General features: G+C 63.5%; 51 protein-coding genes, 1 tRNA gene and 2 riboswitches (2 of these 54 running past the window's edge). Of the genes, 34 read left to right on the top strand and 18 right to left on the bottom strand.

Features of this window, described 5'->3' with window-relative positions; translation table 11 throughout:
• Together rnhA and ACFFJ7_RS19725 are read left to right on the top strand one after the other, a co-directional pair.
• Positions 1-40: the 3' portion of a ribonuclease HI gene (gene rnhA, locus ACFFJ7_RS19730; protein ID WP_166955145.1), read on the top strand. The gene continues 401 nt to the left of window position 1, outside the view; 40 of the gene's 441 nt are visible here — the last part of the coding sequence; its start codon lies off the left edge, out of view; the stop codon is at positions 38-40.
• 212 nt (positions 41-252) lie between these two features.
• Complete coding sequence (locus tag ACFFJ7_RS19725) at positions 253-1,428, top strand: site-specific DNA-methyltransferase (protein ID WP_377594708.1); 1,176 nt, start codon at positions 253-255, stop codon at positions 1,426-1,428.
• Here ACFFJ7_RS19725 and mutY read toward each other — a convergent pair.
• Positions 1,410-2,483: an A/G-specific adenine glycosylase gene (gene mutY, locus ACFFJ7_RS19720; RefSeq protein WP_377594706.1), complete on the bottom strand. Its 1,074-nt coding sequence runs from the start codon at positions 2,481-2,483 to the stop codon at positions 1,410-1,412. The two genes, ACFFJ7_RS19725 and mutY, sit on opposite strands and share 19 nt — an antisense overlap.
• Before the next feature lie 101 nt (positions 2,484-2,584).
• Here mutY and ACFFJ7_RS19715 point away from each other — a divergent pair, with 101 nt between their 5' ends.
• Together ACFFJ7_RS19715 and ACFFJ7_RS19710 are read left to right on the top strand one after the other, a co-directional pair.
• Positions 2,585-3,130 carry a DUF721 domain-containing protein gene (locus tag ACFFJ7_RS19715; protein WP_377594704.1) on the top strand — a complete coding sequence of 182 codons (546 nt, stop codon included), beginning with the start codon at positions 2,585-2,587 and terminating at the stop codon, positions 3,128-3,130.
• Between the two features lie 148 nt (positions 3,131-3,278).
• Positions 3,279-3,445, top strand: a riboswitch (yybP-ykoY riboswitch).
• A 4-nt stretch (positions 3,446-3,449) separates the two neighbouring features.
• Entirely contained in the window at positions 3,450-4,010 is a 561-nt protein-coding gene (locus ACFFJ7_RS19710; protein ID WP_166955153.1) for a manganese efflux pump MntP, read from the top strand.
• A 132-nt stretch (positions 4,011-4,142) separates the two neighbouring features.
• On the opposite strand, the gene ACFFJ7_RS19705 is transcribed toward ACFFJ7_RS19710, so the two are convergent.
• Entirely contained in the window at positions 4,143-4,550 is a 408-nt protein-coding gene (locus ACFFJ7_RS19705; protein WP_246225406.1) for a hypothetical protein, read from the bottom strand.
• A gap of 310 nt (positions 4,551-4,860) precedes the next feature.
• On the opposite strand from ACFFJ7_RS19705, the gene ACFFJ7_RS19700 reads away from it, so the two are divergent.
• The 5 genes from ACFFJ7_RS19700 to metE all read left to right on the top strand — a co-directional run bounded on the left by ACFFJ7_RS19700 (position 4,861) and on the right by metE (position 10,430).
• A complete protein-coding gene (locus tag ACFFJ7_RS19700) occupies positions 4,861-5,373 on the top strand; it encodes a DUF2948 family protein (RefSeq protein WP_377594701.1) in 513 nt (170 codons plus the stop codon).
• Positions 5,357-6,649, top strand: a complete 1,293-nt coding sequence (gene hisD / locus ACFFJ7_RS19695) for a histidinol dehydrogenase (protein WP_377594699.1) — start codon at positions 5,357-5,359, stop codon at positions 6,647-6,649. The genes ACFFJ7_RS19700 and hisD overlap by 17 nt, the downstream gene beginning before the upstream one ends.
• Before the next feature lie 55 nt (positions 6,650-6,704).
• Positions 6,705-7,193, top strand: coding sequence for a UPF0262 family protein (locus ACFFJ7_RS19690; protein ID WP_166955157.1), 489 nt, complete (start codon positions 6,705-6,707; stop codon positions 7,191-7,193).
• A gap of 1 nt (position 7,194) precedes the next feature.
• Positions 7,195-7,641, top strand: a complete 447-nt coding sequence (locus ACFFJ7_RS19685) for an arsenate reductase ArsC (RefSeq protein WP_166955159.1) — start codon at positions 7,195-7,197, stop codon at positions 7,639-7,641.
• A 54-nt stretch (positions 7,642-7,695) separates the two neighbouring features.
• A riboswitch (cobalamin riboswitch) is annotated at positions 7,696-7,943 on the top strand.
• A 114-nt stretch (positions 7,944-8,057) separates the two neighbouring features.
• A complete protein-coding gene (gene metE, locus ACFFJ7_RS19680) occupies positions 8,058-10,430 on the top strand; it encodes a 5-methyltetrahydropteroyltriglutamate--homocysteine S-methyltransferase (protein WP_377594696.1) in 2,373 nt (790 codons plus the stop codon).
• Here the strand turns inward: metE and ACFFJ7_RS19675 are convergent, their stop codons facing one another.
• Genes ACFFJ7_RS19675 through ACFFJ7_RS19660 form a run of 4 tightly spaced genes read right to left on the bottom strand, consistent with a single transcriptional unit; the run spans position 10,431 to position 16,742 of the window.
• Complete coding sequence (locus tag ACFFJ7_RS19675; RefSeq protein WP_377594694.1) at positions 10,431-11,222, bottom strand: aminotransferase class IV; 792 nt, start codon at positions 11,220-11,222, stop codon at positions 10,431-10,433.
• Positions 11,219-12,613, bottom strand: a complete 1,395-nt coding sequence (locus tag ACFFJ7_RS19670; RefSeq protein ID WP_377594692.1) for an anthranilate synthase component I family protein — start codon at positions 12,611-12,613, stop codon at positions 11,219-11,221. The genes ACFFJ7_RS19675 and ACFFJ7_RS19670 overlap by 4 nt, the downstream gene beginning before the upstream one ends.
• A 6-nt stretch (positions 12,614-12,619) precedes the next feature.
• A complete protein-coding gene (locus ACFFJ7_RS19665; RefSeq protein WP_377594690.1) occupies positions 12,620-13,783 on the bottom strand; it encodes a ribonucleotide-diphosphate reductase subunit beta in 1,164 nt (387 codons plus the stop codon).
• 25 nt (positions 13,784-13,808) lie between these two features.
• On the bottom strand, positions 13,809-16,742 hold the full coding sequence (locus ACFFJ7_RS19660; protein WP_166955168.1) for a ribonucleoside-diphosphate reductase subunit alpha: 2,934 nt from the start codon (positions 16,740-16,742) through the stop codon (positions 13,809-13,811).
• A 429-nt stretch (positions 16,743-17,171) separates the two neighbouring features.
• Between ACFFJ7_RS19660 and ACFFJ7_RS19655 the strand changes: the two genes are divergently transcribed.
• The 4 genes from ACFFJ7_RS19655 to ACFFJ7_RS19640 all read left to right on the top strand — a co-directional run bounded on the left by ACFFJ7_RS19655 (position 17,172) and on the right by ACFFJ7_RS19640 (position 19,854).
• Positions 17,172-17,969, top strand: a complete 798-nt coding sequence (locus ACFFJ7_RS19655) for a phosphodiester glycosidase family protein (protein ID WP_377594687.1) — start codon at positions 17,172-17,174, stop codon at positions 17,967-17,969.
• A 365-nt stretch (positions 17,970-18,334) separates the two neighbouring features.
• Entirely contained in the window at positions 18,335-19,006 is a 672-nt protein-coding gene (locus tag ACFFJ7_RS19650) for a response regulator transcription factor (RefSeq protein ID WP_166955172.1), read from the top strand.
• Between the two features lie 399 nt (positions 19,007-19,405).
• Complete coding sequence (locus ACFFJ7_RS19645; RefSeq protein WP_166955174.1) at positions 19,406-19,615, top strand: hypothetical protein; 210 nt, start codon at positions 19,406-19,408, stop codon at positions 19,613-19,615.
• Positions 19,616-19,779: 164 nt separating this feature from the next.
• Positions 19,780-19,854 (top strand) — tRNA-Gly (locus tag ACFFJ7_RS19640).
• Positions 19,855-20,365: 511 nt separating this feature from the next.
• Here the strand turns inward: ACFFJ7_RS19640 and ACFFJ7_RS19635 are convergent.
• The gene (locus ACFFJ7_RS19635) at positions 20,366-20,833 is read right to left on the bottom strand and encodes a hypothetical protein (protein WP_377594684.1); all 468 of its coding nucleotides are present in this window, start codon (positions 20,831-20,833) and stop codon (positions 20,366-20,368) included.
• Positions 20,834-20,935: 102 nt separating this feature from the next.
• On the opposite strand from ACFFJ7_RS19635, the gene ACFFJ7_RS19630 reads away from it, so the two are divergent.
• Positions 20,936-21,589: a TetR/AcrR family transcriptional regulator gene (locus ACFFJ7_RS19630; protein WP_377594682.1), complete on the top strand. Its 654-nt coding sequence runs from the start codon at positions 20,936-20,938 to the stop codon at positions 21,587-21,589.
• Here ACFFJ7_RS19630 and ACFFJ7_RS19625 read toward each other — a convergent pair.
• Complete coding sequence (locus tag ACFFJ7_RS19625; RefSeq protein ID WP_166955180.1) at positions 21,558-21,863, bottom strand: hypothetical protein; 306 nt, start codon at positions 21,861-21,863, stop codon at positions 21,558-21,560. The genes ACFFJ7_RS19630 and ACFFJ7_RS19625 overlap by 32 nt on opposite strands.
• A 137-nt stretch (positions 21,864-22,000) precedes the next feature.
• Between ACFFJ7_RS19625 and ACFFJ7_RS19620 the strand changes: the two genes are divergently transcribed.
• Positions 22,001-22,393, top strand: coding sequence for a MerR family transcriptional regulator (locus tag ACFFJ7_RS19620; RefSeq protein ID WP_208394307.1), 393 nt, complete (start codon positions 22,001-22,003; stop codon positions 22,391-22,393).
• Positions 22,394-22,556: 163 nt separating this feature from the next.
• A complete protein-coding gene (locus tag ACFFJ7_RS19615; protein ID WP_166955182.1) occupies positions 22,557-23,246 on the top strand; it encodes a hypothetical protein in 690 nt (229 codons plus the stop codon).
• Positions 23,247-23,293: 47 nt separating this feature from the next.
• Here ACFFJ7_RS19615 and msrC read toward each other — a convergent pair whose 3' ends face one another.
• Positions 23,294-23,785, bottom strand: coding sequence for a free L-methionine (R)-S-oxide reductase MsrC (gene msrC, locus ACFFJ7_RS19610; protein ID WP_166955184.1), 492 nt, complete (start codon positions 23,783-23,785; stop codon positions 23,294-23,296).
• A gap of 99 nt (positions 23,786-23,884) precedes the next feature.
• Positions 23,885-25,102, bottom strand: coding sequence for an acyl-CoA dehydrogenase family protein (locus ACFFJ7_RS19605; RefSeq protein WP_377594679.1), 1,218 nt, complete (start codon positions 25,100-25,102; stop codon positions 23,885-23,887).
• 137 nt (positions 25,103-25,239) lie between these two features.
• Here ACFFJ7_RS19605 and ACFFJ7_RS19600 point away from each other — a divergent pair, with 137 nt between their 5' ends.
• A complete protein-coding gene (locus ACFFJ7_RS19600) occupies positions 25,240-26,589 on the top strand; it encodes an LLM class flavin-dependent oxidoreductase (protein WP_377594677.1) in 1,350 nt (449 codons plus the stop codon).
• A gap of 29 nt (positions 26,590-26,618) precedes the next feature.
• On the opposite strand, the gene ACFFJ7_RS19595 is transcribed toward ACFFJ7_RS19600, so the two are convergent.
• The 7 genes from ACFFJ7_RS19595 to ACFFJ7_RS19565 all read right to left on the bottom strand — a co-directional run bounded on the left by ACFFJ7_RS19595 (position 26,619) and on the right by ACFFJ7_RS19565 (position 33,315).
• On the bottom strand, positions 26,619-28,502 hold the full coding sequence (locus ACFFJ7_RS19595; protein ID WP_377594675.1) for a CopD family protein: 1,884 nt from the start codon (positions 28,500-28,502) through the stop codon (positions 26,619-26,621).
• Positions 28,502-28,906, bottom strand: coding sequence for a copper resistance CopC family protein (locus ACFFJ7_RS19590; protein ID WP_377594672.1), 405 nt, complete (start codon positions 28,904-28,906; stop codon positions 28,502-28,504). The genes ACFFJ7_RS19595 and ACFFJ7_RS19590 overlap by 1 nt, the downstream gene beginning before the upstream one ends.
• A gap of 10 nt (positions 28,907-28,916) precedes the next feature.
• The gene (locus ACFFJ7_RS19585) at positions 28,917-29,339 is read right to left on the bottom strand and encodes a copper resistance CopC family protein (RefSeq protein ID WP_166955194.1); all 423 of its coding nucleotides are present in this window, start codon (positions 29,337-29,339) and stop codon (positions 28,917-28,919) included.
• Positions 29,333-30,352, bottom strand: a complete 1,020-nt coding sequence (locus ACFFJ7_RS19580) for an ABC transporter permease (protein ID WP_377594670.1) — start codon at positions 30,350-30,352, stop codon at positions 29,333-29,335. Before ACFFJ7_RS19580 ends, ACFFJ7_RS19585 begins: the two co-directional genes overlap by 7 nt.
• 88 nt (positions 30,353-30,440) lie before the next feature.
• On the bottom strand, positions 30,441-31,463 hold the full coding sequence (locus ACFFJ7_RS19575; protein ID WP_166955198.1) for an ABC transporter substrate-binding protein: 1,023 nt from the start codon (positions 31,461-31,463) through the stop codon (positions 30,441-30,443).
• 59 nt (positions 31,464-31,522) lie between these two features.
• On the bottom strand, positions 31,523-32,320 hold the full coding sequence (locus ACFFJ7_RS19570) for an ABC transporter ATP-binding protein (protein WP_166955200.1): 798 nt from the start codon (positions 32,318-32,320) through the stop codon (positions 31,523-31,525).
• Complete coding sequence (locus tag ACFFJ7_RS19565) at positions 32,314-33,315, bottom strand: ABC transporter permease (protein WP_377594666.1); 1,002 nt, start codon at positions 33,313-33,315, stop codon at positions 32,314-32,316. Before ACFFJ7_RS19565 ends, ACFFJ7_RS19570 begins: the two co-directional genes overlap by 7 nt.
• Before the next feature lie 494 nt (positions 33,316-33,809).
• Here ACFFJ7_RS19565 and ACFFJ7_RS19560 point away from each other — a divergent pair, with 494 nt between their 5' ends.
• From ACFFJ7_RS19560 to ACFFJ7_RS19525, 8 genes are all read left to right on the top strand, one after another.
• Entirely contained in the window at positions 33,810-35,060 is a 1,251-nt protein-coding gene (locus tag ACFFJ7_RS19560) for an acyl-CoA dehydrogenase family protein (RefSeq protein ID WP_166955204.1), read from the top strand.
• A 39-nt stretch (positions 35,061-35,099) separates the two neighbouring features.
• Positions 35,100-36,434 (top strand): LLM class flavin-dependent oxidoreductase, encoded by a 1,335-nt coding sequence (locus ACFFJ7_RS19555; RefSeq protein ID WP_377594663.1) that lies wholly within the window; start codon positions 35,100-35,102, stop codon positions 36,432-36,434.
• Positions 36,435-36,545: 111 nt separating this feature from the next.
• A complete protein-coding gene (locus ACFFJ7_RS19550) occupies positions 36,546-37,400 on the top strand; it encodes an NADPH-dependent oxidoreductase (RefSeq protein WP_377594661.1) in 855 nt (284 codons plus the stop codon).
• A 37-nt stretch (positions 37,401-37,437) separates the two neighbouring features.
• Positions 37,438-38,880, top strand: coding sequence for an FAD/NAD(P)-binding protein (locus ACFFJ7_RS19545; protein WP_377594659.1), 1,443 nt, complete (start codon positions 37,438-37,440; stop codon positions 38,878-38,880).
• A gap of 156 nt (positions 38,881-39,036) precedes the next feature.
• Positions 39,037-40,206 carry an FMNH2-dependent alkanesulfonate monooxygenase gene (gene ssuD, locus ACFFJ7_RS19540; RefSeq protein ID WP_377594657.1) on the top strand — a complete coding sequence of 390 codons (1,170 nt, stop codon included), beginning with the start codon at positions 39,037-39,039 and terminating at the stop codon, positions 40,204-40,206.
• Positions 40,207-40,477: 271 nt separating this feature from the next.
• Positions 40,478-42,199: a ShET2/EspL2 family type III secretion system effector toxin gene (locus ACFFJ7_RS19535; RefSeq protein WP_377594655.1), complete on the top strand. Its 1,722-nt coding sequence runs from the start codon at positions 40,478-40,480 to the stop codon at positions 42,197-42,199.
• A 321-nt stretch (positions 42,200-42,520) separates the two neighbouring features.
• Entirely contained in the window at positions 42,521-42,784 is a 264-nt protein-coding gene (locus ACFFJ7_RS19530) for a hypothetical protein (protein ID WP_377594653.1), read from the top strand.
• A gap of 20 nt (positions 42,785-42,804) precedes the next feature.
• A complete protein-coding gene (locus ACFFJ7_RS19525) occupies positions 42,805-43,029 on the top strand; it encodes a hypothetical protein (protein ID WP_377594651.1) in 225 nt (74 codons plus the stop codon).
• A 7-nt stretch (positions 43,030-43,036) separates the two neighbouring features.
• Here ACFFJ7_RS19525 and ACFFJ7_RS19520 read toward each other — a convergent pair whose 3' ends face one another.
• Positions 43,037-44,269, bottom strand: a complete 1,233-nt coding sequence (locus ACFFJ7_RS19520; RefSeq protein ID WP_377594649.1) for a hypothetical protein — start codon at positions 44,267-44,269, stop codon at positions 43,037-43,039.
• 391 nt (positions 44,270-44,660) lie between these two features.
• On the opposite strand from ACFFJ7_RS19520, the gene ACFFJ7_RS19515 reads away from it, so the two are divergent.
• From ACFFJ7_RS19515 to ACFFJ7_RS19475, 9 genes are all read left to right on the top strand, one after another.
• Positions 44,661-44,945, top strand: a complete 285-nt coding sequence (locus tag ACFFJ7_RS19515; protein ID WP_377594647.1) for a type II toxin-antitoxin system RelE/ParE family toxin — start codon at positions 44,661-44,663, stop codon at positions 44,943-44,945.
• 16 nt (positions 44,946-44,961) lie between these two features.
• Positions 44,962-45,267 carry a HigA family addiction module antitoxin gene (locus ACFFJ7_RS19510; RefSeq protein ID WP_377594645.1) on the top strand — a complete coding sequence of 102 codons (306 nt, stop codon included), beginning with the start codon at positions 44,962-44,964 and terminating at the stop codon, positions 45,265-45,267.
• Between the two features lie 32 nt (positions 45,268-45,299).
• Entirely contained in the window at positions 45,300-47,333 is a 2,034-nt protein-coding gene (locus tag ACFFJ7_RS19505) for an ATP-binding protein (RefSeq protein WP_377594642.1), read from the top strand.
• Between the two features lie 172 nt (positions 47,334-47,505).
• Positions 47,506-50,325: a TrlF family AAA-like ATPase gene (locus ACFFJ7_RS19500; RefSeq protein ID WP_377594640.1), complete on the top strand. Its 2,820-nt coding sequence runs from the start codon at positions 47,506-47,508 to the stop codon at positions 50,323-50,325.
• 227 nt (positions 50,326-50,552) lie between these two features.
• Positions 50,553-50,987: an HNH endonuclease gene (locus ACFFJ7_RS19495; protein WP_377594638.1), complete on the top strand. Its 435-nt coding sequence runs from the start codon at positions 50,553-50,555 to the stop codon at positions 50,985-50,987.
• Positions 50,988-51,784: 797 nt separating this feature from the next.
• Complete coding sequence (locus ACFFJ7_RS19490) at positions 51,785-52,576, top strand: gasdermin (RefSeq protein ID WP_377594636.1); 792 nt, start codon at positions 51,785-51,787, stop codon at positions 52,574-52,576.
• Positions 52,577-52,588: 12 nt separating this feature from the next.
• Positions 52,589-53,800, top strand: a complete 1,212-nt coding sequence (locus ACFFJ7_RS19485; protein ID WP_377594634.1) for a trypsin-like serine peptidase — start codon at positions 52,589-52,591, stop codon at positions 53,798-53,800.
• A complete protein-coding gene (locus tag ACFFJ7_RS19480) occupies positions 53,793-55,748 on the top strand; it encodes a trypsin-like serine peptidase (protein ID WP_377594632.1) in 1,956 nt (651 codons plus the stop codon). Before ACFFJ7_RS19485 ends, ACFFJ7_RS19480 begins: the two co-directional genes overlap by 8 nt.
• On the top strand, positions 55,745-57,372 hold the 5' portion of the coding sequence (locus ACFFJ7_RS19475) for a hypothetical protein (RefSeq protein ID WP_377594630.1). The gene runs 1,684 nt beyond the window's last position; 1,628 of the gene's 3,312 nt are visible here — the first part of the coding sequence; it begins with the start codon at positions 55,745-55,747; its stop codon lies beyond the right edge, outside the window. Before ACFFJ7_RS19480 ends, ACFFJ7_RS19475 begins: the two co-directional genes overlap by 4 nt.

Here is a 57,372-nt window from a genome sequence, read left to right as displayed (position 1 = left end):
CGCGCTGGCGCGCGCCGGCATGGAGCCGTTCAAGCGGTGAGGCGGCTTCGCGGACTCGCGAAACATGGTTAACCGATTGATAACGCCGCAAAACCCTTGTCCCTGAGTCGTTCTGGCGGCGCCTTGTGGCGATTGTGTCCGAATTTGGGACAGGTGTTACCGCCGGCATCGTTTTCCCGCGTGGCGGCTTCAACCTCATCTTTACCCTCGATGCGCATAGTCGCCCTGTCAGTCGCGTAACTGGTAGGCGTCATGAGTATTCCGCGTACCGATGCCGCTGGCGGTCTGCCCCGGATCAGAGTTTCGCGTACCGGAAGGCAGACGCCGGCGGATCGGATGGAGCAGCCGCTCCCCATCGATCAGATCGTGCTTGGCGATTGTGTCGAGTCCCTGCGGCGCTTGCCGTCGGAGAGCGTCGATCTCATTTTCGCCGATCCGCCCTACAACCTTCAGCTCGAAGGTGCGTTGACGCGGCCGGACAACTCGCTCGTCGATGCCGTCGACGACGACTGGGATCGCTTCGCGAGTTTCGCCGAATACGACGATTTCACCCGCGCCTGGCTCGCCGAGTGCCGGCGCGTGATGAAGAAGACGGCGACGCTGTTCGTCATCGGCTCCTATCACAACATTTTCCGCGTCGGCACGGCGGTGCAGGATCTCGGCTTCTGGATCCTGAACGATATCGTCTGGCGCAAGGCGAACCCGATGCCCAACTTCCGCGGCCGGCGCTTCACGAACGCGCACGAGACGCTGATCTGGGCCGCGCGCGGCATGGACGCCCGCAACTACACCTTCCACTACGAGGCGCTGAAGGCGGGCAACGAGGACACGCAGATGCGGTCCGACTGGTTCCTGCCCCTGTGTACCGGCGAGGAACGGCTGAAGGATGCCGGAGGCCGCAAGGTCCACCCCACCCAGAAGCCGGAGGCGCTGATCGCCCGCGCGCTCATAGCGGCCACGAATCCCGGCGATGTGGTGCTCGATCCTTTCTTCGGCACCGGCACCACGGGTGCGGTGGCGAAGAAGCTCGGCCGCCGTTTCGTCGGCCTGGAGCGGGACCCCGCCTATGCCGATGCGGCACGCGCGCGCATCGCCGCCGTGGAGCCGCTCGACCCGCGGGCCGTCTCCGCCGCGCCCTCCCGGCGCACCGAACCGCGCATCCCCTTCCTGTCGCTGGTCGAATCCGGCCTGATCGCGGCCGGCGAGACGCTTGTCGATGCGCACGAGAAGCACTCCGCCACCGTGCGTGCGGACGGCACGCTGGTCGTCGGCCCGGCCGTCGGTTCCATCCACAAGGTCGGCGCGCTGGTGCAGGGCCATCCCTCATGCAACGGCTGGACGTTCTGGCACGTGCTGCGCGACGGCAGTCTCGTCTCCATCGATGAGTTGCGCGGCGACTACCGGGCCCGTCATTCGATGGCGGCGTGAGCCAGCACCTTGCGCATCACGGTGGGCAACGCCTCGTCCTTCAGTTCCGCGCGCGCCCGCCAGCGGCTGCCCTCCGGCGCGGGCGTGCGTGCGGGCAGCTCGGCGCGATAGACCGTCAGCTCCAGCGGAAAATGCGTGAAGACGTGGCGCACACTGCCCGGCAGCCGCCGCCAGCGCGTGTTCAGGGGCGCGGCCGCGAGCGCCTGCCCGGCGTCGAACGCGGCCGACCAGTCGCTGCCCGGCACTTCCGCCATGCCGCCAAGCAGCCCGCGCGGCGGGCGGTCGCGCAGCAGGATGCAGTCGTCCGCGCGCACGGCGACGAAGGCAGCGCCCATGCGCAGGTTACCCGTCTTCTTCGGCTCCTTGCGCGGAAAGGTCTCCGCCGTTCCCTCGCGCCGCGCCCGGCATGGCGGGGACCACGGGCACAGGACGCAGGCGGGTTTTTTCGGCGTGCAGATGGTGGCGCCGAGGTCCATCAGCGCCTGTGCGAAATCCCCGGGGCGGGCCTTCGGCATCAGCGCGAGCGCCAGCGCCCGGATTGCCGGCTTGGCGCGCGGCAGGGGCTCTTCCAGCGCCATGAGCCGCGACAGCACGCGCTCGACATTGCCGTCCACCGCGACGGCGGGCTTGTCGAAGGCGATGGCGGCCACGGCGCCCGCCGTGTAGGCGCCGATGCCGGGCAGCGCCAGCAGCGCCGTCTCGTCGGCGGGAAAGCGCCCGCCGTGCCGCTCCACGACAGCCTGCGCGCAGGCGTGCAGGTTGCGCGCGCGGGAGTAGTAGCCGAGCCCGGCCCACGCCTGCATCACCGCCTCCACGGGCGTCCCCGCGAGCGCCTCCACAGTGGGGAAGCGCGCGAGAAAGCGCTCGAAATAGCCCTTCACCGTTTGCACGGTGGTCTGCTGCAGCATGATTTCGGAGAGCCACACCCGGTAGGGATCCGCCGTCTCGCCCGGCAGCGCGCGCCACGGCAGCACGCGCCGGTGGCGGTCATACCACGCGAGCAGCGCCGTTGGGTCGGCCGTCTCGTGGCCGGCGATGTCATCTGCGGGAATCATCTGGACTCTGCGCTGCAACCCTCTACCATGAACTTTCTAACGCTCTCTCCCGGCGCGGGACAGGGGGCGCGGAGCAATATCCCCGAAATGGACCGCCATCAATGGTGAACGTCAGGCATTCCGTCAGGCTGAAGCCGCTTGCCGAGCTGGTCGACCGCTGCATAGAGCCCGTTCTGGCCGCGCAGGGCTTCGCCGCCGCCGATGTTATCCTTGCGTGGCCGGAGATCGTCGGCGAGCGGCTTGCCCGCCACACGGAACCGCTACAGGTGCTGTGGCCGCGCCGGGGCAGGGGCGCCGGCGGCACGGGGGGGCGCGCCAACCGCAAGATGCCGCAATACGACGAGGCCGCGAGCCAGCCCGCCACGCTCGTGGTGCGCGTCACCGGCGCCTTCGCGCTTGAGCTGCAGCATGTGGCCCCCGTGGTGGTGGAGCGTGTGAACGTGCATTTCGGCTGGCGCTGTGTCGGCCAGCTCGCGCTGCGGCAGGGCCCGATCCGCCGCCGCACCGTCGCGCCCGTGCCCGAACCGAAGCTCGATCCCGCGCAGGAGCGGATGGTGCGCGACGCGGTGGCGAACGTCGCCGACGATCCCCTGCGCCAGGCCCTGGAACGGCTGGGCAGGGCCGTCCTGGCGCGCGGCAACGGCTGAGCGGCCGGATCCTTCCCGCGAGGCCCGAGCCTGCCGCCGCTCATCCTCGCATGCGCGCGGAGTCTGCGCTTCCTGCAAGACGCTTCCTGCAAGTGAGATGCAATATTAAATATATGTTTTTATTGACTTTCTTTGACGTTTTGTCTACCCGATCCGCATCGGGGAGTAGCGATCGCCAGCGATGGCGGAGGCACGTCAACATACTCGCGGGGCATTCCGCGTGGCGTGTCCGGTCCTGATTGGGCTTTGCAAGACCGTGGCGGTGGGACTCTGCGGGCGGGGTCCGTCCATCGTCCGGATCAGCCCAGGGGAACTGCTTATGTCTCCGGTCGCCATCGGCGTCCTCGCCATTTCCATGTCGATCGATGCTTTCATCGCCTCTGTTGGCAAGGGGGCGTCATCGCATCGGCCTAGTTTCGGCAATGCGATCAGGACCGGCGCGATTTTCGGCGTGGTCGAGGCGCTCACCCCCCTGATCGGTTGGGCGGCGGGCGTCGCCGCCAGCCAGTACATAGCGGCTGTCGACCATTGGATCGCCTTTGCCCTGCTGGCGGCTGTCGGCCTTCACATGATCTTTCAGGCGTCGACGCGCAAAGAGGAGGCGGCGCCTGCTTCTCACTCGCTCTGGGCAATCGTCGTCACTGCAGTTGGCACGTCGCTTGATGCGATGGCGGTAGGTGTTTCGTTGGCCTTCCTCAATGTGAACATCCTCGCCATCGCTGTCGCCATCGGCTTCGCGACCATGGTGATGAGTTCGATTGGAATGCTCGCAGGCCGCTTTCTCGGACAGCGTTTCGGCCGCATTGCCGAGGCAGCGGGCGGCTGTGCTCTGTTCGGTCTCGGGGCGATGATCCTCTTCGATCACTTGACGAAGGGCTGATCCCTGCACACAGCCATGCTCTTCGTCCGACAGTCCGAATAACCGGACCGGGCTGCGATGGCGGATATCTCCGTTCAGCCCGGCCACGGTTCTGGCAGTCCGTGTTGTCGCCTCGCGCCTCAGGCCGCTGCGTTATTGCACCACGCCGCGCTTGACGCCGAAGCCCGGTATGTCGCAGCGGCAGGGCGTGCCCGAGCGCAGGGGGCCGGACGGGCAGGCGCCGCGGGATGTCACGCACACGCCGCCGCGCTGCGGGCGCTGGCCCCATCCCGGAGGCGGAGGCGGCGGCGGTCCGGGGCGCCAGCCGGGCGGCGGCGGGCGTTGGCCCCATCCGGGCGGCGGCGGGGGCGGCGGACGGCGGTCCCAGTCGCGGTCGCGATTCCGGTCATAGCCGCGCGGCGGCGGCGGCCCATCGTCCCATCGGAACTCCCCGCGGTCGCGCGGTCCGTCGTCGCGGTAATATTGGGCCTCGGCCGCCCCTGCAAACAGCAGGGGGGCAGCGACGATGGCAAAGCTCAACAGTGCCGAACTACGTTTCAATTGATCCCCCTATTGGCGTCCCGCCCGGACTACGTGCATCCGTGCCAGCCGATTCACCAGTTTACATACCATTTCCGCCGTGAAAGTTCCGCCCGCATTATGACCTTTCCGGGGCGAAGACCTCGCTTCGCCTGGGGATTACCCTTCGCCGGCGCAGCGCGGTCTCTGGCGGAAGGCAGGAACGGAAGCCCCGCGCCGTTGCCGGATTGCGGCACGTGAGCGCTCATCGGCTGTCATGATCGTTTGCGTGCTTGCCTGCGGCTGTCGTCACCGATAAATCGTAGAAGATTAGGGGTATGGATACGGGACGATGGGCGAGAACGACATGGCCGGCGAGGCGGATGGCGACCGGCTGCTGCGGTTGCTGGCGCTGGACGAAAATGACCTCGACGTCATCTCCGCGCATCTGCAGGATGCGCACGTCAGGCGTGCGGACCTGCACTTCCTGCCCCACGAGCACCGTTTCGTGCTGGCGCTGCAGCGTTTCGACTGGGAGCGGCCCGAAGACGCGCCGCCGCGCCGCCGCCTGGCGGCGCTGCACTTCGACCAAGTGCGCGCCGTGCGTCACCGCAACCTGGAACACACCGCGCCCGATTCGCTGTTCAACCTGCTGGCCATCCACTTCATCGAAGGCGAAAAGCCGTCCGGTGCCGTCGTCCTCGAATTCTCCGGTGGCGCCGCCATTCGGCTTGATGTCGAATGCATAGAGGCGCAAATGAAGGACCTTGGCCCGATGTGGGAGGTGGCTGGCCGTCCCGCCCACACGGAAGGCGAGGGCAGCGGCCGCGAGCATGACGGAGGATCGGATGCCGGTAAGACTTGACGCGCGCGACGAGGGGTTCGAAGTCGCCTTCCGGGCGCTTCTCGCGGCCAAGCGCGAGGTTGCCGAGGATGTCGACGCCGTTGTCCGCGATATCATCGCCGATGTGGCGGCGCGCGGCGACCGGGCCGTGATCGACTATACGGCCCGTTTCGACGGGCTTGCGCTCGATCCGGCGCGCCTGCGCGTCAGCGAGGACGAGATCGACGCCGCGCTCGCCGATTCCCCGCGCGAGGCACTGGCGGCGCTGGAAGTGGCGCGTGCGCGGATAGAAACATATCACCGGCGTCAGAAACCGGCGGACGAGCGCTTCACCGACGAGGCGGGCGTGACGGCGGGCTGGCGCTGGACGGCCATCGAATCGGTCGGGCTCTATGTGCCGGGCGGCACCGCGAGCTACCCTTCGTCCGTGCTGATGAACGCCGTGCCGGCGCAGGTGGCCGGCGTGCCGCGCATCGTCATGGCGGTGCCGATGCCGGGCGGCGCCGTCAACCCGTTGGTGCTGGCGGCGGCGCGCATCGCGGGCGTCGACGAGATCTATCGTGTCGGCGGCGCGCAGGCTGTGGCGGCGCTGGCGCACGGCACGCAGACGATCGCGCCCGTCGCCAAGATCGTTGGGCCCGGCAATGCCTTTGTCGCGGCGGCGAAGCGGCGCGTGTTCGGCCTCGTCGGCATCGACATGATCGCCGGCCCGTCCGAGGTGCTGATTCTCGCGGACAGGAACGCCAATCCCGAATGGGTGGCGGCGGACCTGCTGGCGCAGGCGGAGCACGACACGGCCGCGCAGTCCATCCTCATCACCGACAGCGCGGCACTGGCGGACGCGGTCGCTGCCGCCGTCGAGGGCCATCTCGTGACGCTGCCGCGCGAAAAGATCGCCCGCCAGAGCTGGGAGGATTACGGCGCGATCGTTCTGGTGCCGTCGCTCGGCGAGGCTATCGGCCTCGTCGACCGCATCGCGCCGGAGCATCTCGAAATCGTCGCGGACGACGCCGAGGCGCTGGCCGGGGCAGTACGCAACGCGGGTGCAATCTTCCTCGGGCAGTATACGCCGGAGGCCGTCGGCGACTATGTGGGCGGCCCCAACCACGTGCTGCCCACGGCCCGTTCCGCCCGCTTCGCGTCGGGGCTTGGTGTGCTCGATTTCCTCAAGCGCACCTCCATCCTGCATTGCACGGCGGATGCCCTGCGGGCCGTCGGGCCGGCGGCGATCGCACTGGGCGAGACGGAGGGCCTGCAGGCGCATGCGCGTTCCGTCAGCATCCGCCTCAATCTTTGACAACACGAAATGATGCGGGGCGGGATGGGGCACTCACAAACCGAAAGGTCAAGTCGTGACAAGCGCCGGTGATGACAAGCGCTGCCGTCTCGTGTCCGTGACGCTGGACGAGGCCTCGCTCGGGCGGGGCAATCCCGATCAGGAGCACGAGCGCGCCGTCGCCATCTGGGATATTCTTGAAGAAAACCATTTTACCGTCGCCGGCCACGAGGGTGGTCCGTATGCGCTCCGCATCGCGCTGGTCGACCGCAAGCTGGCGCTGGAGATACGCGAGGCGGAAGGCGCGCATGTCGTTTCGCATTTCCTGTCGCTGACGCCGTTCCGGCGCGTGATCAAGGACTACGAGCTTATCTGCGAAAGCTATTACGCCGCCATTCGCACGGCCACGCCGTCGCAGATCGAGGCCATCGACATGGGGCGGCGCGGCATGCACGACGAGGCGTCGGAGCTGCTGCGCGAACGGCTGGCGGGCAAGCTCGACGTCGATTTCGACACGGCACGCCGGCTGTTCACGCTGCTGTTCGCCTTGCACTGGAAGGGCTGACATGGCCGACGGAACGGCGGGGCGTCGCATCCAGTCCGTGCTGTTCATGTGCGCCCTGAACGCGGTGCGTTCGCCCATGGCGGAGGGCATCGCCCGCCACTATTTCGGGCGCTCGCTTTACGTCGCCTCGGCCGGCGTGCGGCCGGACGAGATCGACCCCTTCACTGTCGCTGTCATGGACGAGATCGGCATCGACCTTGCCGGCCACCGCCCCCAGTCGCTGGAGGAGCTGGAGGATACCGGCTTCGATCTCATCGTCACCCTTTCCCCCGAGGCGCATCACCGGGCGATGGAACTGACCCGAACCATGGCCGCCGCGGTGGAGTATTGGCCGACCTTCGATCCCACCGCCGTGCAGGGATCGCGCGACCAGCGCCTCGATGCCTACCGTTCCGTGCGCGACGGGCTCCGGAAACGTATCGTCGAGCGCTTCAGCAGCCAGAAGTAAAACAATGATATAAACATATCTTTATATATATGCTTGACCGCCGATCCCGATCTGTCATAGTGCGACGGTCGTGGTTCTTCGCCCTGCCGTCGGCGGCGGCGAAGCCAAGAGGGAATCCGGTGCAGGGCGTGGCCGCGGGAGCGGCCGCGATCCGATTCCGGAGCTGCACCCCGCAACTGTCGGCGGCGAGCGCCCGTCCAATTCGTGTCACTGATGGTGGCATTCTTGCCACATCCATCGGGAAGGCCGGACGGGTGCGCTGACCCGCGAGCCAGGAGACCTGCCACGATGCATGAACGTCCTCGGGCGGGGTCCCCGGTGGTCGCCTGTCGTGGCGCGTCCCCGGAGTGGACCCGGGGCGGCGTCCGCGTGCGTCCGCTCGGCCTTTTGCCCCCCATTTCAAGGGGTTATAGCCGATGTCTTTGTCTCATACGTCTTCGTCTCCCAATCCGCCTTCTGTGCCCACCGCCACCCTCGGCGTGCCGCGCATAGGCCCCCGCCGCGAGCTGAAGACGGCGCTCGAAGCCTTCTGGTCCGGCAAGATCGGGCAGGAAGCCCTGCTCGAAACCGCCGCCGGCCTGCGCGTCGCCAACTGGGCGCGCCAGCACGCGGCCGGCATCGCGCACATTCCGTCGAACGATTTTTCCCTTTACGACCAGGTTCTTGACACCGCCGTCGCCGTCGGCGCCATTCCCGCCGCCTATGGCTGGAAGGGCGGTCCGGTGTCGCTGGAAACCTACTTCGCGCTCGCCCGCGGCACCGAGGGCGACGTCGAAGCCTGCGCCGTTCACGGCCATGCGCATGGTTCGACATCCGGCTTGCCGGCTCTGGAAATGACGAAATGGTTCGACACCAACTACCACTATCTCGTCCCGGAGTTTTCGCGCGGCCAGGAGTTCGCGCTCGCCTCTACCAAGATCATCGACGAGTTTCGCGAGGCAGCGGCACTCGGATACCGCACGCGCCCGGTGCTGATCGGCCCGGTCACCTTCCTGAAGCTCGGCAAGAGCCGCGATGAAGCCTTTGATACGCTTTCGCTTTTGCCTGGCCTGCTGCCCGTCTACACGGAAATCCTGCGCCGCCTCGCCGCCCACGGCGCCGACTGGGTGCAGATCGACGAGCCAGTGCTCTCGCTCGATCTCGACGACGCGACCCGCGCCGCCATCGCCTCCGCCTATGGCATGTTCGCCCGCGCCGTGTCGGGCCTGAAGATCCAGCTCACCAGCTATTTCGGCGCGCTTGGGGACAACCGCGCGACGGCGCTGTCGCTGCCGGTCGCCGGCCTGCATCTCGATCTCGCCCGGGCGCCCGGGCAGCTCGATGCCTTGCTGGCGGAGGCGCCGGCGGGGCTGGTGCTGTCGCTCGGCGTGATCGATGGCCGTAACGTCTGGCGCGCCAACCTGCCGGCGATCCTCGACCGCATCGAGCCCGTCGCGGCAAGGCGGGGCACCGATCATCTCATCGTTTCGGCCTCCTGCTCGCTGCTGCACGTGCCGTACGACCTCACGCTTGAAACCGGCCTCGACGCGGAACTGAAGGGCTGGCTGGCTTTCGCCGCCCAGAAGCTCGACGAGTTGTCGATCCTGGGCCGTGCGCTGGCGCAGGGGCGCGATGCCGTGAAGGATGAGCTTGCCGCCTCCGCCGCTGCCGCGCGGACGCGCGCCGCGTCGGCGCGCATCCACAACCCGGCGGTCGCCACCCGCCTCGCAGCGGTGAAGCCGGAGGACACACGCCGCGCCCACCCGTTCAGCGAAAGGCGCGAGGCGCAGCGGGAGGCGCTCAATCTGCCGCGCTTCCCCACGACCACCATCGGCTCCTTCCCGCAGACGAGCGAGGTGCGCAAGGCGCGCGCCGCCCACACGCGCGGCGAACTGGACGGCGCGGGCTATGACGCCTTCCTGCGCAAGGAAACGGCGGCCACCGTCCGCTGGCAGGACGAGATCGGCCTCGACGTGCTCGTGCACGGCGAGTTCGAGCGCAACGACATGGTGCAGTATTTCGGCGAGCTGCTCGACGGCTACGCCTTCACCCGCAATGGCTGGGTGCAGAGCTACGGCTCGCGCTGCGTGCGTCCGCCCGTCATTTTCGGCGATGTCTCGCGCCCACAGCCGATGTCGGTGGAGTGGATCGCCTACGCCCAGTCGCTGACCGACAAGCCTGTGAAGGGCATGCTGACCGGCCCTGTCACCATGCTGCAATGGTCCTTCGTGCGCGACGACATCCTGCGTGCCGACGTCTGCCGCCAGATCGCGCTGGCGCTGCGCGACGAGGTGGCGGACCTGGAGGCCGCCGGAATCCGCGTTATCCAGATCGACGAGCCGGCGATTCGCGAGGGACTGCCGTTGCGCAAGGCGGACTGGAAGCATTACCTCGACTGGGCGGTGGAGAGCTTCCGGCTCACGTCGTCCGGCGTGCGGGACGAAACGCAGATCCATACGCACATGTGCTACTCGGAGTTCAACGACATCATCGACGCCATCGGGGCCATGGATGCCGACGTGATCTCCATCGAGACCTCGCGCTCGAAGATGGAACTGCTCGACGCCTTTATAACCTACCGCTATCCCAACGAAATCGGGCCGGGCGTCTATGACATCCACTCGCCGCGCGTGCCGTCCGTCGCGGAGATGGTGGAACTGCTGGAGAAGGCCTGCCAGCGTCTTGCCGCCGACCAGATCTGGGTCAACCCGGATTGCGGCCTGAAGACTCGCAAGTGGGAGGAGGTGCGCCCGGCGCTCGTCAACCTCGTCGCGGCCGCGCGCATCCTGCGCGAAGAAGCGGCGGGCTGATCAGCCGAACAGCGCCCTGGCGAGTCTCGATGCACCGGGGCCGCTGGCGGGCAGATCCTTGCCCGCCAACGCCTTCACGGCGCGGATGCCGAGGCTGCTGGTCAGCACGATCTCGTCCGCGTTCAGCAGATCGTCGACGGTCAGGGAGGCCTCACGCCCCCCGGTTTCCAGAATGCGCGCGCGCGTGATGCCGGGCAGCGCGCCTTCCGCCACCGGCGGCGTGAGCCAAACGCCGCCGATCAGCGCGAACACATTCGCGGCACTCGCTTCCGCGATCCGTCCCGCAGTATTCAGCAGCAGGGCGTCGTCCGCGCCGCAATCGCGCGCTTCGAGGCGGGCGATGATGTTGTCGAGGCAGTTGGTGCTCTTGATGCCGGCGACCGGCGAATGCTCGTTGCGGCGGGTGCGGCTGGCGACAATGACGTGTGCGGTAGCAGCCTGTGGCGATGCCGGGAAGGCCGTTATCAGCAACGTGGGATCGGGCGCATCGGGTGGCAGAAGCCCGCGCGGGCCGGAGCCGCGCGTGAAGGTGAGGCGCAGCGAGCCCGCCTGCAGTGCGTTGGCCGCGATGACGGCGGCGACGGCGGCCGCGACATCGACAGCGGGCAGCGGCAGGCCGATCACCGCCGCGCCGTGCGCCAAGCGCGCCAGATGGCGTTCGAGGTGAGCGGCTTCGCCGTTCGTGACGCGGATCGTCTCATAGAGGCCATCGCCGAGCAGAAAGCCCCTGTCCGTGACGGAGAGCGCGTGCCGGGTGCCGTCGAGCAACGATCCGTTCAGCCAGCCGATCACGATATCTCCCCGGTCAGTGCCTGCAGCAGCGGGCGCATCTTCAGCAATGCTTCCTCATACTCGCCTGCGGGAAGCGAATCGGCGACAATGCCGCCGCCCGCCTGTGCGATCAGTGTGTCCCGGTGGCGCACAAGCGTGCGGATGGCGATGCTGCTGTCCATGGCGCCATCGAAGCCGATATGGACGACGGAGCCGAAGCAGACGCCGCGCTGCCGCCGCTCCAGCTCCGCGATGATCTCCATGGCCCGGATTTTTGGTGCCCCCGTGATCGAACCGCCGGGAAAACATACGCGCAGCAGGTCCACCGCATCGCGCCCCGCATGCAGCCGCCCGGTGACGGCGGAAACGAGGTGATGCACGGAGGCAAAGGTTTCCAGCTCCATCAGCGCGGGCGCGGCAACGCTGCCCAGCTCGCAGATGCGGCCGAGATCGTTGCGCATGAGATCCACGATCATCAGGTTTTCGGCCCGGTCCTTGACGCTTGTCCGGAGCGCCGCCGCGAGTTCGGCGTCCCGGATGGGATCGGGATCCCGCCGCATGGTGCCCTTGATAGGCCGGGTTTCGACATGGCCCTCGCGGTCGAGCGCCAGAAAACGCTCCGGTGAGGCGGAAAGAACGCTCGTTTCCGGGCCGCAGCGGAGGAAGGCGGCGAAGGGCGCGGGGCTGATGGACCGCAGCCGCCGGTAGAGCATGAAATCGTCGAGGCCCGCCGGCCGGGAAGCAAGCCGGCGCTGGGTGAGGTTCGCCTGAAAGATGTCGCCGGCGTGGATGTAGTCGACGACCCGGGCGACCGCCCGTTCGGCGTCGGCGCGCGATTGCTCCTCCCGCCATGCGCCACGCACCGACCAGTCGAGGGGCGGGAGTGCCGCGCCCTGGGTGAGCCGCTGCAGGACATGCGCCTCGCGCGCCCGTGCCCGTGCCTCCCGCCGGGTAGGGTCGGTTTCCGGCTGGCCGGTACTGATGAGGAAGGCCCTGCGCGCGCTGTGATCGAACGCGATGACGCAGTCATAGAGCCCGATGACCATCTCCGGCACGGAAAAGGGATCGGCGGGCAGGGGCGGAAAGCGATCGGCGTGCCGGCCCATTTCATAGGCGAGATAGCCAACCGCGCCGCCGCGGAAAGGCACGGCCGGGTGAGCTTCGAAGCCGCCGCGCAGACGGGAGAGCGCCTGTTGCAGCACGGCGAACGGATCGCCGTCGACCTGCGCGCCGTCGACCTGCACGCCACGCTCATCGGCAGTGATGACCGAGAACGGCTCGACGGCGAGATAGGAAAAGCGGCTGCGCACATCACCAACGGCCGCGCTGTCGAGCAGCGCGGCCACGGGATCGTCGGCGAAGGGCTGGAACGTTGCCAGCGGGTCGCCAAAGGGAAGGGAGGTTATCCGCAAACCGGATCAATCCCAGCTCAGCGCGCCGCCGTTCTGATATTCGATGACGCGGGTCTCGAAGAAGTTCTTCTCCTTCTTGAGGTCCATCGCCTCCGACATCCACGGGAACGGATTTTCGGCCGGGGCGAACACCGGCGCGAGGCCGAGCTGGGCGCAGCGGCGGTTGGCGATGAAGTGCATGTACTGCTCGCACAGCCCGGCATTGAGGCCGAGGAAGCCGCGGGGCATGGTATCGCGGCCGTAGCCCGCCTCAAGTTCGGCGGCCTCCGCAAGCATATTGCGCACTTCCTTCTGGAATGCGTCAGTCCACAGATGCGGGTTTTCGGCCTTGATCTGGTTGATCACGTCGATACCGAAGTTCAGATGGATCGATTCGTCGCGCAGGATGTACTGGTACTGCTCGGCGACGCCGACCATCTTGTTGCGCCGTCCCAGCGACAGGATCTGAGCGAAACCGGTGTAAAACCACATGCCCTCGAACACCACGTAAAAGGCGACGAGATCGCGCAGGAACGCCTGATCCTTCTCCGGCGTGCCGGTGGTGAACTCCGGATCGTCGAGATGCTGGGTGTAGGAGAGCGCCCACGCCGCCTTGTCGGTGATGGAAGGCACCTCGCGGTACATGTTGAACAGCTCGCCTTCGTCGAGGCCGAGGCTTTCCACGATGTATTGGAAGGTGTGCGTGTGTACCGCCTCCTCGAACGCCTGACGCAGCAGGTATTGCCGGCATTCGGGGTTGGTCAGGTGGCGGTATATCGCCAGCACGATGTTGTTGGCGACAAGGCTTTCCGAGGCAGCGAAGAAGCCGAGGTTACGCTTGATCGCGTGGCGCTCGTCGGGGGTGAGCCCGTCGGGCGACTTCCACAGGGCGATGTCGGCCTGCATGGAAACCTCGGTCGGCATCCAGTGGTTGTTGCAGGCGGCGAGGTACTTCTCCCAGGCCCAGTGATACTTCAGCGGCAGGAGCTGGTTGACGTCTGCGCGGCAGTTGATCATCGCCTTGTCGTCGACGGTGACACGCGCCGCGTTGCGGTCGATGGCGCCAAGACCGGTGGCGTCAAGACCGGTGGCGTCCCCGCCGGCCGTATCCGCCGCGGGCGCGACGCCCGCGGCGAAACCGGCGGCAGCCGCCTTTTGCGCGATGGAGGACGGTTCGGACCAGTCGAGCATGTTCTTCTTCCTTATCTGCCGATGATTACTGGCAGGCTTCGCAATCGGGATCGTCGATCAGGCAAGCCTTGCCGGATGCCACGCTGTCAAGACGGATGTCGTTGGCGCCGGCGGGGGCCACGGCGTGCGTCACCGGCGCGGGCGAGGCTGCCGCAGGCGCGACAGCGACCGCGTTCAGCTTGCCGTCCGTTCCCTTGAGCGTCGATTTCTCGACATGCGTGGCGGAGGTCGACCGCAGGTAGTAGGTTGTCTTGAGGCCCTTGCGCCAGGCGAGGCGGTAAAGCTCGTCGAGCTTCTTGCCCGAGGGGTTGGCGATGTAGAGGTTCAGCGACTGGGCCTGGTCGATCCACTTCTGGCGGCGCGAGGCGGCCTCGACCAGCCAGGCCGAGTCGATCTCGAAGGCCGTGGCGTAGAGCGCCTTGAGATCGTCGGGGACGCGGTCGATCTGGCCGAGCGAGCCGTCGAAGTACTTGAGGTCGGATACCATCACCTCGTCCCACAGGCCGCGCGCCTTGAGATCGCGCACCAGCAGCGCGTTCACGACGGTGAAGTCGCCCGACATGTTCGATTTGACATAGAGGTTCTGGTAGGCGGGCTCGATCGATTGCGCCACGCCGCAGATGTTGGAGATGGTGGCGGTGGGCGCTATCGCCATGGTGTTGGAATTGCGCATGCCGACGCGCTTCACCTGCTCGCGCAGGCCGTCCCAGTCGAGGCTGGTGGAGCGGTCCATCTCAAGCGTGCCGTTGCGCGACTCGTCGAGAATGGCGATCGAATCGATCGGCAGGATGCCCTTCGACCACAGCGACCCCTCGAACGAGGCATAGCGCCCGCGCTCGGCGGCGAGATCGGAGGATGCCTTGATCGCGTGGAAGCTGATCGCCTCCATGCTCTTGTCGGCGAAGTTCACCGCTTCGTCGCTCTCATAAGGAATGCGCAGGAGCTGCAGCGCGTCCTGGAAACCCATCAGCCCGAGGCCGACAGGGCGGTGGCGCAGGTTGGAGTGGCGCGCTTCCGGGATGGTGTAGAAGTTGATGTCGATCACGTTGTCGAGCATGCGCATCGCCACCCGTGTGGTGCGCGCCAGATGCTCATGGTCGAGGCCGTTCTCGCCGATGTGGTTGACGAGGTTGATCGAGCCGAGATTGCAGACAGCCACTTCCGTCGCGGAGGTGTTGAGCGTGATCTCGGTGCAGAGATTGGACGAATGCACGACGCCGGCATGCTGCTGCGGCGAGCGCAGGTTGCACGGGTCCTTGAACGTGACCCACGGATGGCCGGTCTCGAACAGCATGGTCAGCATCTTGCGCCACAGGTCGAGCGCGCGCACCTTGCGGAACACCGCGATGTCGCCCCGCTCCGCCTTCGCCTCATAGTTCTCGTAGGCCGTCCTGAAGGCAGCGCCGTAGAGGTCGTGCAGGTCCGGCACCTCGTCGGGCGAGAACAGCGTCCACTGGCCGTCGCCGGCGACGCGCTCCATGAACAGGTCCGGAATCCAGTTCGACGTGTTCATGTCGTGCGTGCGGCGGCGGTCGTCGCCGGTGTTCTTGCGCAGGTCGAGGAATTCCTCGATGTCGACGTGCCACGTCTCCAGATAGGCGCAGACCGCGCCCTTGCGCTTGCCACCCTGGTTGACGGCAATCGCCGTGTCGTTCGCCACCTTCAGGAACGGGACGACGCCCTGCGACTTGCCGTTGGTGCCCTTGATGTGGGCGCCGAGGCCGCGCACCCTCGTCCAGTCATTGCCGAGGCCGCCCGAATATTTGGCGAGCAGCGCGTTGTCCTTGATCGCCTTGAAAATGCCTTCGAGATCGTCCGACACCGTGGTGAGGAAGCACGACGACAGTTGCGGACGCAGGGTGCCGGCGTTGAACAGCGTCGGTGTCGAGGCCATGAAGTCGAACGACGACAGCAGGTCGTAGAACTCGATGGCCTTCTCCTCGCGGTCGATTTCCCGCAGGGCCAGCCCCATGGCGACGCGCATGAAGAACGCCTGCGGCAGCTCGAAGCGCGTGCCGTGGTCGTGCAGGAAATAACGGTCGTAAAGCGTCTGCAGGCCCAGGAACTGGAACTGCCGGTCACGCTCCGGCTTCAGCGCCGCCGCAAGCCTCGCGAGGTCGAAGCGGGCCAGTTCCGGCTCGATCAGCTCGGCGGCGATGCCCTTGGCGATGAAGCCGGGGAAGTAGGGGGCGTAATGATCGCCGGTCGCGGCATCGGCCGCCTCGCGGGCGTTGCCGAGGACGTAGGTCAGCGCCTCGCGGCGCAGCTTGTCGAGCAGCAGGCGCGCGGAGACGAAAGCATAGTTCGGTTCGGTCTCGACGAGGGTGCGCGCCGCCATGATCTGCGCCAGCGCGAGTTCGTCGGAGGAAATGCCGTCGTAGAGGTTGCGCCGGGTTTCCGCGAGCACGGTCTCGGCCGAGGTGCCGTCGAGGCCGCCGCACGCATCGGCGATGACGCGCGCAAGCCGCCTGTCGTCGAGCGGCGAAAGGCTGCCGTCGCTGGAACGCACGTTGAGCGTGACCGTAGGCTCGCCGGCGAGCTTCGCCTTGGCTGCACGTTCCTTCGCCCGCTCTTCGCGATAGAGCACATAAGCACGCGCGACCTTGTGATGGCCGCCGCGCATCAGCGCCAGCTCCACCTGATCCTGGATATCCTCGATATGGATCGCGCGCTCGCCGTCGACACGGCGTGTGAGGGCGACGACGACCTGCTGCGTCAGCTCCTCCACGATCTCATGCACGCGCCGAGAGGCGGCGGCCTGATTCCCCTCGACCGCCAGGAACGCCTTGGTGACAGCCACCGCGATCTTGGAGGCATCGAACGGCGACAGCGAGCCATTGCGGCGGATGACGGAGAATGCCAGCGCCCCGCCAGTCCCTGCCTGCGCCGCATGCGGCGCGCCGGAGGGCAGGGTGGCAGGGACGGATTTCCACGCGGGGTTATCGGGTGACAGAGACATCGGCCTGTTCCTGCTTGAAGCTTCGGATCGCAATTCAGAAGTGATGACAGGCGGATGCCGCCAACCGGACGCCCGTCGCCGCTTTCCGGCACGGGCATCGATCAGCTTGGCCCCGATCCTGCCCGGGGATGAAACCTTGTTGTCGGGACGCTCAACGCTGGTCCGCACCGGCAGATAAAATCGCGCCGTAGACACAAGATATAGTGCCCCATTGACCCTGTTTCGTCAATAACTGGTATTGAGCGTGTGATCGTCTTATCCACTGCCGCGTCGGTAGCCGAGCGGTGCGATTCCGCTATGATCGCCGGGCTGCCGGCCGGCCCGGCAGGTGATATCCGACCTGATACCACGACGGTTCGGTGGAGTCTGTGGAGTTGCGGAAACGGGAGGGGGGCTGTGAATAGCGGGAGTCTTGTGGGAAAGCGGCGCATGGCGGTTGCGGGCGCGGCAGGGCGCCGCCTTCTGGCTGCCGTGCTGGCGGGCGTCGCCACTTTGTGTTGTGCGTCAGGCGCCGTTTCGCGCGAAGGCGCGCAGATGTGCAGGGAGGTCTCGTTCGCCGGCGTGGGGCACACGGTCTGCGAGATCGACCTGCGGCGCTACCGTATTGACCTTCACTGGGACGACTCCAAGGGCGCGCCCTACGGTTCGCTCGGTGCGCTGGAGCGGGAACTCGCGCGGCAGGGGAGGCGGGGCCTGATCACGATGAACGCCGGCATGTTCGAGGAGAATCTGTCGCCCGTGGGGCTTTTCGTCAGCGCGGGGCAGGTGCGCCACCCGGCCAACACCCGCCGTGGCACCGGCAACTTCTATATGAAGCCGAACGGCGTTTTCTTTGTCAGGGGCAGCAGGGCGGGCGTTGCGGAGACGCAGGCCTTCCTCAAGCGTGGAATCAGGCCGGATGTCGCCACGCAGTCCGGCCCGCTGCTCGTGACGGGTGGCCGCATTCATCCCCGGTTCAAATCGGACGGCGACTCGCGCAAGATTCGCAACGGCGTCGGCGTGCGCGCGGACGGCACGGTGGTGCTGGCGATTTCCCGGCAGGGAATCAGCTTCGGCCAGTTCGCCCGGCTCTTCCGCGACGAACTGCGTTGCCCCGATGCCCTCTATCTCGATGGTTCCGTCTCGCGCCTGTCAGTCGATGGCAGCGTCAGGGCCCCGTTATCATACGATCTGGGCGGCCTGACGGACAGGAGACTGGGGCCCATAATAAGTGTAGAGCCCAGATAACACTTGTTGCGCCGCCATCTTACTTATCGCTGCGCCGCACAATCCATAGTCAAGCGCAACTGCTGGTAATTATATTTTCAGGGACGACGTTAAGGTGGTCGCTATTGGGATGGCGCGCCATGCGATCAAATATTTATTTATTTTATTAAAATATATCAATATTTTATAAAAACTATTATTATATATAATATACATATTATTATATAATAGAAATATTTTTTGATATAAATTCAAATAAATAAAATAATTTAACCATAATTATCGGCTTAATATAATTGAGTTATACTTTCGTTTATTGCGAGATATTGCCATGATTTATTTTTTTAAGCTATGGTGATCTGGATTTTACGATTCAGGTGGCGGTGATGTACGTTGTTGTTGATCAGCGGCAGATCGTAACGGATGGCTATGTCGCGGGTTTCGATCGCGAAGGCTTGCCATCGCTTGGCTTTAACGCCGGGGACTTTCGCGAGTGGCTGTCCACGACTTCCGACCCCGATCTGGAGTGCGTCCAGGGCTTCCTGCTTGGTGATTTCGACGAGCGTGTATCGTGTGCCGATATGATCCGGACGCATTGCCGCGCGCCCATCATCGCGATGAACGAGACCCGTTCGCTTGAGCAGACGCTGCAACTGTTCAAGGGCGGCATCGACGATGTCGTCCGCAAACCCATCCACGTGCGGGAGATTCTGGCGCGTGTCGACGCGATCTGGAGGCGCATCAATGCGCGTGTCGACAGCGAGCTGGGCCGCATGGGCATTCAGGTTTTTTTCGACGGGCGCGATCCGGAGATCAACGGCGAAAAGTTCATCCTGCCGCGCCGCGAGCGCCATATCCTGGAGTATCTGGTGCGCAACCGCGGAAGGCGTGTCAGCAAGGCGCAGATATTCAACGCGATCTATGGAATTTTCAACGAGAACGTCGAGGAAAACGTCATCGAGGGACATATGAGCAAGTTGCGCAAGAAACTGCGCATACGTCTCGGCTATGACCCGATCGAGGCAAAGCGGTATCTCGGCTACACCTATATCGGTTGAGCGGCTTGATCGGGGTGCCGGGTTACCTGGGCCGTCTCGGTCGCGCTGCCTACCGCCGGGCCCCTCTTGCCGGAAAAGCAGGGGGCGACCCGCTTGCATCGGCTTTCCCTTGAAGGAGGCACAGGGCAGCATGCGCGGTGCATCGACCGGTCCCGCGCGAGCTAGCTGCCCGGAGGGCTACTCGGGAAATAGAACTTCGTCCGATGCGAATCCTTATATCTCTATGAAAAACATGCAGATTTTATCCGACGCCGCCGTGCGGGTCCGGAATTTCACATCTTCGGCCGATATTTTGCTTGCATTTTGGAATGAATCTAATTTATAGTGATTTCAATCAAGGCGGCGAAACCCTCCATCCGCTGCCTTCGGAACCTGTTTCAAAGAATGAGGAGAACGACGATGAATACGACTTCCTGCACGAACTGCGTCTTTTTCGACGACGCCACGAAGCAGGCGGCCGCCGCCTCCGCGACGGAAGCCGGCGTCTGCCGTTTCAACCCGCCCGCGCCCCAGGCCGGTTCGGAAGCCAAGTCGCTTTGGCCCGTCGTGACGGCTGAGGACTGGTGCGGTCACTTCACCGCGCAGCGCGCCGCCGCTCGCGCCGCATGACGACAGGCACGGCCATCCGCGTTTCTGTCGCATTCATGACTTGTGGTACGGGAGCAGCGAAATCTGCTCCCGTATTTGCTTGGTGACACCCGCATCCGCCTGTGCGATTTTCCTTGGCGAGCACTGCAAAAGGCGGTATCAGACAAATCTGCATCCTGCCGGTCGCGGGCGTAGTTCAGTGGTAGAACGACAGCTTCCCAAGCTGTATGTCGTGGGTTCGATTCCCATCGCCCGCTCCAGAAATCCCCGCTAACTCAGTCGGTTGGCGGGTTTCTTTTTGTCTGAATTCCTTGAGGGTCATTGCGCTGGCAGGGGTTTCGGGGCTCTCGACGTGACGCGAATCGGCGCGTCTCTTCTCGCCATGTCGGTGCGTCGTTGTCGCTCCTGTCCGTGACGGGTACCGTGGCCGGCTGGGAAGGCGGCACGGCATCGCCGAAACGGGGTGGAGGCTTTGCCGTGCCGCCTTATCGCATGAGGGAAAAGGGACCAGAACCCTCAAGTGATGCTCTGTCCATACTCCGGGATTTTTTCTGCATTATTTCTAAAATCTCTTTATACATGTATATAGCGCGTATCGGATATGCAAAGCAGCGCGGTTAGCCGTCTTTATTATCTAAATAGCGGCAGTAAAATCTCGCATATAAATATTTCTACATATCCGTTAGATTTTCTTGTCAATCGCAGCCGGGGCGGGGCTGGAAGCGCGGCATCATCTGTCGGTGGCGAACGCGATGTTCACAATCACGGCGTTCACCGGGTCGCCGGCTCGGCCTGTTTCGTTATCACCTTCACCAGAGCCGTCACGGGCTTGCCGTCCACGAGGATGGGCCGATGGCGGTCGTCGGCGAGCAGGATGCCGATCACGTGTTGGCCGGTTGCGTCCGGGCAATGGCCGAAACGTGCCTTGATGAGGTCACCGCCGAAGTCGCTGTTCATGCTGTTGTAGGGCCTGCCGGGAATGTTGCAGGTATCGCCGTCCGGGTCGATCTTCATGTGCACGTGGCCACATTGCCGGTTGTCACCGCACTGGCCGGCCGGGAGCAGCGCGAAGTTGCTTCTGACGACGACGCCAATCGCCTTTTCGGTGTCCTCTCCGAGCGTGACGACCGATCCGGCCGGGGGCCACACGATTTCGACGGCGGGCTTGTCCTGCGCTGCCGCAGGCAAGGGCGACAGCAGGGCAAGGGCGAGGCCGGCCGTTGCGATGATGCGGAACATGGATACCTCCATCGATAATGTAATCAACGATTATATAGGAAGTGTGCGAGCGCAAGGAAATAATCGGTGATTACATTTCCGCGCCGTGCTATGCGGAGGGATATGACCGAGACGACCGACGCCGGCGAGACCGGTGACCCCAAGCGCTACCATCATGGCAATCTGGTCGAGGCCCTGATTGCCGCGACCGTGGAGATCATTGCCGAACGCGGTGTCGAGCATGTGTCCGTGCGCGAGGCGGCGAAGCGGGCCGGGGTTTCACCGGGCGCTCCCTTCCGGCATTTCCGCTCGAAGGCGGCGCTTCTGACGGCGGTCGCCGAACAGGCCATGGACCGCCTGACGGCGGCTGTCGCCGAGGCACAGGCGGCTGCCGACGGAGCGGATCCGCTCGCGGCCGTCGAGGCGATCGGGCAGGGCTATCTGCAATGGGCGATTGCCAACCCTACCCATTTTCAGATCATCAGCTCCCGCAAACTGATCGATTTCGAGGCCTCCGACAGTCTCCGCAGCCAGAATGAGGCCATCCGGCAAAGAATGGCCGCGTTGCTGACCGAGGCCAAACGGCAAGGGCAGCTGGCGCCGGAGAGCGATGTCGACCTCCTGGTGCTCGCCCCGCGCGCGTTCGTTTACGGCCTCGCGCGCATGGCCATAGATGGTCACTTTCCGGAATGGCATCCCGCTGAGCCGCCCGCCCTCGCCGTGCGCAGGGCCCTGCGCCTTTTCATCAGCCGGATCGCCGGTCTGCCGCGCTCGTGACGGCGGGTGCATCGAATTCCACGTCCGCCACCGGCGCATCCGGCAATTCTCTGTCGAGGCTCGACCGGAACGCCACGCAGCCACGCATGAATTTCGGCCACGGCGGCACCGCCACCTCCGGTGCCGCCGGTTCCGGCAGCAGTCCCCAGAGCTGCGGATGATACCAGCACAGGTCATGGCCGGAACTGTCGCGATGCCGGCGAATGCCGTCACGAAGCCGCTTCACCTCCGCGATGAGGGCATCTCGGTCCATCCGCTCCAGATCCTTGTCCATTCTCGTCACCGTCCTGCTTGTACCCCGGGAGCCGCATCATGAGGCATGCCGCCGCATATCGCTATCGCGCCCGCTATTGACGAAGCGGCGTTTCATGCATAATCTACACTGGACGTCAGCTTGATAAAGGTGATCGTTTGTCGTCTCTCATGCAGATCGGCGAGCTTGCGCAGCGCGCCGGGGTCAGTCATCGCACCATTCACTACTACGAACGGCTCGGGCTGGTGAAACCGGCCGAGCGGGAGGGGGCGGGCTATCGCTACTATGACGGAACAGCCCTGAAGCGTCTGGAGAAGATTGCCACGCTGAAGCGGCTTGGCCTCAGCCTCGACGAAATCGCCGGTGTGATCGACCTCTATTTCGAGGATGCAACCGGCGTCAGGGGCAAGGAAAAGGTGCTGGACATCCTTCAGGCCCAGCTCGCCAAAGCCGATGCCCAGCTTGAAGAGTTGGCAGCGTTCAGGCGCGACCTTGCACGGAACATTGCCCGTATGGAACACCTGATCGCCGAAGCGAAACAGGCCGAGTGAGAGGCAAGGGGAGTGGCCGCCGCATCCCTCAAATCTAAAGCTAACGTCAATTTACGAAAGGGCACTGACGCATGACTTTTCGTGCCGTCGCATTGCTTGCGCTGCTCATGGCGGATGTCGCCCGCCGGCCTGTGCCGTCCACCGCAACATGAGGAAACCGGTCATGCCCCGCATAACGCCCGTTATCGCTATCGCCGTTCTGGGCCTGTTGGCCGCGACCGTTGCCACCGTTGCCCTTGCGCAGACGAAGAAAGGACCCGCCATGACCACTGCCGCTCCGGACGTATCTGCCGCCGTCATCCGCCAGCATCTTCCCGCCGGCTACCGCGAGGCCGGCCGCCGGGCCGCTGCTGTCGACGGCGAACACGCGGAACTCGTGCGCTATGAACGCGCGGACGGCCGCAACGCCTTTGCCGGCGGCGAGCATTTCAGCACGATCGTCGCCGCGGACGGCCGCCTGAAAGGCTTCGCCCGCATGGACCTCGACCTCATGGGCGGCGACCTGCCGTCGCGGGAGGAGGCGCGGGAGATTGCCATGGCTTTCCTGCGGCAGGCCGCGCCCGATCTGCTGCCCGGTCTTCAGCTCAGCTGGATCGAGCCGCACGACGAGCCTCTGCGCGTAACGCGCGACGGCCGCGCGGAGAATCTCACGCTGACCGGCATGAAGGTGAAGATGCGCAACACCGTCGACGGCCGCTGGTTCTGGGTGATCGTCGGCCCCGACCGCAAGGCGATGGTGTTCGAGCGCGATATCGTCTGGATTACCTTACCCGGCCATCGTCAGACGGAGAAGTGGCTGCATGACGGCTGGCTCGTCGAACAGGGCCACGCGGCGAAGCCGGCGGCAACGTGACGCCGGATGCGTGGGCAGCGGCGGATGCCGGGCGAGCCGCCGCCGTCCTACCAGTCGGTACCCGCGACGTAGGTGGCCGCGAGGCGTTCGAAGCCGATCCGCTCAGCCTCGCCGAAACGGCCTGGCACCGGGCTGTCGAGGTCGAGCACGCCCAGTACCCTGTCGCCGTGGAACAGCGGCACTACCAGCTCCGAACGTGAGTTGGCGTCACAGGCGATGTGGCCGGGGAAGGCGTGGACGTCGGCGACGACGATAGACTCCCGCCGCTCCACGGCCGTGCCGCAAACGCCCTTACCGACCTTGATGCGCACGCACGCGGGCCTGCCCTGGAACGGGCCGACCACGAGTTCGTCGTCAGCGCGCAGGAAGTAGAATCCGGCCCAGTTGAGATCGGGAACGAGCTGGAAGATCAGCGCGGAGGCGTTCGCCGCGTTGGCGATCGCGTCGCGCTCCCCCTCGATGAGTGCGCGCAATTGCCGGTCGAGATCGTCATGGAACGCACGCGGGTCGGCGACGGTGATCGTCTGGGCCTCGAACATTGGTTTTCCTCGAAAAAGGGCAGTGCGCCGGCACGCGGTGCTACCGCGTTATCGCCCGGCTTGTCCGGCGGCGCAACGGCCTGCGCCGCCGGCAAGATGTCAGAAAAAGCCGAGGCTCGGCAGCTTCGTGCCGCGCAGTTCATAGGCGCCCAGCGCCTGCGCCTTGTAGACCACGGGATTGTGCGACGCCAACGTGCGGGCATTGCGCCAGTGCCGGTCGATATTCTTGCGCAAAGTGGCGGCAGTCGCGCCACCGACCTCGAACGCGGCGTTGGCCGAGCGCAGAACGAACTCGTCGATGACGATCTTCGCCTTGGCGGCGGCGATGGAGGCCTCGTGAGCGAGGTCCGCCAGCGTCTCTTCATCCGCGCCGCCGTCCCGAGCATCGGCAAAAGCGTCCAGCGTGTCGCCCACGGCCAGAATGGCGAGTTCGGCCGCGAAGGCATCGCCGGAGATACGCCCGATGGTCTGCTGCAGCAGCGGATCATCGGCGGCGACGGAAGCGGGCGCATAATAGAAGTTGCGCGTGCGGCCGAGCAGCAGCGCTTTCGCATCCCGCAGCACGGCGCGCAGGATGCCGGCATTCACCGCAGTGACGACGGTCTGGGCGATGGTGCTGGAAAATGGCTGCACGAACGGGCGGGCGTCGCGGATGATTTCGTCGGCCTCCACCCGGACGTCATGGAAATTGGTGGTGCCGCTGCCGGTGACTTTCTGGCCGATGCCGTCCCAGTCGTCGATCCGCTCCACGCCTTCGCGGCTGGTCGGAATGATGATGGACACGTCCTCGTCGCCGGGGCCGGTGGCGCGCACCAGCGTCCATTCGGCATAGAGCGTGCCGGTGCTGTAGAACTTCGTTCCGTTCAAGCGGAAGCCGTCGCCGTCCGGGGTGAGGACGGTTTTGAGGTCGCCGCGCCCGCCGGTCTGCTTGCGGTCGAGTTCCGTCGTCGCGAGGCCGATGAGTTCGCCGCGCAGCACAGCCTTCCGCCACTCGGGATTGTAGCCTTCCTCCCGGCCCGTCAGAAAACGTTCGCTGACGAAGAGATGGTTGCGGAAGACATGCGCGACGCTCGAATCGGCCTCCGCCAGCCTCACCAGTGCGTCCAGCGTCTCGCGCCACGAAGCCCCCCGGCCTCCTTCCGCGGCGGGAAAACGGCTCGCGCCGAAACGGACCGCGCGGAGCTTTTCCAGAACGTCGAGAGGGTGAATCCGCTCGCTGTCGCGCTCGGAACTGGTCGCGGCGATCTCATCGAACACCGGTTGCAGGTCGGGCAGGACGTCAAGGGATTCTGCGGGGATGTGCTGGACTGCGGTCATGATGGGAGAGGCTCCGGTATCGTTCTGTCTGCGGGATAATGCTATAAATTCGATAAATTATATAAAAATTATATTGTGCGCAAGGAGCCGGCTGGCTAATGTTTTGCCTCGGGTCGATCAACCGCAGGGACACAGCCATGCCGACAGCCAGCAAACGGGAATTGCATCTTGGCCTGAACGTGCTCGCAGCCGGGATGCATCCGGCCGCCTGGCAGTTTCCGGGCACGGACCCGCTGGGCTACATCAAGCCGTCGCAGTGGCGCCACATCGCGGCGGTTGCCGAGAAGGGCACGCTCGATGCGATTTTTCTGGCCGACGGCACGAACGTTCCGCTCGGTCCCGACGGGCAGGTCGCCGGGCCGGTCAACTCCTTCGATCCCGTGGTGCTGCTGTCCGTGCTCGCGGGGCAGACGAGCCATGTCGGTCTCGTCGCGACCGTGTCCACCACGGTCGACAATCCTTTTGGTCTTGCCCGGCGCATCGCATCGCTCGACCATCTGAGCGGCGGGCGCGCGGCGTGGAACGTCGTCACGACCTGGGACGCGGCGACGACCGATAACTTCGGCGGCGAGCCGCACGCCGACCGCGAGCAGCGCTACGCGAAGGCGGTGGAATTCGTGGATGTCGTGCGTGCGCTCTGGGATAGCTGGGACGACGACGCCCTCGTCGCCGATCTGACGGCGGCACAGTTCACCCGCCCGCATTCGGTCCGTCCCGTGAACCATCGCGGCCGGTTCTTCAGCGTCAAGGGCCCGCTCAACCTGCCGCGTGCGCCGCAGGGCCAGCCGGTGCTGTTTCAGGCCGGGGGATCGCCCGGCGGGCTCGATCTCGCGGCCCGTCACGCCGACGCGGTTTTCGCGTCGCTGGGGTCGCTCGACCACGCGCTCGAATTCACGCGCGACCTGCGGCGGCGCACGGCTGCCTATGGGCGCCCGGCCGATGCGATCAGGGTGATGCCGGGTCTGTCCTTCATACTCGGCGGCACGGAAGCCGAAGCGCGGGAGAGGGCGCGCGTGCTCAACGATCTGGCGGGCGATCGTCGGTTGGCGACCTTCGCGCGCCAGCTCGGAGTCGACGCGGGTGAACTGGCGTGGGACAAGCCGCTGCCGCGCTCGCTGCTCGAAACGACCGAACTCTCGCCCCATTCGCAGGGCGCACGCGAGATCGCGCTCCGGCTGGCGCGCCGCGAGACGCTCACGGTCCGCGAACTTCTCGACCGGGTGCAATCCTGGCACCGGCTGGTCATCGGCAGCCCGGAACAGCTCGCGGATGCGATCGAGGAATGGTTCGCGGCGGGCGCCGTCGACGGTTTCAACCTCATGCCGGATGTCGAGCCCTCCGGCCTTGAGGACTTTGTCGAGCACGTCGTTCCCATCCTGCGCAACCGGGGGATATTCCGCCGCGAATATGCCGGCTCGACGCTGCGCGACCACCTCGGTCTCCAGCGTCCGTCCAGCCGCTTCGCGGAAAGTCGCGCCGCGGGGTAAGGCCCCGGCGCGGCAATGATTCCATCCGCTCAATGCCCGTGTCCGCCCGAGACGTCCGCCACGAGGGGTGCGCTGGCGATGTCGGCGATTTCGAGCCGCCATGTGTCGTCGTCGAGGACGTCGGAGGGCAGCACGCGCGTGCGTAGCCAGCCGTTGGCGTCGATATGGATCCGCGTGCCCGCCAACGCGCTTTCGTCGACGTCGCTGACGATGGCGAACGCGGTCCAGGAATCGGGCGAGGACGTGTAGCAAATATCCCCGGCAAGTTCCCCGATCGCGGGTTCGCGCTTCGAAAGCACGACGGTGGCCACGCCGATGTCCGGCGGCGGTTCTGGCAGGCGGGGAAGGCGGCCGTCCCCGCTCGCCACGATCTGCACGATGCGGCCCGACAGGTCCCGCAGCTGCCGCTTCCGCCCGTCGGCGCAGGTCAGCCCGAGCGCCGGCGCGGGGATCGGATAGCGCCAGCGCTCGCTGCCGTTCACGGCCGATCCCGCCACGCGCGCCCGGAAATAGTCGATCAGCAGCCAGCGCTCGCGCTCGCTCAGCCGTGCGATGGCGCCGTGCTCGAAGGGGCTGTGCCCGATCACGTCGAACACCCGCGTCAGCCACCCGAACAGGTCGCCGTCCGTGCGCGCCCACAGGTTGTAGGGCGTGAGATCGGAGGGGTCGTCGACGGGCCGGAAGCAGGCGGCGGTGCAATGACGGCGCAGCAATTCCTCGCCCCGGGCGATGGAGGCGGCCGTGAAGCGCGTTTCGGAGCGGTAGAAGCTCGTTTCCGTTGCGGGCCGGGCGAGGAGCCGCCAGTTGGGTGTCGGCAGCCAGGCGAATGTCAGGATAGCCGCGATCGGCCCCACAATCCGCAGCGGCCGCCAGAACAGCGATGCGACGCCCGCCGCCGCCACGCCGAGCAGCAGCAGGGCGCGCCAGATTTCCCGCCGCACGTGCGGCGCGGCGATATCCGTATAATCGGGCTGGAAGGCGAACGGCCATACCGGCTGGATATGCGCTCCCGGCGGCAGCGTGGCGAGCCACACGCCCAGCGCCACGACCGCCAGTCCGACGAAAGTCTCCGTGGCGACGCTGATGATGAGCGGGCGCGGGCCGGTTCCCGCGCCCGCCACCGACGGCGTGAGTACGAAGCGGTTGAGCGCCGCGAAGGCGAGCAGCAGCGCAAGGCCGGCGATCTTCCATTGCGCAACGATGCCGTAGGCAGTGCCGAACCACCCGCCGACATGGCCCACCAGTTCGACGGATTGCACGGCGGCCGTGCCCGTCAGCAGGATGACGGCGGCGAGGCCCAGCCACGAGAAGCGGCGCGCGGTGTGTGCGGCGACATCCGGCCACGCGGCGAGCGTCAGCGCCAGCGGCAGAAGCCCGCCGAGCCATGCACCGGCCGCGACGACGTGCAGCGCCACCGATGCAGGCAGCAGAAGCCCCTCGGTTGCCGCCGCGTGGCCGAGGTGCGCCTGCAGGCAGAGTGCCAGCCCGGCGATCAGTGTGCCCGCCGCCACGCGCCTGCGGCTGCCCAGCCCGCCTGCGACGAATGCCGCCGCGACGGCGAGCGCCGTGCGCAGGGCCAGTGCGCGCCCGAAGGAGGTGTCGAACGCCACGATGGCGACGAGATCGGCAAAGGAGCGCGAGGCATCGACCCGTCCGGTGCCCATCTCGGCTGCCTGAAGCGGCAGCCAGGCCAGCGCAGCCACGATCTTGACCGCGATCGTGATGCGCACGAGCCGCGCAATCCCCGCCCGCAGGACATCGCTCTTTCCGGGCGGGGAGAGCGGTTGTGCAATGACGACCCAGAACAACAGCGTGCCGAACAGGGCGATAGATGCCGCAAGATCGACGCCGCGCGCCAGCCGCAGCGCCACCAGCGCCGGCCCCCAGTCCACTCCCGCGACACCGGCCCACATTATTGGCGCTTGACCTGGAAAGTGTAGCTGCCGCTCACTTTATGGTTGTAGATGCAGATAACCGACCAGGACACCGTATAGGTGCCGGGGGCGAGCGGCCCGAGGTTGACGCCGAGCTTCGTCGCATCGCCGCCGAAGGTTGCCGTGTCGTTGGCGTCGACCGCCGCGCCGGTACTGTCGGTCACGGTGATGCGTGACAGATCGGGCTGCACCTTGTCCGAAAAGGTCAGCACGACCTCGCCGGGCGCCGGCGCCACGGCTTCGTTGGCGACGGGCGCGGTGGCGACGGTGCGGACATGGGCGAGGGCCGGCGGGGAGAAGGTCAGCGCCGAGGCGAGGCTGAACGTCATCGGACCGACCCAGCGCGCGATCCGGGAGGAGGGAGTCCGTGTGAATATCGTCATGGTAACGATCTCAGGGCTTGATGGTGAAGCGGAACGATCCGTCCGTGCCGTGCGTGTCGACTGACGTCACGGACCATTTCACCGAATAGATGCCCGGCGCGAGGTCTCCGACGCTCACGGAAATCGTGCGCGGGTCGTCCTTCGAGACGCGCGTGTCGCCGCGATCCACCTGCTTGCCCGAAGCGTCCCGCACCTCGATGCGAGAAAGGCCGGCCTCTAGCTTTTCGGTGAGGGTGACGGTCACTTCCTTCGGCGAGATACGCACGGCGGAGTCCACCGCTGGAGAGGAGGCTTCGAGATGCGCATGCGCGAACGCCGTGCCGACGACGGCCGCGAACAGCGCGCTGGACAGCGCGACGGCGCGGAACCCGGCGGCAAGGTGCGCGGCGGCCCCGATGCGGGACGGGAGCCGGTTTCCGAAAGAATTCACCATTGAACTTCGCCTTTCTGCCAGATCAGCAACCTGTCCCGGAAGCGGAACAGCAACGTCGTGAGGGAGGAGAACAATACGGCCATCACCAGCAGACCGCCGAACAGATGACCGTAGGCCGCCCAGCCTTGCGCCCAGTCCAGATAGTAGCCGAGGCCCGACTTGACGCCGACCATCTCCGCCGCGACAAGCACCGAGATCGCGCTGCCGAGCCCCATGAACAGGCCGACGAAGACATGCGGCAGCGAGCCCGGAATGGCGATCTTCAGCAGCAGGAAGCGCTGCCGGGCGCCGAGCGTGCGTGCGACGTCGTAGTAGCTGCTGTCGACACTGGCGACGCCCGACCAGGTGAGCACCGAGACCGGGAACCACGTTGCCAGCGCAACGAGAAAGACGCTGGCGCTAAAGCTTGTCGGAAACAGGAACAGGGCAATCGGAATGAGGGAGGTGGCCGGAATGGGGCCGATGAGGCGCAGGACAGGATTCGTCCAGTAGCCCACCTTCCGCGTCCAGCCCGTCGCGAGCCCTGTCACGAATCCGGCTGCGGCACCGGCGGCAATGCCCGTGGACAGCAGCACGAGGGAGGCGGCCACGCTGTCTGCCAGACGTTTCCAGTCTGTGACGTAAGCGTCTATCACCCCCTGCGGCGGCGGAATGTAGGGCTGCGGCCAGAGGCCGATCTTCGCCGAGGCGATCTGCCAGATCGACAGCAGGACGGCGAGCCCGGCCAGGCGCGCGGCGTTGGTGCCGAACCAGCGCCCGACCTTGCCAAGCCGCGCATGCAACGCATAGCCCACAACCAGCAGCAGCGCCACGATCCACTGCGCGACCGCGAGGTCGGACGTGCGTGCGAATTCCTGAATGTTCGGCCAGAAGAGCGTCACGACGCCCGCGGCCGCCCATGCGCCGGCGGCGACGAGCAGAGTGCGCGGCGGGCGCAGCGCGGTGTCGTCGCCGTGCCCCGAAATGTCGAGGGAACCGATCGGCGTTCCTGAAAGTGCCGTATGATCGCTCACGTTCTCACCTGTAGTACCGTGGCGCGGGCGACCGCGCCGTTTCAAACGTCCCGGCGGCGGCAGGCCGCCGGAACCAGGCCCGATTCCGTCAGCTCAGCACGTCGGCCGTGATGCGCCGCACGAACGCCTGCGGGTCCGTGCGGCGACGGACGATGCCGACCGTCTTGAGTTCGGTCGCGTAGGTTTCTAGCTGCGCGCGGAATGTGTCTCCCACCGGCAGGTTGACGGAGTGATTGTGGCTGCGGATGATCTCCGCGAGCGTATTGCGGTCGACGGGCGAGTAATTCGTGAACAGGTCGGCCGCCTCGTCGGGGTTTTCGTGCGTCCACTGCGCGGCCTCCAGCAGCGCGCGCGTCACCGCCGCCGCATCGCCGCGCCGTGCCTCGACGAACTCCTTGCTGATGCCGATGGCGCAGCAGGCGAGGTTCGCATATTGGCCGGTGTGCAGGCCGCCGATTTCTTTCAGGGTGCCGTTGCTGTTCTTGAGCACCAAATAGATGCCCGGATCGGCGTCGATGGCCGCCTGAATCTCGCCCTTCTTGATGGCCTCGCCGAGCAGGTCGACGGGATAGACCTTCCACTCGACTTCCGTCTGCGGGTCGATGCCGGCCTTGTAGAGCTGCACTGACAGGAACTGCTTGCCGGGGCTGTCGATGGAGCGCACACCGATTGCCCTGCCCTTCAGGGAGGCGTAGTCGGTCTCCTCCGAGCCAGAGCGCGCCAGCAGGCGAATGCAGCCGCCGTGCACCGAGCCGGTGAACTGCACGTTGACGCCCTGTTCCAGCGGCTTGATGTACTGGAGGATGAAGTTGACGAAGACATCGAGCTTGCCGGACGACACGGCCTCGATGCCGGATGCGAAGTTCGAACCGAAGTTGACGAACTCGACGTTCGCGCCATGCTTCGTGAAGAAGCCCTTGTCACGGGCCACCGGGATCGAGATGAGGCAGATGCCGGTGCCGGTCCAGCCGAGCCTGATCGGCTCCGACGACTGGGCGAAGGACGGGACGGGCAGCAGGCCGCCCACGAACGGGGCACCCGCGGCCAGTGCCGTCGCGCCGAGAACGGCGCGGCGCGACAGCAACGGCGACTTGCTTGAGGAAGCGGACATTTTGGCAATCTCCTGTCGATGGATACGTTTGTTCGTTCACCTTAAATCCGGCGGAAGTCTCACCAGCTCGCGGCAAGCCCCAGCAGCGCGAGGCTCTCGCGGCGCAGTTCGGCGAGGCGAGGGTCGCCGCGATGGCGCGGATAGGGCAGGTCGACCCTGAAATCGGCCTTGATGCGGGCCGGGCGCTCGCTGAAAATCACCACGCGGGTGGCGAGGAACAGCGCTTCCTCCACGTCGTGCGTGACGAGGATCGAGGTGAAACCCTTGGAGCGCCAAAGCGACACGATTTCCGACTGCATGGTGAGACGTGTCAGCGAGTCGAGCTTGCCGAGGGGCTCGTCGAGGATGAGGATCTCGGGGTCGTTGACCAGCGCGCGCGCGAGCGCCACCCTCTGCGCCATGCCGCCGGAAAGCTGGTGCGGATAGGCTTTGGCGAACTGCGACAGACCGACGAGATCGATCGTCGCATCGACGCGCTCCCGCTGCTGCTTCAGGGAGCCCTGCGCCTCCGGGCCGAGCGCGACATTGTTCCACACGGTGCGCCACGGAAACAGCGTCGGATCCTGGAACACCACGACGCGGGACGGATGCGGCCCGGTGATCGGCTGGCCGTTTTCCCGCAGCTGCCCGGCGCGTGGCGGCTCCAATCCGGCAATGAGGCGCAGCAGGGTCGACTTGCCGCAGCCCGACGGCCCAAGCAGGGCGACGAATTCGCCGGGCTCCACGTTCAGGCTCACGGAATCCAGCACCCGCAGCACCGACCCGTCGAGATCGAAGGCATGGCTGACGTTTTCGATATCGAGAGACGCGCCCGCCGAGGCGGCCGGTTGCTCGGGCCGCAATTCAACCGCTACCATTTCACAAGACCCTTCTGCCAGGAAAGAAGACGGTCGCGGATGCGGAACAGCAGCGTGATCGAGCCGGAGCAGAGCAGCGCCAACAGGATCAGCGCCGCGTAGACGTTGGCATATGACGCCCACCCCTGCGACCACTGGATGTAGAAACCGATCCCGGCCTTGACGCCGACAAGTTCGGCGACCATCAGCGCGGAAAACGCGGCGCCGAGCGCCATGAACAGGCCGATGAACACATTCGGCAGCGCCGCCGGGATCGCGACCTTGAAGATGAGGCCGAGCGGCTTCACGCCCAGCGTGCGTGCCACGTCGTAATAGGCGGTGTTGACGTTCGCGACGCCCGACCACGTGAGTACCGCCACCGGAAAGCCGGCCGCGAGCGCGATCAGGAAGATGCTGGCGCTCCAGCTCGACGGAAAGGCGAAGAACACGATCGGCAGCAGAGACGTCGCCGGCAGCGGCCCGATGAAACGCAACACCGGATGAACCCAGTAACCCGCCTTGTGGGACCAGCCGATGGACACGCCGACGAGAAAGCCTGCGATGGTGCCGATCACGAAGCCCACCGCGAGCAGCCGGAACGAGGCGAGGAAGTGCGATGCCAGCTCCTCGTATTCGAAGGTATAAACCTCCAGAATGCCCTGCGGCGGCGGGAAGAAGGGCTGCGGCAGCCAGCCGAGCTTGGCGGCGGCAAGCTGCCACAGCGTCAGCACGAGACCCAGTGCGATCAGCCACGGGCCGGCCCGTGTGACCCACGCGGCACCGCGCGGAAACCACCGGCCCGTCAGCCCGAGAACAATGAACGACAGCCCGAACACGCCGACGCCGATCGCGTAGTTCTGTGTCTCCAGCCAGTCGCCAAGATCGTCGAACGCAGCGGCCGCGACCGCCGCAAGCAGCCACGCCAGACCGGCGGCGATGCCTGTCAACGCCTCCGTCCGACCCGTCGCCACCGATAGGTCGGTATCGCCGGGATGCAACGCTGTCACATCGCTCATGATGTCTCCGTCATTCGTTCAGGGGCATTTCTCGCCGTCGACGCAAGGGCAAATGGCCGAGGCGGCTACCCGGCGTTTCCGCAGCGACGCGGCACGATATTCATTACATAAAATCTATAAGTCAAGAAGACTTTTAGATGTTTCGTATCACTGGCGCCGGAGCGTTGATGTCACGTAACCGATTGTCAGAAAACTCATTTTAAGCGCAGACAACGAGCGGCGGCACGCTGTCGCGCTAACTAGGTGTGAGTACCATAATACCAAAAAAATATAAATTCCATAATTTTTATTGACATATAAAATCCCGTTCGCTACCCCATTGGGAATGGCAGGGCCCGGATCTACGTGGGGCGGACTATGTCTCAGGCCGCCCGTTCCTCCCGCCCTGTCCATCGGTGCTGCCGCGCCGGATGACCGCCGGCAGCAACGGCGGTCCGGATATCCGGCTGCTATCGGGCGTCCCGAATATTCTTGAGAATCCCGGAAGGACTTCCATGACCAATTTTCAGCAGGGCTGGGGTGCGGGGCCGAGCGCGCGCTACGATGAACTGGCGGCGCCGTTCAGACCCATTTTCGCGCGCATCCGCGAGAATGCGGTCGCGCGCGACCTTGAGCACCGGTTGCCGGAGGAGGAGCTGTCGTGGCTGCGCGCGGCGGGCTTCACCAAGCTGCGCCTGCCGCCGGAACTCGGCGGGCAGGGGGCTAGCCTGCCGGAACTCTTCGCCTTGCTGATCGAGCTTTCCGAAGCCGATCCCAACGTCACCAATTCGGTGCGCGCGCACTTCGGTTTCATCGAGGACGTCTTCAGCAGCGGCGACGAAGCCTGGCGCTCGCGGTGGCTGGAGCGTGTCGCGGCGGGGCAGACGGTTGGCAGCGGCCATTCCGAGATCGGTGCGACGGCCCTTGGCACGCAGTCCACGACGCTGCGGCGCGAAGGGGACGGGTGGATCATCGACGGCGAGAAGTATTACACTACGGGTTCGCTGTATGCGGACTGGGTGGGGGCGGCCGCTACCGACGAGGAGGGCGAGGTCCGTCTGGTGCTGGTGCCGACGACCGCGAAAGGGGTCACCATTCTTGATGACTGGGACGGTTTCGGCCAGTCGCTGACCGCCAGCGGCACGACACGCTTCGACAACGTCGCCCTCGATGCAGGTTCCGTCAAGCCGGGCGTGGATCGTTTCCCGTATGCAACCGGCTTCTACCAGCTGGTGCATCTTGCAACGCTCGCCGGCATCGCACGCGCCGCTTCCGTCGACGTTGCCCGTCATGTCTCCGGGCGCCAGCGCGTCTATGCGCGCGGCAACGGCTTTTCCGCCGCCGGCGATCCGCAGATCCTGCAGGTCGTGGGAAAGGTGCGCAACGCCGCCTACGCCGCCGCCGCCATCGCGCTCAAGGTGGCGGAAGCGCTGCAGCGCGCCCACGACGCCCAGTTCGACACGGAACTTGGCGAGGAAGCGCGCGCGCTGGCCTATGACCTTTCCGAACTGGAGGTCAACCAGTCGGTCTCGGTCGTGAGCGATCTCGTGCTCAATGCGACGACGGTTCTCTTCGACGCGCTCGGTGCATCCGCCGCCAAGCGCACCCATGGCCTCGACCGCCACTGGCGCAACGCGCGCACCATTTCCTCGCACAACCCGCGCATCTATCACGACCGCAATGCGGGGCAGTACGCCGTCACCGGCGTCATCGACCGGACGCGGCCGAGCGTGGGCATCCCGACGGAAGAGCAGAAGACGGCGTGAGCCCGCTCACGGAGTCACGAGGCGAAAGGACAGACGACCATGGGCCGTCGCGAACTGCATCTGAACATCAACATCCTGAATTCAGGCTTCTATGCCTCCGCATGGCGGGCGCCCGCGAGCGACCCGTCGGCGTTCGTCGACGTCAATCATTATGTCCGTAACGCACGCATCGCGGAGCGGGGCAAGTTCGACGCGGTCTTCCTCGCCGACACTCCCGTCTTCGCGGAGCGTCCGGAGTATCGCCCCTACCAGGCGCTGGAGCCGACGATCATCCTCGCCACGGTGGCTGCGCATACCCGGCACATCGGGCTCATCGGCACGGCCTCCACGTCCTTCAACGATCCCTACAACATCGCGCGCCGTTTCGCGACGCTCGATCTCGCCAGCAACGGCCGCGTGGGCTGGAACATCGTCACGACTGCCGATTCGGCGGCGGCGCGCAATTTCGGCCTCGACGGCGTCGTCGCCCATCGCGAACGATACGAGCGCGCCGCCGAATTTGCGGATGTGGTCGTCAAGCTATGGGATAGCTGGGAGGACGGCGCGCTGGTCGGCGACAAGGCCACCGGCCGCTTCGTCGATATCGGCCGCGTGCATCCGATCGACCACGAAGGCGCGCATTTCAAGGTACGCGGGCCCCTCAACGTGCCGCGCTCGCGACAGGGACGCCCGGTGCTGGTGCAGGCGGGTGGCTCCGGCGATGGTCGCGACCTCGCGGCGCGCCACGCCGAAGCCATCTTCTCCGTCGCCCGGACGCAGGAGGAGGGAATCGCCTTCGCCGCCGACGTCCGGGCGCGGGCCCGGAGCCTGGGGCGCACCGGCCCCATCGCGTTCCTGCCGGGCCTCAGCACGCTCATCGGCGCCACGGAGGAAGACGCGAGGCGGCGGGAGGAGGAACTCTGGGAACTGTTTCCCGTCGAATACGGCCTCGCGCGCATCGCCGGCCTGCTGCAGATCGATCCGGCGCGCCTGTCCTTCGATGCGCCTTTGCCGGACGACGTCGCTCCGCCGAAGGACGGCGGGCACACTTTCTCCGGCGCAACCATCGAACTCGCCCGGCGGGAGAAGCTGACCGTGCGGCAATTGCTGCGCAGGCTCGGCACGGGCACCGGCCATCGGCTGCTGGTGGGCACGCCGGAGACGATAGCCGACGACATCGAGGCGTGGTTCCTCTCCGGCGCCGCAGACGGTTTCAACCTGATGCCGGACGTGCTGCCCGAGGGGCTGGAGGTTTTCGTCGATCACGTCGTGCCCCTGTTGCAACGCAAGGGCATTTTCCGTACCGAATATCGCGGCGAGACCCTGCGCGATCATCTCGGGCTGCCGCGTCCGGCAAACGGATGGGAAACCGCGAGCGAAGCGGTGGAAGCATGAGAATCATCGCGGCCGTTAATATTTCTATATAATATATAGAATATATATTGACTTGGCCGGATAGCGCTTTCATGCTTGCAATGCATGCATCGGGATTTGGCGAGGTTTGACATGACGAGGGTTTCTTCTGCAGCGGTTGGGGATGAGGGCGGGAGCGGCGTGGCGTCGCTGCTCGCCGAACGTTACGGCGAGGCGCGTCCGGCCGACATCCTGTCGAACGCGGTGATCGGCCAGTTGCTGAACCACCGTTCCGTGCGCGCCTTCGTGCCCGACACGTTGCCGGAGAATGTCATCGAGACGCTCGTCGCCGCCGCGCAGTCGGCGTCGACCTCCTCCAACCTGCAGGTCTGGAGCGTCGTTGCGGTCGAGAACCCCGCGCACAAGGCGGAACTCGCAGCACTCGCCGGCGATCAGGATTTCATCCGCCAGGCGCCGCTGTTTCTGGTCTGGCTCGCGGACCTGTCGCGCGTGCGCGCGCTCGGTGAGGCTCATGAAGTGACGGTCGAGGGCACGGAATTCCTCGAATCCCTGGTACTCGGCGTCGTGGACGCGACGCTGGCGGCACAGAATGCCGTCGTGGCGCTCGAATCGCTGGGGCTGGGCTCGGTCTACGTCGGCGCGATCCGCAACCGGCCGCTTGAGGTGGCGGAAAGCCTCAAGCTGCCGCCTTACGTCTTCCCGGTATTCGGCCTCGCCATCGGCTATCCGGACCCGCAACGGCCCGCCTCCGTCAAACCGAGGCTGCCGCAGGCGGCGGTGCTGCACCGCGAGACCTACGACGCCTCGCGTCAGCCGCAGGCGGTCGAGACCTACGACAGGGTGCTCGATGCATTCTGGAAGGGGCAGGCACAGGAGCATCCGTCGTGGTCGCAGCACGTGCTGTCACGCCTCGGGCGGGCGCAGGCGCTCAAGGGGCGCGACAGGTTGTTCGCACTCGCCCGTGCGCTTGGCTTTCCGCTGCGCTGACGATCCGCGCCATCTTCACATTCCGCCGAGAAAGTCAATGTCGAGCCATCCGTATTCCCAGCGCGTCGTCATCATCGGAGGAGGGTTCGCGGGCGCCGCGACCGCGATCAAGCTCATCGACGCCGCTGCTGTTCCCCTTCGCCTGACCATCGTCGACCCGGCCGCCGACATCGGCCGCGGCATCGCCTACAGCACGCCCGACCCCGACCATGTCGTCAACGGTGTCGCCCAGTTGTTCGGCCTGTTCCCGGAGGATCCGGACCATCTGGTGCGCTGGCTCGCGGAGCGGGCGGCGCGGGGCGGCTGGCAGGCGCCCGGCGGCAACTTCCCGAAAAGTTCGCCGCCGCGCTGGCTCTATGGCGACTATGTCAACGACACGTTCCGCCAGGCCGTGGCGCGCGGCGAGGGTAGGGTGGCGTTCGAGCATGTCCGTGAGCGCGCGGTCGATCTTGACGCAGGGGCGGACGGCGTGTCCGTCCGGCTGGCGTCGGGCAGGCAACTCCCGGCGGACAGGGTAATCCTCGCCACGGGGCTCTATCCGCGCCGCAGCCCGGTGACGGCGCCCGAGGGTGTCCGCGCGGAGCAGTATTATGTCGATGACCTGTGGAAGGACGGCATCGACCCGTCCATTTTCCGCAAGCGTCACGTGCTGCTGCTCGGGTCGAGCCTGACCATGCTCGATTCGCTGATCACGCTGGAAAAGGGCGGTTTCCGCGGCCACTATACCATCGTATCGCGCCGTGGCCTGATCGTCCAGCCCCGGCGCGACGTGACGCCGCTGGAGAATGGGCTTGCAGACGTTGCCGTGCCGGCGACGGCGCTTGGCGCCCTGCGCATCGCCCAGCGCCTGCGCCGCACCATCGCCGCGCAAGGCGACGACTGGCAGCGGCTGGCGCCGACGCTGCGGGCGCATCTGCCGGTGTTCTGGACCGGGCTGAGCACGCGCGAGCGACTGCGTTTCGTCCGACATCTGCGCAGCTACTGGGATATCTCCCTGCACCGCGCCGCCGCCGCTTCCCATGCCTTCCTCGCGCGGGTGGAGGCGCAGGGGCGCGTCACACGGCTCGGCGCGCGGGTCCTCGGTCTCGAAATCCGCCCCGGCGAAGGGGTGGCGGTTTCGCTGCGGCGCCGCGGCGAGCAGGAGCCCGCGACGCTGCATGCCGACGCGGTGATCAATAGCGCCGGGCATGAGTTCGACTGGACGCGCATCGACGATCCGCTGGTCGCCAGCCTTCTGGCGAAAGGATTCGTGCGTCCGCACGCCACGCGCTACGGCATCGATGCCGATCCGGAGGCGCTCTCCGCCATCGGGCGCGACGGTGCACCGTCACCGGTGTTGTCCGCTGTCGGCCATCCGCTGCGCGGGGTCTCGTGGGAATCGAGCGCCATCCGTGAGCAGCTTGAGGAGGCCATCCAGCTCTCGCGGGTGCTTTTCGCCGCCCGTCCCGAAGAGACGCAGCGGCGTGCGGCAGCCGGCTGAGCCCGGTTCGCCGTCTGGCCGCAGCGTGTCTCCAGCCGGCCGAAGCATGGATTCCCACAGCCCCATGGCGACCGGGTATTCTTGTGGGCGCGAATATTCATAATAATATATTCTCTATATACTATATTATATTCAACCAATGAACGGAGAATCCCGATGAGTACCACGTCGTCTTCCGCCACCCCGCTGAATTTCTTCTGGTTCATTCCCACCCACGGCGACGGCCGTTATCTGGGGTCGGAGCAGTACAGCCGGCGGCCGGAGTTCGGCTACTTCAAGCAGGTCGCCATTGCGGTCGACCAGCTCGGCTTCAACGGGGTGCTGCTGCCCACCGGCCAGAGCTGCGAGGATTCCTGGATCACCGCGGCGGGCCTCGCCACGGTGACGGAGAGGCTGAAGTTCCTTGTCGCGTTGCGCCCTGGCGTTACCTCGCCTGCTTTCGCCGCGCGTCAGACCGTGGCGCTCGACCGGCTGAGCGGCGGCAGGCTGCTGCTCAATGTCGTGGTGGGCGGCAACCCTGTCGAGCTTGCCGGCGATGGCATCCACCTTGGCCATGACGAGCGCTACCGGCAGGGGCGCGAATTTCTCGACATCTGGACGCGCCTCGTTACCGGCGAAACCGTGAATTTCGACGGCGAATACTACAAGGTCGCGGGTGCGCGCATCGATTTTCCGCCCGCCCAGTCGCCGCGCCCGCCGCTCTATTTCGGCGGCTCGTCCGAAGCGGGGCAGGAGCTGGCCGCGTCTTCGACCGATCTTTACCTGACATGGGGCGAGCCTGTGGCGCAGGTGGCGGAAAAGCTCGCTTCCGTGCGCCGTAAGGCTGCCGCGAAGGGGCGCAATATCCGTTTCGGCTTGCGCATCCATTTCATCGTCCGCGAGACGGAAGAGGAAGCCTGGCGCGCGGCGGACCGGCTGATCAGCAACATCACCGACGAGCAGATCGAGCGTACCTACCGGCGCTTTGTGGAAGAGATGGATTCGGAAGGACAGCGCCGGCAGGCCGCCCTGCACGGCGGGCGGCGCGACCGGCTCGTTGTCGCGCCCAACCTGTGGGCGGGCGTCGGCCTCGTGCGCACGGGCGTGGGCACGGCGCTTGTCGGCACGCCGGACCAGATCGCGGAGCGGCTGCGGGAATATCGGGCGGTCGGTATCGATACGATCGTCGGGTCCGGCTATCCGCATCTTGAGGAAGCCTACCGGGTGGCCGAACTCCTGTTCCCGCAGCTCGGCATCGCGGCGGACAGGCAGGGCTTGCGGGCCGGCGTCGCCAACGAATTCGCGGTGGGCCAATACGGCGGCTCGAAGACTGCCATCCCGGCGTGAAACGGGCCGTCTACCCCCTGCAAGAGACGACGGCGGGCCCTCCTCTCGCCATTTCTGCGTTTCAACGAAACGCAGAAATGGCCCAGAATCATGGTCGATCATCCAGTTGCAAGAATTATACATAGAACATTTGAAATATTTGTATTTCTAGAAAAGCCACGGAAGCGCTTGCCACATGGATATCTGTCTTTTATAATTATGGTACGGTTAAAAATTTTCCGTATTGTTCTGATGTATATAGATTAATTATTATTTTAATTTCGGGAAGAATATGAAAGATACACAATATAAAAGGTTCTATTCGGGGGATTTTCGAGATTATAACTTGCGCGAAAGGGGAGGTAGTCAAGATTTGAAGGGTACACTGTCGGCGCCGTCTGGATGGAGAGCACGGACGCCCGATACAACGGCGGTGCGCAATGCGACCGCGACCAATCAGACGCTTCTTTCACAGCGCAAGGTCCAGGTCTCCGAGCACGCTCACGTGCGTATTCTTGACGATGCAAGGCTTTTGCCAGGCGGGTTGCATCAACCGAAACATGACAAGCGCCTTCCCTATTATTCGGAGCGCTACGTCGCGGCTCCCGGCAAGTTTAATGGAAAGGCTTATTTTGACGGCGGGTCCAGCGAGAAGGACCGCATCGTATGCCGCCATCTGGCCACACGGTTCATTTCGGAAGCGCGCACCGCCGCCAAGCTGTTGCCGCATCAGCTCTTTGGAAGCAAGGAACTTATAGCCAGAAACGTCAGACGCGACATCGAAGTCGAATACGAGAGAATGACGGAGAAGGCGTCCGAAAAGCATATTGTCAGTAATGATAGATTCGGACTCCACCTTTCGAGCTTTTTCCGCAGCATGCAGTCAGGCGAGAAGAAGCATTTTCTGGTTCTTTCCGACGATCACGTCATGGCGCTCGAACTGCACAGGAAGCCCGGCAAGGCCGGAGAGCGTGACGGGTATGTCGTGCGATTTTTCGACCCCAACAGGACGGATGTCAAAGTTCGCTGCCAGCTTGATAATCCGGCCGGTTTTGAAAACACTCAATATGCGCTGCGTCATTTTCTCGGTGACAGTTACTATAAGGCTTATTTCCGTGCCAATGAGAAGGAAGTAATTCTGTTCGATTGCATGGATACAACGGGGATGCAACAGCCCAGGTTTGTGACGGTTGAAGCGGAGTCGAAGCATGGCGTTTCCGAAATGCTGCTTCATCAACTGCTCAGATATGGTGGCGATCAGGCAGCCTTCGATACCGTCCGGCAGAGAATGGAAGCCATTCCCGACGCCGCAGAGCGTCACCGCCTGCTGGAGGCCAAGGATGCAGATGGTGTCCCGGGGCTCTACATGGCGTTACAAAATAATCGTGCTATCGCGATCGATGCCTTCGGAGCACTGCTGAAGGCGCTCGACTCCACGCCGAAAGAGCGCAAGGCTTTTCTGCCCGGTTTGTTGGCGGCCAGGCGGGCGGACGGTGTACCGGGACTCAATGTAGCTTTGCAGTACAATCAGGCTGCTGCGATTACTGCCTTCGGCGCGTTGCTGAAGTCGCTCGATTTAAAGCCTGAAGAGCGCGCCGCCATTCTACCTGACCTCCTGAAAGCCGGGTGTCCGAGAGAGAATGTTCCGGGACTTCACAAGGCATTGCAATATAATCAGGTTGCGGCGATTGATGCCTTCGGGGGATTGCTGAGAGGGCTCAATCTGACCGAGAAAGAGCGGGATGCTTTTCTTCTAGAACTGCTGGAATCCAAGGATATATACAGTGTCCCGGGTCCCTGCACCGCATTTTACAATAACAAAGCCTCTGCGCTCGAAGCCTATGGGGCGTTGCTGAACATGCTGTCCTCCGCTCAGGCTAGCGCGATGCTGGATACGCTGCGAGCCGGGCGCCTGATTTGCGAGATAGTACACAAGGCGGATGAAAGAACGAAAGATGCTTATTGCAAGCTGGAGAGACAGCTCCAGCTTCAGGCGGAAAAACAGCCAGCCTGAAGCCGTCAAGTAACGGATGAATCGGTCGGCGCATTCCAATTTCGACCGAATTTCAATGAATCGCAAATAAATTTTTATTATATCACAGGAGATTTTTATATTATTACTGATTTAATGAATAATTTATTATTTTTATATGTGCTAAAATATAAATATAATTAGGAGGGTAAGTGAGAGATATACATGTCAATTACTGTCGTGCAAGCGATAGTCGAGACTATTACTTGCGCGACGACGCGGGCGGTCAGACTTCTCGAAGCATGCTGCCCGCGGTCCCGGCGCATCGCCTTGGTTGGCGGGCATAAGTGAAGGATTGAGGCGGTGAAAAGCAGCGCAGATTTGCACGATGACGACGGACAACCCGTTGTCGAAACAGAGGAATACGCGGCACCCCCGCCCCCTAAGCAGTATGTGCGGGCGAAGCTCGATACCGTGTGGGACGTTCGGAAAGAGCTTGCGAAGCTCTACCGCGAAGCTCGCCGCAACGACATTGACGTTGGCGATGCAAGCCGCTTGGCGAACATCCTTGTGATGATGGCGCGGATCATGGCGGACAGCGAGCTTGAAGCGCGCATCGAAGCCTAGGAACAGCGGGGGCGGCATTGATGGCACGCATCGGACTTGCCGCACGCATCGCCAAGCTTGAGGCGAGGCGGGCGAAAAAGCGAACGGCGAATCGCGTCGTGTTCGTAGACCCGGCGACGTTCGAAGCCAAGGGCTTCCCATGTAGGGGCAGGGTTATGGTCGTGGTGGACTACGGCACCAATGCCGAATGGGAAGTCGCTTTGACGGTGCAGCAACGGGCCTTGATTGGCGCGGCGCGGTCATAGCGCGCCTTTAGTTTATTTCCGCTTCATCGTTGGCAAAGCGCAAGAGCACTTCAATGCACAGTGTCCCAGCATCGGCCGATTTTTTAGCTCGTTCCATAAGGTAATAGTCGAATGCCATCATCGGAGTAGTCGTCTTGCCTCGCGCTGCAATCATCTCGGCGGCCTGTACAATGCGAAGCAACTCCGAAATGTCGAGCAAGTGCGGGAAGCCGCCAGTTGCCCGCATGAAATCGTGTATGAACTCGACGCCAAAGGCGGCATGATCTTCTACAAGTTCCAAATCGGGGACTAGAACGATTGCATGGGCAGGCTTTTCCCGCTTGACGGTTAGCGTATCACCACTCGGACTTGTCACCGGAACGCCGGACTTAAGCGCCCGCATCGCACCCCGCAATTGGGCGAATGCTTTGCCAATATGAGCGGAAATGTCGCGCTTTAACTTCGCCCTTTCGGGCAGGCGTTCCCGCGCTAGTATCGAAAGGGTTTTCGATTCAATCAGTGCCGCGCCGAACTCATGGCTTAGCAGTATATCGGTCAATTCGCGCGTTCCAGCGCCCTTGGGAATTTGCGGGCTGTGATATGTGCCCGAAGGCTGAAGGTTATCAGTAAGCCAGACGCCCAATTGCTCTTGCTGATTGCCTTCGTCGCCGTCGAACAGGTTAATCAGACTGGCTGACGCGCTCGCTGTGATAAAGTGGTTTTTGACTGCTTTCCAATCGGACCTTCCGCCAACCTCCAAAGCCAACCATTCATCGTCGCTTGCGCCGGATTGGTGAAGTCGGTCCATCATCGGGCGAACCGCCGTCGTTAATGTCGCATAGTCAACGCTGCCTAGCGTCGCGCTTTCCGTCCATGCGGCGAGGCGTTCCAAAGTGCCCGACGTAGCCAAGTCGTTCCAAGCGACATTCACGGCAAGCTCGTTAAAAAGAAATGCTACCAACGGTTGGCCGCCCGCCAAGCCGCGAATGCCATTCAATTCCTGTTCGCGTTCCACAACTGACCACAAGATGCCGCCCTGATCGCCGTCATCACAGACCTTCAACGCGCACAGCAGGCGGCCGCCAAACATGGCAAAGGCAAGCTGTATACGCGCGCCTAACACCACATATTTCAATAAAAGGGTGCTGCCCTTGATAAGCAGGGTTGGTTCAAAACCGTCGCGGCCCCGGCCGTATTCGAAACGGACCAACTGCGGAACAGCCAAAAACTCGGAACGGTTGTGTGACGATAACCAGTGCATTGGCTGATTGCGTTCTAAGCGTGTCGCCCCTACCTACCCATAGCCTGCCCGCTATCAATGACTTCTTAGCGAAATGCCGCTAACCTATTGATTTTATTGGCGCACCGCACCGGGTGAAGATGATAGTTATGTTTACGCCATAGCCCTCTAAATTCGCCTTCGTCGAAGGGCCTTAAACCCTTTGAAATTGTAGAAGATTCTTGCACGCCCATCGCCAAAGCGGCTTCGTCGGCCTGCATCAACGGCTCAGCTGCGAGATCGGGTCGCCGCGCAGGCCGGGTGTCAAGGCCAGCGAACGATGTGACGGATTCATCGCTACGCCTAGGGCGGCTTGATACAAAGCCAGAATGTACGATTGACGTAAATCGTCACAGCCTGCTATCTTATCTGTATGATTCTGAGCTTCCGCGACAAACGGACCCAAGCCTTCGCCGATGGCACGTTCGTCAGGGAGTTTCAGGGTTTCGACCGGCAGGCGTGGAAGCGCCTTGAAATTCTGGAGGCCGCGACGAGCCTCGACGATTTGCGCGGCTTGCCGAGCAACCGTCTGGAGGCGCTTCGCGGCGACAGGCGCGGCCAATACAGCATCCGCATCAATTCCCAATGGCGGATTTGCTTCGAGTGGCCGCAGGGCGCTGCCGGGCCATCGGAGGTCGAGATTGTAGATTATCACTAGATGAGGCGAGAAAGCTATGGCACGGCCCCCCATCCATCCCGGCGAAATCCTCGCCGATGAATTGCAGGAGATCGGCGTGACGCCAACCGAGCTGGCGCGCCAGATAAACGTGCCCGCCAACCGGGTAACGCAGATCATTCACGGCCGGCGCGGCATCACCGGAGACACCGCTTTGCGCCTCGGCCACTGGTTCGGCAACACCGCACAGTTCTGGCTCAACCTCCAAAGCGCCTTTGACATCCGTGTCGCGCAGGAGAAGGCCGGTCGCGAGATCGCCGGGCTGCCCATCCGGCCCGAAGCGGCGGGCGCGAACGCGCCATAAAACCCATAAGGCGGGGGTTCGGGGGGGAAGAAATGGAAGAGATCAAGGTCGAAGTCAGGCCCGATTTTCTGGAACGGCAGGCGAAGGCTCAGCCGATCCAGGCTCTGGCCGAATTGATCTGGAATGGACTCGACGCCGATGCGACCGCCGTCAATGTCGAGATCGAAAATGACGCTCTTGGCGGCATGTCCAAAATCGTCGTGACCGACAACGGGCACGGCATGCCGCGCGCCGATGCTCCGCAGCTTTTTCAGAACTTGGGCGGCTCCTGGAAACGGCAGCGGCTCGGCACGCTCAGCCTTAACCGCATGCTTCACGGCCAGGAAGGCAGAGGTCGCTTCAAGGCTTTTGCGCTCGGAAACGTCGTTGACTGGAAAGTCGTCTATGACAACGGCGGCACGCTATCCCGCTACGATATAGCCGTGCTTGAACGTGAGATCGAGCGCGTCCGCATTTCCGACGAACAGCCCGCACCCGGCGCGGCGCGAGGCGTGACGGTTGTCATTTCAGAACTAAAAAGACAATTCTCGTCGCTCAAGCCCGAGAACGCTGTCCAAGAGCTGTCGGAAATTTTCGCTATCTACCTCAAGGACTACCGCGACGTTAGCATTGCTATCGGCAGCGAAAGGATCGACCCAAACCTTGCCATCGCCGGCACATGGGAATTTGATCTGACACCTATTCTCGACGAGCAAGACACACCGCACAGCGTCGTTCTCGAAGTCATCGAATGGCGCAGGCAGACCCGCCGCACCTTGTATCTATGTAGTGAGCAGGGATTTCCTCTCTCGCAGGTTGAGACTCGCTTTCACGTCGGGGATTTCCATTTTTCCGCTTACCTGAAATCCAGCTTCATTCGCGACCTGCACCGCGACGGCCGGCTGGACCTCGCCGAAATGGTTCCTGCCCTAGCGAATGCCATCGAAGAAGCCCGCGACAAGATCAAGGAACTGTTTCGGTCGCGCGCGGCAGAGCGGGCGCGGATAGTCGTCGATCAGTGGAAGGAAAAGAAAATCTATCCCTACGAAGGGGATGCCGCCACGCCGCTCGAAACGGCAGAGCGCCAGATTTTCGACATCGTGGCTGTCACCGTCCAGGATGCATCGCCCGATTTTCGCGAGACGCCTCCCAAACAAGCCGCCCTGCATCTGCGGTTGCTACGCCACGCTATTGAGCGAAGTCCCACCGAGTTACAGCGCATTCTCGATGAGGTCCTGAAGCTGCCTAAACGCAAGCAGAAGGAGCTTGCGGACCTTCTCGACGAAACCGACCTTTCTGGCATCATCAGTGCGGCGACGCTGGTTGCCGATCGCCTCAAATTCCTGGAGGCGCTGCGCTTCATCCTGTTCGACTATGAGGCTCGCCAAAAACTCCGGGAACGCTCGCAGCTTCACAAAATTTTGGAGCAGAACACCTGGGTATTTGGCGAAGAGTACAATCTATGGGCCAGCGACAAGGACCTCACCACAGTTCTGAAAGCGCATCGGGAGAAGCTTGATCCGGACCTAGTGATTGATGACCCCGTGAAGGTCATTAACAAGACACGCGGTATCGTCGATCTCATGCTATCCCGTGCGCAGCGTCGCCACCGTCACAACGACCTGGAACACCTAGTCATTGAGCTGAAGGCTCCCAGGGTGACGATCACCGCCACCCACTTGATGCAGATCGAGGGATACGCCCTCGCGGTCGAGGAAGACCCGCGCTTCAATCGCGTCGAGGGTCTGCGCTGGCACTTCTGGCTCGTCTCCGATGAATACAACAAGGAGGTGGAGGCCCGCATACGCAACGGCCCGGACCCGCAGCGGCGTCTGATCCAGAAGGGCGCGCGCGTGTCGGTCGGCGTGAAGACATGGGGAGAAATCCTGGAAGAGAACAACGCCCGCCTCCAGTTCGTAAAAGAGAAGCTGGAGCATCGCGTCGATGATGGACAGGCGCTAGCGTATTTGCAGGAGCGTCACCGGGAGTTCCTGGAGGGAATCCTGATCGAGGGCGAGGACGACGGTAACGCCGCACCCGGTGCAGACGCGAAGGAACCGGCGACAACCGAGGCGGGTGACGCATGAACGCCGTCGAGATCGAGAAAGCCGCCACGGCGCTGGCTGGCCAGGCGTTTGAGCCCGCCGTATCCGCCCCAGCGCGGAAGGCTTCATTGAAATCGATGATGAGGCTGCAAGCGAGAACCTAGGCAGCGAGAGTAAAGGAACAGCGAGTATATTAGGGTTGGGGCGGGGAGACATGACATTTGCCTATTGGAGGAAGTGCGACTTCCAGGTGCACACGCCGCGTGATCCGAACTGGACGGGGCCACGTCCAATTGGTCAAGGCGAGGAGCTGGCCGGAACCGGCGGGAAGGCAACAGTACAAGATGTTGACGCGGCGCGCGCGGCATGGGCCAAGGGCTTTGTGAACCACTGCCTCACCAAAGTGCTGGAAGTGGTCGCGCTTACGGACCATCATGAAATGATCATGGTTCCTTATGTGCAGCAGGAAATCGCTGCCCGAAAGATGGCCGATCCCAATTTTGATCTATGGCTCTTTCCAGGGATGGAGCTTACGGCAAGCGGCGGCAGGCAGTGCCTGATCATCTTCGATGCCGATCTGTCGGAAGATTGGCGAAAGCAGGCACAGGGCAAGCTCGGGATAGTCTATGCTGATCTTGACGAGAAGAGCTCGAAAGGTCCGACTGTCACACAGCTAACCAGCAACTACGCCGACATTGGGGGCTTGCTCGATGAGCTGGATGGATTGCGGGGTAGATATATCGTCCTGCCGAATGTCTCGCAAGGGAACAGCCACACAGTCCTGACGGACGGTGCACACGCTGATTTTCGCCGCATGCCTTATGTAGGCGGCTATCTTGATTGCGGCCAAACCATCAAAACGCTTGGAACCAAGAATCAGCGTCGCTTGTCAGGCGAAGACAAGAATTGGTCGGTGCGCGAAATCTATCCGCTCCCGACGTCCGATAGCCGTTCGTCTGATTATGCCACGCTTGGCCAGAACAATGCCTGGGTCAAACTTGCTGCCCCCACCGCTGAAGCCATCCGACAGGCGTTCCTTGGGCACCGTTCCCGCGTCAGCATCGAGGAACCGAAGCTCCCTTCGCTCGTCATCGCCAGCATTGAGGTTGAAGGTTCCGCCATACTTCAACACACGGCGCTCCCGCTCAGCCCCGAACTCAATGCTGTAATCGGTGGGCGTGGCAGCGGCAAAAGCTCTTTCCTTGAGTACATTTCGTTCGGCCTTGGCCGGAGTTGTTACGACGTTCCCCGCGACCACTATTCCGGCACTCAGAGGCTTCACGACCTTGCCAACGATACGCTTATGACGAAGAGCGGGCGTGTAACCCTCACGATCGTACAGGACAGGGCGACATTCAAGATTGTACGCAGCCAGGCTACCGCGTATCAGCCGCAGATTACTTATCCGAACGGTTCCACCCAAACGATTACGGTCAAAGAGCTGCGGGCACTGTTCCCCGCTGTCGTGTACAGTCAGGGCGAACTCGCGGAGATCGGCAAACAAGCGGGGCAGAGGACCCAGCTTTCCGACCTACTTCAATTCGTCAATCCGGACTACAAGCGAGAAGACGACCGGTTGGCGGCGGACATCGAGTCCGCAAAAAGCAAGATCAAGGCAGCCATTCAGGCCCTTGTCGAGAATTGGGCGCAGCAATCCAGATTGCGCAAGCTGACCACAACCCGTGATTCCGTCAGGCAACGTGTCGAAGCCCTAGAAAAAACGCTTCCCACGCTTTCCGAAGACGATCAGGCCATTGTCAGCCGCTTCGACAAAGCCAACGACTTCGAGTCCAAGAGGCTTCTCGCGTCAAAGCACGCCAACCAAATTGTTGACGACCTCGACTCTTCCGCATCCGAACTGCTGAACCAGCGCGACCTGACGGGCGACGCAGAGGGTGCTGACGCCATTCGGCAACATTACGTCGCACTCTACAAATCGTTCGCTGGCGGAATCGAAAAACTGCTGAAGGAGTTAAAGGAGAAACGAGCAGTTCTAGCTACGGCAGAGGCAGAGTGGGCTACAGGGTTCAAGGAAGCGCGAACGGCGCGTGACCGCGTGCTTGAGAAACTCGGCGCGCACAAGACCGTCACCAGTCAAATCATCAAGCTCCGTGAGGAGATCACCGACCTCACCAATCAAATAGGCACTCTGGAAGCAAAGCTGAAAGCGGACGGCGACCCCGCTTCCGGATTAACCCAGGCGCTTGCCAACCTCCGGCAAATTCACGACCGACGAGCCGAGCGCACGCAGCAATGGGCGAGCGAGATTGAAAAGCTTTCGAGTGGAAAGATAAAAGCTGCGGTCGACATTGCGGGCGATACCTCCGACATCAAGGATGCGGTGGACCTTATAGCAGCCAAGACAGGTTCACAGGAGGCTACCCGCCTCAGGGCTCTCGAAGAGGCGCTGGCATCGGGGTCGGTTTGGGACGTTCTTGATCGTCTCCGGACAGATTGCTTGTCGCTGCTCTATTGGCGGCAGATGGGTGCGGCGAGCGGAGAGCAGCAGCCAGCATGCGCCGAACTGTTGAAGATTCTCGGTGATACCGAGCGTATCCGGGCCGCGGTCACGGAACGCATGGACACGTCGCGTGTTGAAGCTATCGCGGCAGCAGTACCCCGCCCGGAAATAGCGCTGTCCTATTGCGACGGAATGCGCGAAATCTCATTCGAGAAAGCGTCCGAAGGTCAGAGGGCGGCAGCCCTTCTGTTTATGCTTCTTGAGCAGCCGGGCGGACCTCTGATCATTGACCAACCCGAAGGCGACTTGGACAACAGAATCATTGCCGATCTCACCGACCAGCTTCACACCGCAAAGCAGAACCGCCAACTCATCTTTGCCAGCCACAACGCAAACATCGTGGTCAATGGCTCCTCCGAACTGGTCGGTCATCTTGATGTAAAGGACACCGGCGAGCGTCAGTTCGAGTGCGCTGGGGCGATTGATGCGCCGCTGATTTGCAAGGTGATCACCTCGACAATGGAGGGTGGCGAAAAGGCGTTCAAGGATCGTCAGAATAAGTATGGATATTAGCGTGAATCGGCTGCATTCGCTGTGAGCACAGCACGAACGAACAACAATGCGGAGAAACGGTGGGACATCAATATCATACCGAGTTCGTAATCCGATAAAAATCTCAATATACGATCTATCGCAAGAAAATCATCCGCACAGTCTGTGACTGTGACGGCCAATGCTATTCCGTCGCCGGTCGAGAATCGAGTATATTTCGTGGGAACCAAGCTTGGGAAACCTACGCCGTGCGCCGCTACCATCGCAAGGACTGGCTGAAGTTCCGAGAAGAGGTCATCGAACTCGACGGCGGAGCTTGTGTGCGCTGCGGCAGTAGCCGCCGGCAAGGGGCGATCCTACAAGTTCACCACAAGGAATATCTGTCCGGAAAGTTGCCGTGGGAATATCCCTACGAACTGTGCGAGACGTTGTGTAGGGGGTGCCATGCCGGTGAACATGGGATCGTGCAGCCCTTCACGGGGTGGGAGTGTGTCGGTTACGACGATTTGGGCGAGCCCTCGGGCGAGTGCGAGCTATGCGGCACGTCTATCCGTCACGTTTTCTTTGTCCGACATGCCAAGTGGCCCTCACTTGAGGTTGGTGAAATCTGCTGCGACCATCTGACAGATACGACACTTGCCAGCAACCACATGGACTCTGTTCGCCGTTTCGAGGCGCGATAGCAGCGCTTCATTCGATCCACGCGCTGGAAGTCTGGTGATGACGGTACGTTTCGTATTCACCAGAAGGGCGCGGATTTGATAGTTGAACCCGCAGGTGACGAGTTCAGGCTACGCGTTAACAATGTTCGCGGGAAGAAAAACTTTTCAAGTGTGACAGACGCAAAGCTGCTCGCTTTTGAACTGCTCGAAAATGGAGAGCTCGACACGTTCCTCAGGAGGCTAGCGGAAACAATGCAGCGCGCGCCCATGAGGCGCGCATGATCGCTGAATTAATCACGCGATCTAGACCTTGCGTTGGTAGCAGCGAGCTTCCTTTTTCGATTTGCCGAATGGTAGGGCATTCATGACAAACACGTCAAAATTGGTAGAACGCCCTATATATTTGAAAATAAAAGAGAAACGAACATATTTTGTGCGGTAATCGGCGGAATGTGGCGCGCCGCGCCGGGTGATGATGAGAGCTACAGCTACGCCATAGCCCTCCTATAAGTCGCACTCAAATCGCGCTGACCTTTCCCAAAGCTTTATCAATTTTTGAAATCACTCCTGCAGTCACGCTTGAATAAATAGAAGTGGCACTAATCAAAAACCTACGGTAGTATTCACTGAGGCCATTAAAAACTGGACTGCAATTCGGCGTAGCGTGATTCTACCATAGAGAAAACGAACGGGCGGTGTTCTTATTGAACGTCGAAAATACCGAAGAAGCCAGAATAAGAGTTGAATTTTCTAAGCTAGCAGAGCTTCGTTTTTGAATGCCGTAAGTGACAATGATATCCATATAAATGGGGGGGTAAATGGGGGTTCTTCCTAACTGTAAGGATCCGGCGCTCAGCGCGCTCAAAACGATCGGATATAATGTCGTACAGCTGCCTCGGGTCGACTTGCACCCAACGCAATTGCTGGTTTCAGACAATAAACGGCTGAAGCGATTAGGCGATTTGACCTCGGTGTTCGTACCTGCGACCGACGGTCCTGCGATTCCGGCGATCAGCGCTGACCGGTCTGGGCCCAGTATCGCTATCACTAAAACTGCGTCGCTGGACGTTGGCGTTGGCCTCAATATCCTTGGCGGGTTGATCTCGGCGCTCGGCGGTTCGACGCTTGGACTTAGCCTTTCCTATGCCAAGGCGGCGAAGATGGAGATGGAATATGGCGGAACACTCGAGAATGCCGCCGAACTGGCACTGATAGATCAGTTCCTTGCCTCCGCCAAGGTTAGTCCCTTTGCGCGAGCTGCCGCGGAGATGCTCGAGGCCGACCAGGTCTATGTGGTCACCAGCACCTTGAAGGCGGCATCGCTCAATGTGGCGGCTACTGATGAAAAGAAGAATGCGGTCGGCATCAACGTGCCGGTGCTCTCCAACGCTGTCGGCGGCAATCTCAAGGTGTCGTCCACCGGAACGGGCAGTACGGCGGTCAAGTTCGAGGGCAAGATTCCGCTCGTCTTTGCATTTCAAGCAGTTCGCCTGATCTTCGAGAAGGGTGTGTACCGGTCAATGAAGCTCGTTGACGGTGGTGGGGTTGTTGCCGAGGCGGTAGCCGGCGACCCACTGATGGCCGACTGCGAACTTCTCCTGTCCGTCTAAGGAGAGGACGCGATGGATGAGCAGCGAGCGAAGACCTTCGCAGGGATACTTGCGTTGAGTGAGATGGTGGGCGGCCCGCGCGCCGAATGCCTGTCGATGACGGAGGGCGCGGCCGCCCCCTCCGCACCAGATACAATCCTTGATCGGGTGACAATGCAGCTCGAAATGCTCGCTCAAGGTTCAGAAGGTGGCGGCGCAGAGCCTCCGGCAACTGCGGAATCCTGCGGCGACGAAGAATTCAAGCGCGAGAAGGCGCTCGGTCTATTGCTTACGCATGCCGAGCCGGCGCTCCAGAAGGTCAAGTCCGGAAACTTCGCGCTCAGTTTGGACGAGCTGTGTGCAATGGAGGCGATTATCATCGCTGATGGTAGTCGCCCAAGTTTTGTGCTGCGCGGATCGCGGGTCGCCATGGACGATCCCTTCATTGGCGGCTGGGAAGGGCCGCTCGTCGCGTCCCGGGACGCGATCGAGAAGGTTGCGGCCGCCGTGGGCCGCATCCAGCCCGCGGGTGGCAACGCAAGCTATTATATCGGCAGCGGCACGCTAATCGATCGTGCCGACCGGCTCGTTCTTACCAATTACCACGTCGTTGATCAGGCGCGCAGGTTGCATGGTGTGGCCATGCGCGAAGATGGCAGTCGCCTCATCGTCGAGGGCAACCTGGAGATTGATTTTGCGGGCGAAACGGGCGCATTCGATACTAAGCGCTTCCGGATAGCGGAGGTGCGGCTTCCGGTGGGCGCCGGGGCGGTGTTCTCCGGCGTCGATGCCGCCGTTTGCCGGCTCGAGCCGCTCGACGAGGGCGTTATCCTGCCCGATGCAGTCTCGCCGCTCAGCCCGAGCTCAGAATATGCGACAGGAGAAGTGACCTCATTGGCGTTGATTGGATTTCCGGGAGAGCCGGCGAAGAATAAGGGCGATAAGGTCGACTGGAATTTCGTCGTGAGTGAACTCTTCCGCAGGCGATTCGGAATCAAGCGCCTTGCGCCGGGGCGGTTTCGGCATGGTCTCGGCACGCATCCCGAGGACATCGGCAAGCGGGCGATAGGACATGATGCAACAACGTTCGGTGGAGCGTCGGGCGCGCTGGTTGTAGCTTGGCTCGATGATGGCGCGCCCGGTTTCGCGCTCCATTTTGGGGGCGAGACCGTGGAGTCCAACTATGCCCTGTCTTTCGCTAAGGCACGGGCGACACTGGAGCCGCTGGGGGTGCCTTTTGGCTGACGGTGACGACCAGTCTTTCGATCCGGCTGTCTATCTCGCGGGATGGACGAAGTTGCCACTTGATGATTTCAAGGCCTGCTACAAATCGACCTATCCGCGTGACAGTGCGCGCTCTTGGGAGGAACTGGTCGCGGGCGGGGGAGCGTCGATGATCCGGGCCGCCTGTCTGGAGGCGGCGTCGTTCGGCTTTCTCGACCGGCTCGCTGATGTCATCGGCAAGTGGGAAGCGGACGCGGGGCGCGACGCCGCGGAAATCGCCACCATGTTGCCGCTGACGAGTGGCGGCGGCATCATGCAGGCGATCATCAATCGGGCTACGGGCTTCCTTGATCCGAAGTCTTTGCTCGCAGTCTATCACGCATATGACGCCTGCGCCATGGTTGTGGGACCGCAGGGGTTCCGGGGGACCGCTTTCCTGGTCCGCCCGGACATGGTGCTGACCGCCGCTCATGTCGTCCTCGACTGCGCGGTAAAGGACGATGCGCGGACATGGGCCGACCATATTTTCGAGGACTTGATCTTCAGTTTCAGGCCGCGTGATGGGACGTCGACGACCAATCGCGTTCAGGTACGCGCGGCGGCCAAGGATGCTATGGTCGCGTTTTCCAAACCTTGGGGTCAATGGCCGAACCTGCTCAATCTCAGCCTTGCTTCCCCGCCCGAGCCCACGCTCGATTATGCGCTCATCAGGCTGGCGCAGCGTGTCGAGCATGTAAAACCGGTTGTCGTAGATCCGCCCGCAGGCGTAGAGGCACAACGCAGATGCTGGACAACGGGCTATCCCGGCGGCAACGCGGGCGTCGTCGACATCGATGTTGTGGTCAACGCCAATGCGGGAGGAGGGCGTTGGCTGCACAAGGCGAACGCTGTTCAGGGCATGTCAGGCGCCTGTTGCATCAACGATCTAGGCAAATTGGCCGGCATCCATGAAGGCTGCGTCAATCTGCCGGTCGGAGGCAAGAACGAGCCATTCAATCGCGGTATCAGCATCGCCGCCATCCGTAACCATCAGAAAAGTCCCCCCGGCCGCGACCCGATGCTGTCGCGGGTCGTGGTTCAGGGTATCGAGTTCGAGGATGCAGAGATGGTCGGTGAGCTTTATCGCGCCGGCCAGCGGCTCGCCGATCCGGCGTTCGCGGCGAACTGGGATAGTGCCGTCCGCGCGGTTTTGGGTGGAGCCGACCCGTCGCTCACCGCCAGTCTTCCAGCCTTCCACCCCTGGTTCAGCCGCGACCGGTTCGAGGACTGGATCCGGCGATCGGCGCCGCGCGAGCGGCTCTGCTTCGTCAGCGGCGAGCGCGGCGCGGGTGCGAGCTTCTGCAAACAGATCCTGAAGGCAAGGCTTGATCCGTCCGGGATCGACTATATCGAGATCAATCCCACCCAGGTCGCGGCCTTCTCGCCGCGAGAGGCTATCCCAGCGGCAGCCGCCGCCACGCCGTCGCCGAGCCGGACCAGCGCGGCCGATTTCCGCTATAACGACGCCAATGACTTGATCGCGCAGCTGCGTGGTGGCGGCCAATATATCGCAGGCCCAAGGACGATCGCGATCGATTTTGGCTCGGAGGGCGGACCCGACCGGCTGATCGGCACGAGCTGGCAGGAGTTTATCCTTCGCCTTTTGTCAGAGGAGGCGGTCAGGCTGGTACTGATCGGCTTGACGCGCGACGAGCAGTCTGTGCTTCACGATATATTGCTCGACAACCCGGCGACCGAGGACATCCTGGCGGTGCCGATCCAGCTTGCGCATGTTACGGCCGACGAGTTCGAGATCTATGCCGGCGCTCTCGCTGACGCGCGCGGCATGCGTCTCAAGACAGCGGATTTGCGCAAGCGGATCGAACCGATCCTCGGGCCCCATCCCTATGAGCCTCCGGTCAATGCCGCGCTACGGACTGCATTCTTCGCGCTGGCGGCGATCACGCTAGAAGCGGAGTTAGAGTCATGAAAATGAAGGCCTCCGGAGGGATCAACCTAAAGGCGCTGTTCGCTTCGGCGCGCGAGCAGTCGTCGGTTTCCGAGACGAGCGACGGAACCCTACCGCTTGTGCGCTTGTGTCTCGCCGTGCGTGGCTGGGTCGAGCCGACGGGCTTGGCGCGTGAGCTTGCCGGAGACGGTGCGGCCAAGGCAATCGCTGCGCTCGCCAGCGAGGTCGAGACCGCGGCCGCGACGCGTGCCGGACAATGGTTCATGAATGTCGAGGCGCGCCGCCAAGCGATCGCGGGCGCGGCCGGAAGCGATCTCGTACGCGCGCTTTCCGTTCACACCGGGTCTGACGGGCAGGATATGATCCTGCGAGCCGCAAGGCTCGCGCTCGACGAGAAGCCGGTTGACCTCGCGGCTCTTTCCGACGGAGCGCTGCGCGCGCTCGCCAATGTCCGGGACTGGGTCGGCGATCGATGGCGCCAATCCTTCGACCGGGAGGAAATTAATGCCACCCTTGCCAGCAAGGTGCTGGACCGGGACCTAGCGCGGATGACCTCGCTGCCGCTGGTGGGCGTGGTCCACAAACAGGTTCTTGAAAAGCTGAGGCGGTTCGCGTCGGAAAAGAACGTTGCAGGGCTGCGGGCCGTCTATGTCCATGCGACCGGAGGTGGCGGCAAGACGACCCTGCTCGCCTTCCTGCAACGCGCCCTCCTGGCGAAGCCGGGCGTCGTCGCCTTCGCCCGGATCGATTTCGACGAGCCGGGGATCGATGCTGCGCGGATGATCACGCTCAACTTGGCGCTGTTCGAACAGCTTGCGAGCAGCCTGCCGCAGATACGCGATCACATAGGCTCTTTCCTTCCGCAGCTTCGCGGCGCAGCGTCGGCGCTGAGGATTTCCGATTATGCGTCCCAGTTGCCGCTCGCCGGATGGTCGTCGCATGAGCGCGGGCGAGGATCCCTCATGGGGCAGCGCCAAGTATCGGAAAGCGTGTCCGACCAGGCGTCGATTCTCTATGGGCTGCTCGCGCCCGAAAACCTCGATGGGCCGCTGGTGCTGGTCCTCGATACCGCCGAACTGGTGATGGAAGGCTCCGTCCGAGCCGCGGTGGGAATCGCCGACTGGCTCGAGTTTCTGAGCGCCGAGGTCCAAGCGCGAGATATCCGACTCATCGTCGCCGGGCGCGATCCGCCGCCCGAACAGAGTTTATCCCCGAGCGATGCGCCAAACCTCCTCACGCGTCTCACACAGATCGGGGTCACGTTCAATCCTCCCGAGGCTTTGCCTGAACTCAATCCTGCAGAATCCGCCGAGTTGCTGCTCAATTGCGGGCTGTCCGACCCGCGCCTGCGGCAGGCAGCGGCCGAGGCAGTGCCGGGCAACCCGCTTCTGCTGCGGATCACGGCCGACGCCTTGCAGCAGGGCGATTCCAAACTGTCGAATGAGGTTCACGAGGCGCACGCAAAAGCGCGTGTCGATCACCAGAGCGCGCGGACCTATCTCATGCGCCGCGTGATCGCGCACGTGTCCGACCCGCTTGTCCGGCCCTATATAATTTCGGCCATGGCGAGCCCGATCCTGACGTCGGCTATGCTCGGCGCGGTGATTATCCCCTTGGTCGACAGCGACGGCGTCAATTCCGCGGT

The sequence above is a fragment of the Pseudochelatococcus lubricantis genome (genome assembly GCF_042432495.1).
In the GTDB taxonomy this organism is placed as follows: Bacteria; Pseudomonadota; Alphaproteobacteria; order Rhizobiales; family Beijerinckiaceae; genus Pseudochelatococcus; species Pseudochelatococcus lubricantis.
Note: the sequence above shows the minus strand (reverse complement) of the source record. Positions and strands in the feature narration are given on the sequence as shown.

Coding starts and splice junctions, on each gene's coding strand:
- ACFFJ7_RS19725 (WP_377594708.1), top strand. CDS start 253: ATGAGTATTCCGCGTACCGATGCCGCTGGCGGTCTGCCCCGGATCAGA.
- mutY (WP_377594706.1), bottom strand. CDS start 2,483: ATGATTCCCGCAGATGACATCGCCGGCCACGAGACGGCCGACCCAACG.
- ACFFJ7_RS19715 (WP_377594704.1), top strand. CDS start 2,585: ATGGTGAACGTCAGGCATTCCGTCAGGCTGAAGCCGCTTGCCGAGCTG.
- ACFFJ7_RS19710 (WP_166955153.1), top strand. CDS start 3,450: ATGTCTCCGGTCGCCATCGGCGTCCTCGCCATTTCCATGTCGATCGAT.
- ACFFJ7_RS19700 (WP_377594701.1), top strand. CDS start 4,861: ATGGGCGAGAACGACATGGCCGGCGAGGCGGATGGCGACCGGCTGCTG.
- hisD (WP_377594699.1), top strand. CDS start 5,357: ATGCCGGTAAGACTTGACGCGCGCGACGAGGGGTTCGAAGTCGCCTTC.
- ACFFJ7_RS19685 (WP_166955159.1), top strand. CDS start 7,195: ATGGCCGACGGAACGGCGGGGCGTCGCATCCAGTCCGTGCTGTTCATG.
- metE (WP_377594696.1), top strand. CDS start 8,058: ATGTCTTTGTCTCATACGTCTTCGTCTCCCAATCCGCCTTCTGTGCCC.
- ACFFJ7_RS19665 (WP_377594690.1), bottom strand. CDS start 13,783: ATGCTCGACTGGTCCGAACCGTCCTCCATCGCGCAAAAGGCGGCTGCC.
- ACFFJ7_RS19660 (WP_166955168.1), bottom strand. CDS start 16,742: ATGTCTCTGTCACCCGATAACCCCGCGTGGAAATCCGTCCCTGCCACC.
- ACFFJ7_RS19655 (WP_377594687.1), top strand. CDS start 17,172: ATGGCGGTTGCGGGCGCGGCAGGGCGCCGCCTTCTGGCTGCCGTGCTG.
- ACFFJ7_RS19650 (WP_166955172.1), top strand. CDS start 18,335: ATGTACGTTGTTGTTGATCAGCGGCAGATCGTAACGGATGGCTATGTC.
- ACFFJ7_RS19645 (WP_166955174.1), top strand. CDS start 19,406: ATGAATACGACTTCCTGCACGAACTGCGTCTTTTTCGACGACGCCACG.
- ACFFJ7_RS19635 (WP_377594684.1), bottom strand. CDS start 20,833: ATGTTCCGCATCATCGCAACGGCCGGCCTCGCCCTTGCCCTGCTGTCG.
- ACFFJ7_RS19630 (WP_377594682.1), top strand. CDS start 20,936: ATGACCGAGACGACCGACGCCGGCGAGACCGGTGACCCCAAGCGCTAC.
- ACFFJ7_RS19625 (WP_166955180.1), bottom strand. CDS start 21,863: ATGGACAAGGATCTGGAGCGGATGGACCGAGATGCCCTCATCGCGGAG.
- ACFFJ7_RS19615 (WP_166955182.1), top strand. CDS start 22,557: ATGCCCCGCATAACGCCCGTTATCGCTATCGCCGTTCTGGGCCTGTTG.
- msrC (WP_166955184.1), bottom strand. CDS start 23,785: ATGTTCGAGGCCCAGACGATCACCGTCGCCGACCCGCGTGCGTTCCAT.
- ACFFJ7_RS19605 (WP_377594679.1), bottom strand. CDS start 25,102: ATGACCGCAGTCCAGCACATCCCCGCAGAATCCCTTGACGTCCTGCCC.
- ACFFJ7_RS19600 (WP_377594677.1), top strand. CDS start 25,240: ATGCCGACAGCCAGCAAACGGGAATTGCATCTTGGCCTGAACGTGCTC.
- ACFFJ7_RS19595 (WP_377594675.1), bottom strand. CDS start 28,502: ATGTGGGCCGGTGTCGCGGGAGTGGACTGGGGGCCGGCGCTGGTGGCG.
- ACFFJ7_RS19590 (WP_377594672.1), bottom strand. CDS start 28,906: ATGACGATATTCACACGGACTCCCTCCTCCCGGATCGCGCGCTGGGTC.
- ACFFJ7_RS19585 (WP_166955194.1), bottom strand. CDS start 29,339: ATGGTGAATTCTTTCGGAAACCGGCTCCCGTCCCGCATCGGGGCCGCC.
- ACFFJ7_RS19575 (WP_166955198.1), bottom strand. CDS start 31,463: ATGTCCGCTTCCTCAAGCAAGTCGCCGTTGCTGTCGCGCCGCGCCGTT.
- ACFFJ7_RS19570 (WP_166955200.1), bottom strand. CDS start 32,320: ATGGTAGCGGTTGAATTGCGGCCCGAGCAACCGGCCGCCTCGGCGGGC.
- ACFFJ7_RS19565 (WP_377594666.1), bottom strand. CDS start 33,315: ATGAGCGATGTGACAGCGTTGCATCCCGGCGATACCGACCTATCGGTG.
- ACFFJ7_RS19560 (WP_166955204.1), top strand. CDS start 33,810: ATGACCAATTTTCAGCAGGGCTGGGGTGCGGGGCCGAGCGCGCGCTAC.
- ACFFJ7_RS19555 (WP_377594663.1), top strand. CDS start 35,100: ATGGGCCGTCGCGAACTGCATCTGAACATCAACATCCTGAATTCAGGC.
- ACFFJ7_RS19550 (WP_377594661.1), top strand. CDS start 36,546: ATGACGAGGGTTTCTTCTGCAGCGGTTGGGGATGAGGGCGGGAGCGGC.
- ACFFJ7_RS19545 (WP_377594659.1), top strand. CDS start 37,438: ATGTCGAGCCATCCGTATTCCCAGCGCGTCGTCATCATCGGAGGAGGG.
- ssuD (WP_377594657.1), top strand. CDS start 39,037: ATGAGTACCACGTCGTCTTCCGCCACCCCGCTGAATTTCTTCTGGTTC.
- ACFFJ7_RS19535 (WP_377594655.1), top strand. CDS start 40,478: ATGAAAGATACACAATATAAAAGGTTCTATTCGGGGGATTTTCGAGAT.
- ACFFJ7_RS19525 (WP_377594651.1), top strand. CDS start 42,805: ATGGCACGCATCGGACTTGCCGCACGCATCGCCAAGCTTGAGGCGAGG.
- ACFFJ7_RS19520 (WP_377594649.1), bottom strand. CDS start 44,269: ATGCACTGGTTATCGTCACACAACCGTTCCGAGTTTTTGGCTGTTCCG.
- ACFFJ7_RS19515 (WP_377594647.1), top strand. CDS start 44,661: ATGATTCTGAGCTTCCGCGACAAACGGACCCAAGCCTTCGCCGATGGC.
- ACFFJ7_RS19510 (WP_377594645.1), top strand. CDS start 44,962: ATGGCACGGCCCCCCATCCATCCCGGCGAAATCCTCGCCGATGAATTG.
- ACFFJ7_RS19505 (WP_377594642.1), top strand. CDS start 45,300: ATGGAAGAGATCAAGGTCGAAGTCAGGCCCGATTTTCTGGAACGGCAG.
- ACFFJ7_RS19500 (WP_377594640.1), top strand. CDS start 47,506: ATGACATTTGCCTATTGGAGGAAGTGCGACTTCCAGGTGCACACGCCG.
- ACFFJ7_RS19490 (WP_377594636.1), top strand. CDS start 51,785: ATGGGGGTTCTTCCTAACTGTAAGGATCCGGCGCTCAGCGCGCTCAAA.
- ACFFJ7_RS19485 (WP_377594634.1), top strand. CDS start 52,589: ATGGATGAGCAGCGAGCGAAGACCTTCGCAGGGATACTTGCGTTGAGT.